Origin of the sequence: Streptomyces adustus (assembly GCF_009377175.1) — a bacterium.
In the GTDB taxonomy this organism is placed as follows: domain Bacteria; phylum Actinomycetota; class Actinomycetes; order Streptomycetales; family Streptomycetaceae; genus Streptomyces; species Streptomyces adustus.
In genome coordinates, this window is the sequence record NZ_VJZD01000003.1 from 1 (window position 1) to 57671 (window position 57671).

The 57671-nt window shown below is 69.3% G+C and carries 53 protein-coding genes and 3 pseudogenes (1 of these 56 running past the window's edge); 29 read left to right on the plus strand and 27 right to left on the minus strand.

From position 1 onward, the window contains the following. Both FNH09_RS01290 and FNH09_RS01295 read right to left on the minus strand, forming a co-directional pair. Positions 1–679: SLAC1 family transporter (locus tag FNH09_RS01290; protein ID WP_476691262.1), on the minus strand; the 679-nt coding region annotated here is incomplete at its 3' end. 72 nt (positions 680–751) lie between these two features. Then, positions 752–1768 carry an alcohol dehydrogenase catalytic domain-containing protein gene (locus FNH09_RS01295; protein WP_152884193.1) on the minus strand — a complete coding sequence of 339 codons (1017 nt, stop codon included), beginning with the start codon at positions 1766–1768 and terminating at the stop codon, positions 752–754. A 245-nt stretch (positions 1769–2013) separates the two neighbouring features. Between FNH09_RS01295 and FNH09_RS01300 the strand changes: the two genes are divergently transcribed. Continuing rightward, complete coding sequence (locus FNH09_RS01300; RefSeq protein WP_162467964.1) at positions 2014–2586, plus strand: TetR/AcrR family transcriptional regulator; 573 nt, start codon at positions 2014–2016, stop codon at positions 2584–2586. A gap of 212 nt (positions 2587–2798) precedes the next feature. Here FNH09_RS01300 and FNH09_RS01305 read toward each other — a convergent pair whose 3' ends face one another. From FNH09_RS01305 to FNH09_RS01325, 5 genes are all read right to left on the minus strand, one after another. Then, positions 2799–3818, minus strand: a complete 1020-nt coding sequence (locus FNH09_RS01305; protein ID WP_162467965.1) for a 3-oxoacyl-[acyl-carrier-protein] synthase III C-terminal domain-containing protein — start codon at positions 3816–3818, stop codon at positions 2799–2801. Further along, positions 3815–4468: an SRPBCC family protein gene (locus FNH09_RS01310; protein ID WP_152884197.1), complete on the minus strand. Its 654-nt coding sequence runs from the start codon at positions 4466–4468 to the stop codon at positions 3815–3817. Before FNH09_RS01310 ends, FNH09_RS01305 begins: the two co-directional genes overlap by 4 nt. Further along, positions 4440–6233, minus strand: coding sequence for a thiamine pyrophosphate-binding protein (locus tag FNH09_RS49415; protein ID WP_152884200.1), 1794 nt, complete (start codon positions 6231–6233; stop codon positions 4440–4442). Before FNH09_RS49415 ends, FNH09_RS01310 begins: the two co-directional genes overlap by 29 nt. Continuing rightward, on the minus strand, positions 6230–7246 hold the full coding sequence (locus tag FNH09_RS01320; RefSeq protein ID WP_338017427.1) for a GlxA family transcriptional regulator: 1017 nt from the start codon (positions 7244–7246) through the stop codon (positions 6230–6232). Before FNH09_RS01320 ends, FNH09_RS49415 begins: the two co-directional genes overlap by 4 nt. A 461-nt stretch (positions 7247–7707) precedes the next feature. Then, positions 7708–8382, minus strand: a complete 675-nt coding sequence (locus tag FNH09_RS01325; RefSeq protein ID WP_152884338.1) for a Type 1 glutamine amidotransferase-like domain-containing protein — start codon at positions 8380–8382, stop codon at positions 7708–7710. A 270-nt stretch (positions 8383–8652) separates the two neighbouring features. Here FNH09_RS01325 and FNH09_RS01330 point away from each other — a divergent pair, with 270 nt between their 5' ends. After that, entirely contained in the window at positions 8653–9423 is a 771-nt protein-coding gene (locus tag FNH09_RS01330; protein ID WP_338017428.1) for an aminoglycoside adenylyltransferase family protein, read from the plus strand. Positions 9424–9596: 173 nt separating this feature from the next. On the opposite strand, the gene FNH09_RS01335 is transcribed toward FNH09_RS01330, so the two are convergent. Next, entirely contained in the window at positions 9597–10424 is an 828-nt protein-coding gene (locus tag FNH09_RS01335; RefSeq protein ID WP_152884207.1) for an alpha/beta fold hydrolase, read from the minus strand. Between the two features lie 479 nt (positions 10425–10903). On the opposite strand from FNH09_RS01335, the gene mdlC reads away from it, so the two are divergent. Then, positions 10904–12475, plus strand: a complete 1572-nt coding sequence (gene mdlC, locus FNH09_RS01340) for a benzoylformate decarboxylase (RefSeq protein WP_162467966.1) — start codon at positions 10904–10906, stop codon at positions 12473–12475. A 67-nt stretch (positions 12476–12542) separates the two neighbouring features. Further along, entirely contained in the window at positions 12543–13010 is a 468-nt protein-coding gene (locus FNH09_RS01345; RefSeq protein ID WP_152884211.1) for a nuclear transport factor 2 family protein, read from the plus strand. Positions 13011–13237: 227 nt separating this feature from the next. Here FNH09_RS01345 and FNH09_RS01350 read toward each other — a convergent pair whose 3' ends face one another. Further along, positions 13238–13783, minus strand: coding sequence for a TetR/AcrR family transcriptional regulator (locus FNH09_RS01350; protein ID WP_152884213.1), 546 nt, complete (start codon positions 13781–13783; stop codon positions 13238–13240). A 170-nt stretch (positions 13784–13953) separates the two neighbouring features. Between FNH09_RS01350 and FNH09_RS01355 the strand changes: the two genes are divergently transcribed. The 5 genes from FNH09_RS01355 (at position 13954) to FNH09_RS01375 (ending at position 19280) form a co-directional block, all read left to right on the plus strand. Then, positions 13954–14793: an oxidoreductase gene (locus FNH09_RS01355; RefSeq protein WP_152884216.1), complete on the plus strand. Its 840-nt coding sequence runs from the start codon at positions 13954–13956 to the stop codon at positions 14791–14793. 118 nt (positions 14794–14911) lie between these two features. Then, entirely contained in the window at positions 14912–16363 is a 1452-nt protein-coding gene (locus tag FNH09_RS01360; protein ID WP_152884218.1) for an aldehyde dehydrogenase, read from the plus strand. Between the two features lie 298 nt (positions 16364–16661). Continuing rightward, entirely contained in the window at positions 16662–18110 is a 1449-nt protein-coding gene (locus tag FNH09_RS01365) for an MFS transporter (protein WP_152884220.1), read from the plus strand. 17 nt (positions 18111–18127) lie between these two features. Then, a complete protein-coding gene (locus tag FNH09_RS01370; protein ID WP_152884222.1) occupies positions 18128–18349 on the plus strand; it encodes a hypothetical protein in 222 nt (73 codons plus the stop codon). A gap of 163 nt (positions 18350–18512) precedes the next feature. Then, positions 18513–19280 carry an SDR family NAD(P)-dependent oxidoreductase gene (locus FNH09_RS01375; protein ID WP_162467967.1) on the plus strand — a complete coding sequence of 256 codons (768 nt, stop codon included), beginning with the start codon at positions 18513–18515 and terminating at the stop codon, positions 19278–19280. 64 nt (positions 19281–19344) lie between these two features. Here FNH09_RS01375 and FNH09_RS01380 read toward each other — a convergent pair whose 3' ends face one another. Beyond that, entirely contained in the window at positions 19345–19953 is a 609-nt protein-coding gene (locus tag FNH09_RS01380) for a TetR/AcrR family transcriptional regulator (protein ID WP_152884342.1), read from the minus strand. Between the two features lie 154 nt (positions 19954–20107). Further along, a complete protein-coding gene (locus FNH09_RS01385; RefSeq protein WP_162467968.1) occupies positions 20108–20899 on the minus strand; it encodes an SDR family NAD(P)-dependent oxidoreductase in 792 nt (263 codons plus the stop codon). 652 nt (positions 20900–21551) lie between these two features. Between FNH09_RS01385 and nhaA the strand changes: the two genes are divergently transcribed. Next, the gene (gene nhaA, locus FNH09_RS01390) at positions 21552–23447 is read left to right on the plus strand and encodes a Na+/H+ antiporter NhaA (protein WP_152884224.1); all 1896 of its coding nucleotides are present in this window, start codon (positions 21552–21554) and stop codon (positions 23445–23447) included. A 243-nt stretch (positions 23448–23690) separates the two neighbouring features. On the opposite strand, the gene FNH09_RS01395 is transcribed toward nhaA, so the two are convergent. After that, entirely contained in the window at positions 23691–24287 is a 597-nt protein-coding gene (locus tag FNH09_RS01395) for a hypothetical protein (RefSeq protein ID WP_152884226.1), read from the minus strand. 358 nt (positions 24288–24645) lie between these two features. Continuing rightward, a complete protein-coding gene (locus FNH09_RS01400; RefSeq protein WP_162467969.1) occupies positions 24646–25176 on the minus strand; it encodes an SMI1/KNR4 family protein in 531 nt (176 codons plus the stop codon). 230 nt (positions 25177–25406) lie between these two features. On the opposite strand from FNH09_RS01400, the gene FNH09_RS01405 reads away from it, so the two are divergent. The 4 genes from FNH09_RS01405 (at position 25407) to FNH09_RS48045 (ending at position 28666) form a co-directional block, all read left to right on the plus strand. After that, positions 25407–25880 (plus strand): hypothetical protein, encoded by a 474-nt coding sequence (locus FNH09_RS01405; RefSeq protein ID WP_162467970.1) that lies wholly within the window; start codon positions 25407–25409, stop codon positions 25878–25880. A gap of 313 nt (positions 25881–26193) precedes the next feature. Beyond that, positions 26194–27213: a hypothetical protein gene (locus FNH09_RS48040; protein ID WP_238426367.1), complete on the plus strand. Its 1020-nt coding sequence runs from the start codon at positions 26194–26196 to the stop codon at positions 27211–27213. Between the two features lie 405 nt (positions 27214–27618). Continuing rightward, positions 27619–28110 (plus strand): tetratricopeptide repeat protein, encoded by a 492-nt coding sequence (locus FNH09_RS01415; RefSeq protein ID WP_152884229.1) that lies wholly within the window; start codon positions 27619–27621, stop codon positions 28108–28110. Positions 28111–28204: 94 nt separating this feature from the next. Beyond that, on the plus strand, positions 28205–28666 hold the full coding sequence (locus tag FNH09_RS48045; RefSeq protein WP_338017432.1) for a DUF6228 family protein: 462 nt from the start codon (positions 28205–28207) through the stop codon (positions 28664–28666). Here the strand turns inward: FNH09_RS48045 and FNH09_RS01425 are convergent. Both FNH09_RS01425 and FNH09_RS01430 read right to left on the minus strand, forming a co-directional pair. Continuing rightward, a complete protein-coding gene (locus FNH09_RS01425; protein ID WP_152884231.1) occupies positions 28656–29645 on the minus strand; it encodes a hypothetical protein in 990 nt (329 codons plus the stop codon). The two genes, FNH09_RS48045 and FNH09_RS01425, sit on opposite strands and share 11 nt — an antisense overlap. After that, positions 29642–30274 carry a PadR family transcriptional regulator gene (locus FNH09_RS01430; protein ID WP_152884233.1) on the minus strand — a complete coding sequence of 211 codons (633 nt, stop codon included), beginning with the start codon at positions 30272–30274 and terminating at the stop codon, positions 29642–29644. The genes FNH09_RS01425 and FNH09_RS01430 overlap by 4 nt, the downstream gene beginning before the upstream one ends. Before the next feature lie 758 nt (positions 30275–31032). Between FNH09_RS01430 and FNH09_RS01435 the strand changes: the two genes are divergently transcribed. From FNH09_RS01435 to FNH09_RS48050, 4 genes and pseudogenes are all read left to right on the plus strand, one after another. Continuing rightward, on the plus strand, positions 31033–32874 hold the full coding sequence (locus FNH09_RS01435) for an RNA polymerase sigma factor (RefSeq protein ID WP_162467971.1): 1842 nt from the start codon (positions 31033–31035) through the stop codon (positions 32872–32874). A 137-nt stretch (positions 32875–33011) separates the two neighbouring features. Then, positions 33012–33206, plus strand: coding sequence for a hypothetical protein (locus tag FNH09_RS01440; protein ID WP_152884237.1), 195 nt, complete (start codon positions 33012–33014; stop codon positions 33204–33206). A 223-nt stretch (positions 33207–33429) separates the two neighbouring features. Continuing rightward, positions 33430–34008: a YrhB domain-containing protein gene (locus FNH09_RS01445; RefSeq protein WP_162467972.1), complete on the plus strand. Its 579-nt coding sequence runs from the start codon at positions 33430–33432 to the stop codon at positions 34006–34008. Positions 34009–34041: 33 nt separating this feature from the next. Beyond that, positions 34042–34186 (plus strand): annotated as a pseudogene (locus tag FNH09_RS48050) (transposase); the annotation flags it as partial. Positions 34187–34423: 237 nt separating this feature from the next. On the opposite strand, the gene FNH09_RS01450 reads toward FNH09_RS48050, so the two are convergent. Next, positions 34424–34690 carry a GlsB/YeaQ/YmgE family stress response membrane protein gene (locus tag FNH09_RS01450; protein WP_162467973.1) on the minus strand — a complete coding sequence of 89 codons (267 nt, stop codon included), beginning with the start codon at positions 34688–34690 and terminating at the stop codon, positions 34424–34426. 506 nt (positions 34691–35196) lie between these two features. Between FNH09_RS01450 and FNH09_RS01455 the strand changes: the two genes are divergently transcribed. From FNH09_RS01455 to FNH09_RS01465, 3 genes are all read left to right on the plus strand, one after another. Beyond that, on the plus strand, positions 35197–35559 hold the full coding sequence (locus FNH09_RS01455; RefSeq protein WP_162467988.1) for a metalloregulator ArsR/SmtB family transcription factor: 363 nt from the start codon (positions 35197–35199) through the stop codon (positions 35557–35559). Beyond that, positions 35552–38233: a magnesium-translocating P-type ATPase gene (gene mgtA, locus FNH09_RS01460; protein ID WP_152884242.1), complete on the plus strand. Its 2682-nt coding sequence runs from the start codon at positions 35552–35554 to the stop codon at positions 38231–38233. The genes FNH09_RS01455 and mgtA overlap by 8 nt, the downstream gene beginning before the upstream one ends. Positions 38234–38647: 414 nt before the next feature. Further along, positions 38648–40312 (plus strand): LCP family protein, encoded by a 1665-nt coding sequence (locus FNH09_RS01465; RefSeq protein WP_152884244.1) that lies wholly within the window; start codon positions 38648–38650, stop codon positions 40310–40312. A 124-nt stretch (positions 40313–40436) separates the two neighbouring features. Here the strand turns inward: FNH09_RS01465 and FNH09_RS01470 are convergent, their stop codons facing one another. Further along, positions 40437–41096, minus strand: coding sequence for a double zinc ribbon domain-containing protein (locus FNH09_RS01470; RefSeq protein ID WP_162467974.1), 660 nt, complete (start codon positions 41094–41096; stop codon positions 40437–40439). A 418-nt stretch (positions 41097–41514) separates the two neighbouring features. Here FNH09_RS01470 and tatA point away from each other — a divergent pair, with 418 nt between their 5' ends. Further along, complete coding sequence (tatA, locus tag FNH09_RS01475; RefSeq protein ID WP_152884354.1) at positions 41515–41796, plus strand: Sec-independent protein translocase subunit TatA; 282 nt, start codon at positions 41515–41517, stop codon at positions 41794–41796. 305 nt (positions 41797–42101) lie between these two features. Then, positions 42102–42479: a nuclear transport factor 2 family protein gene (locus FNH09_RS01480; protein WP_152884248.1), complete on the plus strand. Its 378-nt coding sequence runs from the start codon at positions 42102–42104 to the stop codon at positions 42477–42479. Between the two features lie 100 nt (positions 42480–42579). Here FNH09_RS01480 and FNH09_RS01485 read toward each other — a convergent pair whose 3' ends face one another. Then, positions 42580–43575, minus strand: coding sequence for a DMT family transporter (locus FNH09_RS01485; RefSeq protein WP_152884250.1), 996 nt, complete (start codon positions 43573–43575; stop codon positions 42580–42582). A 110-nt stretch (positions 43576–43685) separates the two neighbouring features. Here FNH09_RS01485 and FNH09_RS01490 point away from each other — a divergent pair, with 110 nt between their 5' ends. Beyond that, positions 43686–44150, plus strand: coding sequence for an Lrp/AsnC family transcriptional regulator (locus FNH09_RS01490; RefSeq protein WP_152884252.1), 465 nt, complete (start codon positions 43686–43688; stop codon positions 44148–44150). A gap of 425 nt (positions 44151–44575) precedes the next feature. Further along, positions 44576–45445, plus strand: coding sequence for a hypothetical protein (locus FNH09_RS01495; protein WP_162467975.1), 870 nt, complete (start codon positions 44576–44578; stop codon positions 45443–45445). A 281-nt stretch (positions 45446–45726) separates the two neighbouring features. Here FNH09_RS01495 and FNH09_RS01500 read toward each other — a convergent pair whose 3' ends face one another. Together FNH09_RS01500 and FNH09_RS01505 are read right to left on the minus strand one after the other, a co-directional pair. After that, complete coding sequence (locus FNH09_RS01500; protein ID WP_152884254.1) at positions 45727–46845, minus strand: fatty acid desaturase family protein; 1119 nt, start codon at positions 46843–46845, stop codon at positions 45727–45729. Positions 46846–46852: 7 nt separating this feature from the next. Then, positions 46853–47908, minus strand: a complete 1056-nt coding sequence (locus FNH09_RS01505; protein ID WP_152884256.1) for a ferredoxin reductase — start codon at positions 47906–47908, stop codon at positions 46853–46855. Positions 47909–47994: 86 nt separating this feature from the next. On the opposite strand from FNH09_RS01505, the gene FNH09_RS01510 reads away from it, so the two are divergent. Continuing rightward, entirely contained in the window at positions 47995–49134 is a 1140-nt protein-coding gene (locus FNH09_RS01510) for a PucR-like N-terminal domain-containing protein (protein WP_162467976.1), read from the plus strand. A gap of 213 nt (positions 49135–49347) precedes the next feature. On the opposite strand, the gene FNH09_RS01515 is transcribed toward FNH09_RS01510, so the two are convergent. The 3 genes and pseudogenes from FNH09_RS01515 to FNH09_RS01525 all read right to left on the minus strand — a co-directional run bounded on the left by FNH09_RS01515 (position 49348) and on the right by FNH09_RS01525 (position 50708). Further along, positions 49348–49983: an alpha/beta fold hydrolase gene (locus tag FNH09_RS01515; RefSeq protein ID WP_338017429.1), complete on the minus strand. Its 636-nt coding sequence runs from the start codon at positions 49981–49983 to the stop codon at positions 49348–49350. A gap of 161 nt (positions 49984–50144) precedes the next feature. Beyond that, a pseudogene (locus FNH09_RS50000) lies at positions 50145–50270 on the minus strand (IS5 family transposase); the annotation flags it as partial. Positions 50271–50318: 48 nt separating this feature from the next. After that, complete coding sequence (locus FNH09_RS01525) at positions 50319–50708, minus strand: hypothetical protein (RefSeq protein ID WP_162467977.1); 390 nt, start codon at positions 50706–50708, stop codon at positions 50319–50321. A 125-nt stretch (positions 50709–50833) separates the two neighbouring features. Here FNH09_RS01525 and FNH09_RS01530 point away from each other — a divergent pair, with 125 nt between their 5' ends. The 3 genes and pseudogenes from FNH09_RS01530 to FNH09_RS48060 form a co-directional block, all read left to right on the plus strand. Further along, positions 50834–51574 (plus strand): methyltransferase domain-containing protein, encoded by a 741-nt coding sequence (locus FNH09_RS01530; protein ID WP_162467978.1) that lies wholly within the window; start codon positions 50834–50836, stop codon positions 51572–51574. 93 nt (positions 51575–51667) lie between these two features. After that, positions 51668–52963, plus strand: a complete 1296-nt coding sequence (locus FNH09_RS48055) for a hypothetical protein (RefSeq protein WP_238426368.1) — start codon at positions 51668–51670, stop codon at positions 52961–52963. Then, positions 52933–53079: pseudogene (locus tag FNH09_RS48060) on the plus strand (transposase domain-containing protein); the annotation flags it as partial. The gene FNH09_RS48055 and the pseudogene FNH09_RS48060, both read left to right, overlap by 31 nt. A gap of 158 nt (positions 53080–53237) precedes the next feature. Here FNH09_RS48060 and FNH09_RS01540 read toward each other — a convergent pair. The 4 genes from FNH09_RS01540 to FNH09_RS01555 all read right to left on the minus strand — a co-directional run. After that, complete coding sequence (locus FNH09_RS01540) at positions 53238–54824, minus strand: GMC family oxidoreductase N-terminal domain-containing protein (RefSeq protein WP_152884260.1); 1587 nt, start codon at positions 54822–54824, stop codon at positions 53238–53240. Next, entirely contained in the window at positions 54821–55477 is a 657-nt protein-coding gene (locus FNH09_RS01545) for a DUF5987 family protein (protein ID WP_202919561.1), read from the minus strand. The genes FNH09_RS01540 and FNH09_RS01545 overlap by 4 nt, the downstream gene beginning before the upstream one ends. A gap of 6 nt (positions 55478–55483) precedes the next feature. Continuing rightward, positions 55484–56158 (minus strand): hypothetical protein, encoded by a 675-nt coding sequence (locus tag FNH09_RS01550; protein WP_152884262.1) that lies wholly within the window; start codon positions 56156–56158, stop codon positions 55484–55486. A 438-nt stretch (positions 56159–56596) separates the two neighbouring features. Further along, a protein-coding gene (locus FNH09_RS01555) for a hypothetical protein (protein ID WP_162467979.1) crosses the window boundary here: on the minus strand, positions 56597–57671 show its 3' portion. The gene runs 320 nt beyond the window's last position; the window shows 1075 of its 1395 coding nt (coding positions 321–1395); the start codon falls outside the window, past its right edge — the gene reads right to left on this strand; its stop codon occupies positions 56597–56599.

The window sequence follows — 57671 nt, forward strand, 5'->3', positions numbered from 1 at the left end:
GTTCTGGCAGGGGGCCACCGGTGACGAGGCTGCCGAGGATGACGGTGCCGAAGGCGAGCCAGTACAGGAACCCCACCGCGAAGGCTGCGTCGGCGACGCCAGGCAGTCCGAGGCCGGAGGCGACGGCGCTGGCGACGAAGGGTGCCGAGGAGACGGGCAGCAGATAGCCGGGGTGCAGAGCGGTGGTGCTCAGGGTGCCCGTGAGCCAGTGGGCGAGCAGGCGTGCGGCAATGAAGGCGGCCAGGACAAGGAACACCGCGTAGCCCCAGCGTGCCCCGGTGAGCTCGAACCGGGAGAAGTGTCCTGTGATCAGCATGCCGATGATGGGGACGTACCCGAGGGTGAAGCCGTCGCCGGGATGGCGCAGGTCGTGGCGCAGGTTGTGCCACCGGGTTCCGCCGTGGCGCAGATACTGGGCCAGCAACACCAGCCAGATGAGACCGCTGATGGTGAACAGGACGTCGCTGACCTGCGAAGCGGGCGGAAAGGCGGTCACCGCCGCCTGCCAGGCTCCGCCGAGGCCGGCGGTGCCGAGGGAGACGGACAGCAGCCTGATCCGTGCGGCGCGGGTGGCGTGGGGGCCGTCGACGTCGGAGACGATCTCGGCGGCTGGACGCGCGGGCCCGCTGCCGCGCGGCGCCGTGCTGGTGTGCGCTGTCGTGTCGAGCATGCCGGTCATGGGGGGAACCTCAAGGGGATTGCCAGGGCGCCGCCGGGCCTCGCCCGCCCGGCGGCGCGGATCGTCGCGTGGTCAGGCGTTCATGTCCAGGACGACGCGGAAGCGGGCCTTGCCCGAGAGCATCCGCTCGTAGGCGTCCATGGCGTGGGTGAAGGGCATGGTCTCGGTGCTGGGACGGATGCCGTGGGCCAGGCTGAAAGCGAGGTTGTCCTCGTTCTGGATCGACGACCCGGTCAGGCTGCCGGCGATGCGACGGGTGCCGAAGATCAGGTCGGCCGTGCCGACCGTCAGCGGGTCGGGGGCGGCACCGACGACCACCAGCGTGCCGCCCGGGGCCAGCCCGCGGACCAGGGGGTTCATGGACGTGCCGCTGGCTGCCGTGGCGACGATGACCGACGCGCCGCCCAGGTCGGCCAGCGCCGTGCCGGGGTCGGTGAGGGTGCTGTCGATGTACTCGTGGGCACCCAGCTCCCTGGCGAGTTGCTCCTTCTCCTGGCCGCGGGCGACGGCGGCCACACGGTGTCCGAGGCTGCGTGCGTACTGCAGAGCCAGGTGACCCAGCCCGCCGATCCCCTGCACGGCGACCAGGGAGCCCGCACGGGTGGGGGTCTGCTGGAGCGCGGTGAGGGTGGTCAGTCCGGCGCACAGCAGCGGAGCTGCCTCGACGGCGGGCATGCCGTCGGGAATGCGCACCAGTCCGCTCGCGCGGGCGTAGGTCACCTCCGCGTATCCGCCGTCGATGGTCGTTCCGGTCTGTTCCTGGCCGAGGCAGTTGACGAAGTCGCCACGGCGGCACGGTTCGCACTCCCCGCAGTGCCCGTTCAGGAAGCCGACGCCGACGCGGTCGCCGGGCCTCCAGGCGGTGACGCCCGCGCCCACGGCGTCGATCACACCGACGATCTCGTGACCGGGAACGACGGGGCGTGACGGGTCGGGGCGCAGTCCCTCCACGGCCAGCACGTCGGTGTGGCAGACACCGCAGGCCTCCGTCCTGAGCCGGACGTGCCCGGGCTTCGGGTCGACCAGATCACGCTCGACGAGCCGGAGCTGGTGGACACCGGTGGCTTCGAAGGCTCGGTACGTGGACATGACGTTTCTCCTTGGTGCTGCCTCTGCCGACACGGGGAGGGCGGAGGCCTGGGGGAGGCGGGGACCCGGTCGAGCAATATGACCGGTCACTTCAATATGACCGGTCGCTTTAAACTTAGTCAAGCAGGTCCGGGAGCCGAGCCATGGATTCACGTGGCGTCGGGCGGGAGAGCCGCTTCGCCGGTGAACACGGTTTGACCTTCGGCAAGGTGACCGGACATATTGACCAAGAGGTGGTGGTGAGGATGGCACGCGCGTCCAAGCGCGAGGAGATCGCGCAGGCAGCCCTGGAGCAGTTCCGCACGAGGGGCTTCAATGCCACGGGCATCAGCGACATCACGTCGGCTGCCGGGGCCCCCAAGGGCTCGTTCTACAACCACTTCGCCAGCAAGGAGGAGAGTGCCCTTGAGGCGCTGAGCCGCTACGGCGCCGGGTTGAGGTTCGACCTGCTCGACACGCCCGGAAAACCTGCGCTGGAGCGGCTCCGGGCGCACTTCGAGTTCCTGGGCGCGGACACGGTCGCCCGTGACTTCGCCCGCGGCTGCCTGGTGGGCAACCTGGGCGCGGAGATGGCGGACCACTCCGAGGAGATCCGCTCCGCCGTCCAGGGCGGCTTCCAGCGGTGGGTCGCGCACCTCCGGCGGGTGCTCACCGAAGCCCAGGAAGCGGGCGAGCTGGACGCCTCGCTCGACGTCCAGGAGGCCGCGCTGTTCCTCCTCAGCGCTTGGGAGGGCACGCTGATCGCTGCCCGCGCCGACAAGTCCTCCGCTCCCTTCGACGCCTTCTTCCACATGGTCTTCGGCGTCCTCCTGCGCTGATCGCGGCCGGTCGCCGAAGGCCCACAGGCGCCGCCGCCCGAGCCAAGGCCCTGCCGGCCCCCACCGACTATGGGCCAGAGCCGATGGCAGAGTCACTCACCGTGCAGACCTCGTCATGGGTGAGCGCCATTGCTTCCCGGCGCCGCAACTGGGCCTGGTGTCCCGGGCTCTCGTTGCGAGCCGGTCGGCGTCGTACAGGGGACATCCGTCGGTCAGCCCCGTCCGCCGTTCCAGTGGACCGCGACGGCGCCGGCGAAATCGCCGGCGTGGGCGAAACCTCCGAGCACCACCAAGGCACCGTCCTCGACCTGCCGTGAGCGGATCGCGCGGTCCAGTGTGATCGGGATGGCCGCGCCGAACAGATTTCCGTACTCCTCGAAGGTGTTGAGGTGCCGTTCGGCAGGGAGTTGCAGGGCCTCTCTCCAGTTGCGCAGGAAGGTGCGGTTGGGCTGGTTGGTGATGAGGGTGTCGATGTCGGTCGTCGCGACGCCCAGGCGCCGGCACAGCTCCGTGATCACCTCGGGTACCAGGCGGTTTCCGCGAGCCAGAACCTTGGCGAGACTGGCCTCGGTGAAGCCGATGCGCAGTTGGGATTCACCCGGTTCCCAGTACTTGCGGCCGTCGTCGAGCGCCACCGTCATGTCCCCGGCGTACTCACCGATGTGCCGCGTCTCCACGTCGAGGACGGGGCTGTCGGCCGACGTCGTCAGGTACCCCACGCCGCAGCCGTCGCCCGGGATCGCGGCCTGGGCGAGTCTGCGCACCTCGGACTGGGTGAAGCACTGGCCCGCTGCGCTCTGCGCGTTGCAGATGAGTGCGGTCCTGGCGTCGGTCGTGGAGAGGATCTGCCGGGCCAGCTTCATCATGTACACGAAGGACGCGCAGCCCGCGTTGGCCACGTCGACGAGCCACTCCGGGCTCAGCCCCAGCCGGCGTGCCACCTCGGTACCGGCGCCCACGAACGGCAGATCCGGCAGCTGGCTGTGGACCAACAGCACGTCGACGCCCCGGATCTCGCTGCGGCCGTGCCGCTCGAACAGGGGCTGCACAGCGCGCTCGACCATGTCCGCGTTGGTCTCGTCCGGGGCCACGTGGTGCCGTGCGGGTGGCACCTTGAACATGGGGTGGTTGCGCAGTTTGTCCTCGGCGCCGGGGTAGTCGGTGTAGAACGCGGCGGGCACCGGCTCACCGGGCAGATAGCTCGCGACGTCGGTGAGGCTGACGGTGGTCACCGGGCCACCGTCCTCGCCGGTGCCGAGCTGATCGGCAGGCCGTTGCGGTGGCGGTATTCAAGGATCGCCTTGAGGTTGTTCATCTCCACGGTGTGTCCCGCGTAGAAGAGGTCCCAGAAGTCGCCCACCCAAGCCCTGTCCGGGCGCGGAGCCTTGTCGGGGTGGGGGTTGTCGTCGTAGTAGGGGTGTCGGCAGTTGGTCCAGGTGATCACCGACCCCGGCTTGCCGAGTACCAGCGAGGCCGGCACCACGCGCATGAGGTAGATCATCCACAGTGTTTCGCCCTGGTCCCACGAGCAGTGGTAGTCCACTGTCATGGCCTTGGCGTTGGCGACGACCTCGCAGTAGATCTTCGTGTCGTCCTCGAGCCGGTCCAGGCCCACCCAGAGGCCGGGCGTGCCCGAGGGGGAGAAGTCCCGCAGGCTGCACGTCCATTCCTCCAGGTGGTGCCCCTGGCGGAGGTAGTCGTAGACCTGCTCCGGCGGGCAGTCGACGTGGGCGTGGATCGTGCAGTACTGCCCGTAGACCTGATGGTGCGGGTAGACGGAGTGGGTGAGCTCCATGCAGTGCGCGGTCAGCTCCTCCTTGCCGGGGTTCTCGATGCGCATCAGACCGGGGATGTCAGCCAATGCGGACGATGTCCTGCTCATGGTGGGGACTCTCCTTGTTCTCGGTTTCCGACCGGTCGGCGCCGTCGCCAGTGCCGGGCGCCGCGGCGGCTTCGGCGAAGGAGCGGAAGGGACGGAACGGGGGGATCTCGTAGGGGTCGCACTCCAGCGCGACGAACGCGGGGCCCGCGCTCTCGTTGCCTTCCAGGAGCGCCTTGCGCAGCTGCGTCGCGTCAGCGGCGTCGCAGACCTTCAGGGACGGGAAGGCGGCGGCCATCGCGGCGGCGATGTCGGTGCGGGCGAACAGGTCGTCGTCGCGGATTCCGCCCTGGAGGAATTTCTCCCGCAGCGCGCACATCGCGTGTGCGTTGTTGTTGAAGATCACGAAGGTCACGGGCGCGGCATGCTCCACGGCGGTGTGCACCTCCATCCCGTGCATGAAGAACGCTCCGTCGCCGGCGAGTACGTAGGTTCGGCGTTCGGTGGCGAGCGCGGCACCGATGCCGGCGCCGAAGGTGTAGCCCATGCCGCCCATGCCGAGCGCCACCACGAAACGGCCGTGGCGCGGCGCGGGCAGGTGATGGATCGCGCCGGCTCCCGCGTTGCCGGCGTCCACGAAGACGTGTGCGTCCTGGGGGAGTGCCGCCGCCACCGCGGCGAGCGCCTGGGGGTAGGGGACGGTTCGCGCCGGGTTCCGGGGCGCGGGGCTCGGCGTGAGGGGGGGGAGGGGGGCGGCGTGCCGGGGGCAGGCCCGGGAGAGCGGCGGAAGCCGGTCGGCCACCGTACGCAGCACCTCCCGCAGATCTCCGCCCAGCGCGGTGCCCTCGACGAACGCCGGCTCGGGCCCCAGGCACACGACTTCGGTGCCGGCCAGGGCCTGGTCGAGGCCGCCACGCGCCACCAGCGGGAACCGGGTACCGGCCAGCACGCACACGTCGGCCCGCCGCAGGCAGTCCTCGACGTTGGAGTGACCCATCACCCCCGCCACGCCCGCGAACCGCGGATCACGGTTGTCGAAGACGTCCTTCGCGTCGGGGGTCACCGCCACCCATGCACCCAGGCGCCGGGCCAGTTCGGCCAGTTCGGCACGCGCGTCGGCGGCGGCGACGTCCTCACCGGCGATGACGAGGACGCGGCTGGACCTTCGAAGGGTCCGCGCCACGGAGGTGAGGGCCGCGGGGTCCAGCCGTGCCACCGACGCCACAGCCGCGTTCCCTGCCGGTGCCGGCCTGCGGCCGGGTATCGGGAGCTGCGCCTGCTGCACGTCCTTGGGCAGCAGCAGCACCGCCGGTCCGCGCGGATGGCTCCGGGCCGCGGCCAGGGCCTGATCCAGCAACTCGGGCAGCGCGTCGGCGTCCTCGACTCGGGCGCAGAACCGGGAGACCGGTCCGAAGAGATCCCGGGCGTCGAAGGAGCCCCCTTTGCCGCTGGAGTCCTGGAACGCGCCGAGGCCCTCCTCCCCGGTCGGCGGCTGTCCCACCAGCGCCAGCACGGGCACTCGGGAGGCATGTGCCTCGGCCAGGCCCGGCAGGAGATTCATCGCGCCGCCGCCCGAGGTGGCGGCGACCACGCCCAGGCGCCTGGTGGTGCGGGCGTATCCGTCGGCCATGGTGACGGCGGCGAACTCGTGCTTGGCGACGACGGCGCGGACGGCACCGCCGCGGTGAACGGCGTCGTACAGGTCCTCGATGTTCGCGCCGCCGACGCCGAACACATGGGTGACGCCCTCCCGGGCGAGTTCCCCCGTCAGGTAGTCGACCAGGCGTGTCGCTTCCGCCTCGGGCGGGTGTGAGGTCGTGGTCGTCATGCGGGGCTCCTGTCCGTCTCGTGGTGCCGGTCGGCGGGTCCGGACGGTGACATGAGCTGAAAGCGGTTCCGGTACTGCCGGGGAGTGAGTCCCAGCGCCCGTCCGAAGGAGCGGAAGAACGTCTCGGGGGCCGCGAATCCGCAGCGTCGCGCTATCTGGGCGATCGCCAGATCCGTGGTCTCCAGCAGCTCACGGGCGCGGGCGATGCGCTTTCGCTCGACGTACTGCCCCGGGGTCGCGCCCACCTCGCGCCGGAAGACCCGCGAGAAGTTGCGCGGGCTCATGTTGGCCCGCAGGGCGATCTCGGCCACGGGCAGCCGGTGATCCAGATTGTGCATGATCCACTCCTGGGCGGCGCGGATCGGCGGATGGTCGGCCAGCTGAGCGTCGAGGACGGCGCTGACCTGCGGCTGTCCTCCGTGCCGCCGGAGGGGCAGCACCAGGAACCGTGCCACCTCCAGCGCGAGCGGGGCGCCGTGGTCGGCCTCCACCAGAGCGAGCGCCATGTCGATCCCGGTCGACACGCCTGCGGAGGTCACGAAGGGGCCGTCCCAGACGAAGATCGGCTCCGCGTCCACCGTCACTTCCGGATAGCGGCCGGCCATCGCCTCGGTGTATGCCCAGTGGGTGGTGGCGTGCCTGCCGTCCAGGAGCCCGGCCTCGGCCAGCAGAAAGGATCCACCGCATACGGAGGCGACTCGGCGGGAGCGTGCCGCCGCCCGGCCGATCCAGGAGACCAGCGCCCGGTCCCGTAAGGCACTGTGGAGACCCCAACCGCCGGGCACGAGGAGCGTGTCGATCGGTCCCTCGCCCGCCGCCAGCGGCGAGGCCTCCACGATCACCCCCGAACTTGTGCGCACCCGCGGTCCGTCGGCGGAGACGAGGTCGAGCAGATAGGGCCTTCCCGGCGAGCCGAGGAGCCGGTTGGCGGTTTCGAACACTTCCATCGGTCCGGTGATGTCCAGGGCCAGTGCGCCCGTGTACAGCACCACAACAACACGTCGGTCAGACACGATCACACCCTGTATCGGGCAAGGTACTGGCTGCAATGCCGGATTACTGACGTATCCGGCCAACGCTCAGTGGGCGATCAACCGAAATGTGCGGCTGACCAGGCAGTTCCGGCGCCGCCCGGAAGAGGGGCCGGTGAGGCGGCTCACAGGGTGTTGGCTTGAACGGCGTCGCCCTCACGGCACAACGAGTCGTTCTCGCGCTGGACGACGGCCTTCCCCGCCCTCGGCAGCCGCCCGGCCGTCGCCCTCGACCCCGAAGTGCCGTTGGCTGAGGCGTCCTTGGGTGAACAGCGTCTCGGCCGGGTCACCCGGGCCCCGCCCCATGGCTTATGCGGCTTGCCGGTGCGGAAGAGCTATCCGCATGCCCATGCCTGCCCGACGTGCCCGATGTCCGTGACAACGGAGGAATTCCTGCCACATGACCACCCCGGCCAGGCGGACCGCGACCGGGCAGGAAAGCTTCATGAGGCCGGGTTGAACAACTTCCAGTGCCCCTCGGAGACCACTTCGACGGTGCCGCCAGCCACCTTGATGGCGGTCTGTTCATCAATCGCGTACGCCGGGCCCGCGATCTCGGCGGCCCATCGTTCTGCCGCGGCCGTGGTGTTGTCCGGACAAGCCGGGTGATCCAGGTGCGGGAAGATCGAGAAATCGACCAGACCCAGTGTGCTGTCGCCGCCGGTGGGCGGCTTCCAGCCCACGAAGTCCTGCCCGATGCGGGGGGTCATCACCATGCTGCCGGCGCTGAGTCCCACGTAGACCGTGTCGGGCAGCGAGGGCAGGAGCTCGACCAGCCCGGATTTCCGCATCCAGTGGTTCAGATACAGCGCGTCACCGCCGTTGACCAGCAGGACGTCGGCTTCCTGGACCCAGGAGACCCAGCGCGCCGTATCGATGCTGGGCAGCGCGGTGAGTTCCAGCACGCCCACCGATTCCCACCCCAAGTCGATCATGGGGTTGCGGGATCGCCCGCTGATGAATCGCCACGGCCCGCCCGGATCGGCGTCGGGGGCCCCGTAGCCCGCGGTGGGGATGCAGAGGGCGCTGGACTCGTCGATCGGCTTACCCAGGAGGTCGACCAGCGCGTCCTGGATGCTCCCGTTCGTGATGCCGGAGTCGGTGAGGAGGAGCTTCATCATGTCCTTCCCGATTTGCTCATAGGTCCCAGGTCAGGAGCCACGGGTCAGCGCCGGGTATCCAGGCGCCGGAACGATCCCCCGTCAGGCGGCTGACAGAGCGCGGCCATCTCACCACATGCCACCGACATCACCGCCGGTGAGCCCGCCACACGCAGTGGACCAGAGCCTGAACTCATGGACAAGTGCCGCTGCCGGAAGGGAACGAAGCCCTCAGCCGAAGTCAGATAATCCGGTGCAGTCGGCCGGATGACAGGAGACGCTGGTTCGGTGAATCAGGTTCAGGAGATCCTGGGACTGGTCGGCGGTGCGCTGGGCCAGGACGTCATCGGCACCTACCTCCACGGCTCCTCCGTACTCGGTGGACTCAGGCCGGCCAGCGACGTCGACGTGCTGGTCGTCTCCCGGCGGCGAATGGACGAGCAGGATCGACGGACACTCCTCGGTGGACTGCTCCAGATCTCCGGCTCCCGAAACAGGGCCCGCCCGGTCGAGCTCACCGTGGTCGTACAGTCCGAGGTCCGGCCGTGGCGGTACCCGCCGACCTGCGATTTCCTCTACGGCGAGTGGTTGCGCGCCGAGTACGAGGCAGGGGAGGTCCCCCAGCCGGAGCCGATGCCCGATCTGGCCCTGCTGATCACCATGGCGCTGGCCGGCGACCACCCCCTGACCGGCCCGCGCCCGGCACAGGTCCTCGACCCGGTTCCGCAGGTCGACCTGGTCCGGGCGAGCGTGGCGGGTATCCCCGGCCTGCTGGACGACCTGGACAGCGACACCCGCAACGTCCTGTTGACCTTCGCCCGTATCTGGACCACGCTCGCCACCGGCCGGATCAAGTCGAAGGACGCCGCTGCCGACTGGGCCATCGCCCGGCTCCCGCCCGAGCACCGCGCCGCCCTCGAACACGCCAGGCAGCTCTATCTCAGCTGTCACTACGCCGAGGAGAGTTGGAGCGACGCATTGCGGGCGCAGGTGCGTCCGCATGCGGACCGCGTGCTCGCTGAGATCGACCGGCTGCTCACTCGCACCCCGCAGATGTGAGGGCCGCTGCCTGAAGTCCCGCCGGCTCGACCCGACGGGCTGTCTCCCAAGTTTCCGCCGCCCGCGGCCCAGACCCGGGTTCGCCGGACTCGAGGTGAGTCCGGTCCGTGCGAACCCGGGTGCCGTCTGCGGCCGAGCGGCGGATCGCTACGGCCGCTGCCGTCGGCCGCCGTTCATGAGCGGGCGAATTCGAGGAGGTCCTTGTTGAAGATCTCGGCGAACTTGGGGACCATCGCGAGACCGTGGGGCGCGCCGGGGTAGACCTTGTAGACGCAGTCCTTGACGAGCTTGGAGGACTTGTCCCCTGCGGCGATCTTGGGAACGATCTGGTCGTCGTCGCCGTGCACGATGAGGGTGGGCACGTCGATCTTCTTGAGGTCCTCGGTGGTGTCGGTCTCCGAGAACGCCTTGACGCAGTCGTAGGCGCCCTTGATGCCAACGGTCATGCTCCACAGCCAGAACTCGTCGCGGGTGCCCTGGGTGACGGTGGAGTCGTCGCGGTTTGCGCCGTAGAAGGGGCCGCTCAGGTCCTCGTAGAACTGGGAGCGGTCGGTGGCCACGCCCTCGCGGATCTGGTCGAAGACCTCGATCGGCAGGCCCTCGGGGTTGGCGTCCGTCTTGAGCATCAGCGGGGGGATCGCGCCGACGAGGACGGCCTTGGCGACGCGGCTGGTCCCGTGCCGTCCGATGTAGCGGGTGACTTCGCCGCCGCCGGTCGAATGGCCGACCAGGATGACGTCGTGGAGGTCCTCGGCTTCGATGACCGCGGCCAGGTCGTCGGCGTAGGTGTCGAGGTCGTTGCCGTTCCAGGGCTGGTCGGAGCGGCCGCCGCCGCGCCGGTCGTGGGCGACGGCGCGGAACCCGTTGTCCGCCATCACCTTCATCTGTGGGTCCCAGGCGTCGGCGGTGAGCGGCCAGCCGTGGGAGAACACGACGGGCTGCCCGGACCCCCAGTCCTTGTAGAAGATCCGTGTTCCGTCCTTGGCGGTGGCGAAGGGCATGGCTGTGTTCCTTTCGAAACTGGTCCCGGAACTCCACGGGCTACGCGGGTTCAGTGCCCGAGTTGGGTTTTCTCCCACGCCACGTGCCGGATGGCCGGCTTCGGACGTCCGGGGGGCCGAAGGAGGTCGGCGGCGAAGGGCGACCTGAGCCGGCACGTCGTCGGCAACGTTAATCGAGGGCATCCGATTCAGCGCTTCGAGGAATCCCGCCCCGGCGGGCTCGACCGTCCCGGACACTGTCTGGCGGTCGCGGGCGCCTGGGTGGGGGCGGGTGTTTTCGGCGCGGCCGCGCGGACTTTCTTGACTGGTGCAGGAGGCGTAATGAGGCGCCCGTCATCAAGGGGCTGTGATGCCAGCTGAGCGTGTGCGGGGCATGGCGTGACGGCGATACACGGTCCAATAAGAGACGATTTGCCGAGTTTCAGGCTCGATCGTACGGTCAGAGGGCCGACCCGCCACGCGTACCCGAGGGGCTCGTTTTGACTACTGTCAGTGACGCCTTCTACGGCATACTGCGTCACCACGGGGTGAAGGCGGTGTTCGGCAATCCCGGGTCGAACGAGCTCTCCTTCCTCACCGGTCTCCCGGACGACATCCCCTACTACCTGGTCCTGCAGGAGGGCGCGGCGATCGCCATCGCCGACGGTTTCGCCCAGGCCTCGGACAGCATCGGATTCCTCAATCTGCACGCGGCCTCCGGCACGGGCAACGCGATGGGCTGCCTGACCAACACGGCGGACTGCCACACGCCGATGGTCATCATGGCCGGCCAGCAGGCGCGGCGTTACGTCCCGATCGGCGCGATGCTCACCAACGTCGACCCGGTCAAGCTCGCCGACCCGCTGGTGAAGTGGTCGGGAGAGCCGCTGCGTCCGCAGGACGGCCCGGCTCCGGTGTCCAAGGGCCTGATGCTCGCCGGCTCCGCGCCCCGCGGCGTGGTCTACCTGTCCGTCCCGCTGGACGACTGGACGGAGCCGGCGGAGGAGAACGCGCTGAAGCATCTGCTCGAACGCGGCGTGGACGGCACCCCGGTGGTTCCGCAGAAGGCGCTCGACACCCTGGTCCGGGCCCTCGACGGCGCATCGGCGCCGGCTCTCGTCCTCGGGCCGGGCGCGGACACCGAGGAGGGGTTCCAGGCCGCTGTCGCGCTGGCCGAACACGCCCGCCTGCCGGTCTGGATCGCGCCCAGCCCGCCCCGCTCGCCCTTCCCGACCCGGCACCGCTGCTACCAGGGCCAACTCCCCTCCGCGGCGGGCGCGATCGCGGACGTGCTGGCACCGTACGACGTGGTCGTCTGCATCGGGGCGCCGGTGTTCCGCTACCACGCGCCGAGCGCGGACGACTTCCTGCGTCCGGGCGTCAGCGTGTACGCGGTCACCGACGACCCGGACGAGGCGGCACGCGCACCGTTCGGGCGCATCTCGGTCGGTGACCCTGCCGACGCCCTGGTACGCATCGCCGCGCTGGCGGCCCCGAGCGAGCGGCCGTGGCCCGCGGAGCGCACGATCGCCGCAGCGGACACCAGCGGACCGCACTTCACCACCGAGGCCATCCTCGACGCGGTCGAGGCAGGCAAGAGCGACGACACCGTCATCGCCCTGGAGTGGACCTCGTCGGACCTGGTGCGCGACCGGCTGACCATCACCCGCGCGAAGTCGCTGTTCTACTGCGCCGCGGGCGGCCTCGGCTGGGGCCTGCCGGCCGCCATCGGGCTGCGGCTCGGCGACCCGGACCGCCCCGTCGTCGCGCTGATCGGGGACGGCGCGATGCAGTACACCCCGGCTGCCCTGTGGACCGCGGCGCGCTACCGCGTGCCCGTCACATTCGTCGTGTGCGTCAACACCAAGTACCGCGCGCTGGAGGAGTTCTCGGAGCTGCTGCACGTACCCCAGGGCGAGTATCTCGACATCTCCGGCCTCAACGTGCTGGACATCGCCCGGGGGTACGGCGTGGAGACGCACCGGGCCGAATCGCTGGACGACCTCACGGAGCACATCCGCAAGGGGGCGTCGGCCACCGGCCCCCGCCTGGTGGAGGTCCTCCAACGCTGACGGACACGCATCCGACCTCGCACGGCCGCAGACGGCTGCCGCCCAACCGCCCCACAACGGAGACAGCATGGCCACCAAGCCCCCACTGCCGCCCTTCACCCACGAGAGTGCCGTGGAGAAGGTCCGCGGCGCCGAGAACGGCTGGAACTCCCGCGACCCGCACACGGTGTCGCTCGTCTACACGCCGGACAGCGTGTGGCGCAACCGTGCCGAGTTCCTCCAGGGGCGCGACGAGATCGTCGCGTTCCTGACCCGCAAGTGGCAGCGCGAGCAGGACTACCGCCTGATCAAGGAGTTGTGGGCGTTCGAGGGCAACCGTATCGCCGTGCGGTTCGCCTACGAGTGCCACGACGACTCCGGGAACTGGTACCGGTCCTACGGCAACGAGAACTGGGAGTTCGACGACGACGGCCTGATGCGGCGGCGTATCGCCAGCATCAACGATCTGCGCATCGAGGAGTCCGAGCGCAAATTCCACTGGCCGCTGGGCCCCCGCCCCGACGACCACCCCGGACTCTCCGACCTCGGCCTCTGAAAACCTGAAGAATCGCCTGCCCCCGCACATCACTCGGCGTCACGGGCTTAGTCCTGCCCTGGCGCTCGGGTGATGTGCGGGGGCGGATGGTGCCTGGGTCTGTGAGTCACGGCCCTGGCTCTTTCGGCTCCACGGCGGCGGCAGGTTGTGCGGTTGTCGCCCGGACGGCTTGAGCGGGCTCCGGCGGCGTGTCCGCGGTTCTCGGCCCGGACCGTGGTGAGGCCGGGTCAGGCAGCGCCGAGGCCGTTCAGGAACGTGGCGACAACAAGGTCGGCGGCCTGGGGAGGTTCCAGTTCGGGGAACCGGTGGGCAGCGGTGTCGACGAGTTGGTCCAGGATCGTCCGCGCCCAGGCCGCGTCGACGTCGGCGCGCAGGTAGCCCTCGTCCAGAGCCCGGCGGATGAAGGCGTCCAGACGTGCACTCTGGACTTGCCTGCGGTCACGGGCCGCGGGATCGCTCTGCATCATGCGGCGTGTGTCGAGCGGCCATTGGCGGCTGACGGGGATGATCCCTTCGAGGTAGCGGTGGAGGGCGACCGGCAGGGGGGCCTCGACCAGGCGCGCCTCGTCCAGAACACGCTCGGCGGAGTCGAGCTTGGCTTGGAATACGGCGCTGAGCAGGGCTTCGCGGTTCGCAAACCGACGGTGGAGCGTGGTTCGGTCCACGCCTGCGGCCGCGGCGATGGCCGACATGGAAGCACCCGGATCCTCGGCCAGGAGCCGAGCTCCGGCATGGAGGACGGCAGTCAGATTGCGTGCGGCGTCAGCTCTCATGATCTTGCGAGTCTATCGCACAGTAGTCACTTACACCCCTATCCGCCATCAGTGAGATGCGACACGGGCGTGTTCTGCATCAGTCATGTTGCATTTTTGTTCGTTTCGTCTACAGTCGAGTTGCTGCCCCATTCGGGGTCCTGGACGAGCAACGAAATGAGGAACATGCAATGGCACGGACTTGGCTGATCACCGGGGGCTCGCAGGGCCTGGGCAAGGCCCTCGTCCTCGCGGCCCTGGAGGCCGGCGACAACGTCGTGGTGACCTCCCGCAAGCCTGAGGCGCTGGCTTCCCTGAAGGCCGAGCACCCGGAACGGCTCGAAGCGATGGAGCTGGACGTCACCTCCGCATCCCAGTCCCGGAACGTGGTGGACGCCGCGGTGGAGCGGTTCGGCTCGGTCGACGTCGTCGTGAACAACGCCGGCTACGCGACCAGCGGATCGATCGAGGACTTCCCCGAGGACGAATTCCGCGCGCAGATCGACGCCAACCTGTACGGCGTCGTCAACATGACCCGGGCGGTCCTGCCGGTCATGCGCCACCAGCGCTCCGGACACATCGTGCAGATCTCCTCGATCGGCGGTCGCGTGGGCGGTACGCCGGGTCTGGGCGCCTACCAGACTGCAAAGTTCGCCGTCGAGGGGTTCTCCGAGGTGCTGGCGAACGAGGTGGCGCCGTTCGGCGTCAAGGTCACCATCGTCGAGCCGGGCGGCATCCGCACCGGCTGGGCCGCAGGTGCGGCAGAACCGTCCGGTCCCATCACTGCCGACTACGAGGGGACCGTGGGGCGGTGGCTGGCCCGCTTCGCGGAGTACGCCGGCAACGAGCCCGGCGACCCGGACCGCATGGCCCGAGCCGTCATCGACGTCGTGGGCGCCGAGGAGCCTCCGCGCCGACTGCTGCTCGGCAGCGACGCACTCGGGATCGCCGTCAGCTCAGAAGAAGGCCGTCTCGCCGAGGCCAACAAGTGGGCCGAAGTCAGCCGCTCCACGGACTACCCCGCCGCCTGAAACCACCTTGCGGACACGGCGCCCTGCTGATCGAGACACCGGCCCCGCGAAGTGGCCGCCGGGCGGGTTCACCCCTTCCTCGGGCCCCATCCCCCTTGCACTTGAAGGAAATACAGACATGACTGTGCGCGACAATCTGTACATCGGCGGCTCCTGGGTCGCTCCCAGCGCTCCCGAATTGACGCTCGACATCCTCTCCCCGCACGACCAGTCGGTGCTCGGCCGCGCGGCGCAGGCCGCACCGGCCGACGTGGACAAGGCCGTCGCCGCGGCCCGCAAGGCTTTCGATCACGGTCCGTGGCCGCACACCACGCCGGAGGAACGTCAGGAAATCGTTCGTCGCTACGACGCACTGCGTTCCGCCCGCGCCGACGAGATCGCGGCGGCGATCTCCGCGGAGAACGGTTCCGCCGGCTGGTTCACCAAGGTCGGCCAGCCTTTCCTGACGCGCCAGGTCAACGCCTACCTCAAGGCAGCCGAGGAGTTCGGCTGGGAGGAGGTCGTCGCACCGTCCGACCCGTCGGCGGCCTTCGACACCATCGTGCGCCGTGAGGCGATCGGTGTGGTCGCCGCAGTCATACCGTGGAACTCACCGTTCTCCGCCGCCACCGCCAAGCTGATCCCTGCCCTCCTGGCCGGCAACACCGTCGTGCTGAAGGTCTCCCCGGAGAACTCGCTGAGCATGGCACTGCTCGCGGATCTCTGGCACGAGGCCGGCTTGCCCGAGGGCGTGCTGAGCGTCCTCCCGGCGGACCGTGAAACCAGCGAGTACCTCGTGTCGCACGCCGGGGTGGACAAGATCTCCTTCACCGGTTCGACCCGGGCCGGCCGCCGTATCGCCTCCATCGCCGGAGAGCAGTTGAAGCGCGTGGGTCTGGAGCTGGGCGGCAAGTCCGCCGCCTTGCTCCTGGACGACGCGGACCTGACAGCCGCGATGCAGGGCCTGCGGTTCGGTTCGTTGGGCAACAACGGTGAAGCATGCATCCTGCAGACCCGCATCCTGGCTCCCCGCAGTCGTTACGACGAGGTCGTGGCAGCGGTGAAGGAGATGGTCGAGGCGCTGAAGGTCGGCGACCCTGCCTCCCCCGACACCTTCATCGGCCCGATGATTCGCCCTGACCAGCAGCAGCGGGTCATCGACTACATCAACGCCGGCATCGAGGAAGGCGCGCGGCTGGTGACCGGAGGCCCGCAGGTCCCCGAGGGCCTGAAAAAGGGCAACTACGTCACCCCGACCGTGTTCGCCGACGTCGACAACAGCATGCGCATCGCACAGGAGGAGATCTTCGGCCCGGTTCTGGTCGTCATCGCCTACGACGGCGACGACGACGCCGTCCGCATCGCCAACGACTCCGAATACGGCCTGTCCGGGGGTGTCTGGTCCGCCGACCCCGATCGCGCCCTGGCCATCGCCCGACGTCTGCGCACCGGGACAGTCACGCTGAACGGATCGCCGATCAGCTTCGACGGCCCCTTCGGTGGATACAAGGCGAGCGGGCTCGGCCGCGAGTACGGCAAGGTCGGGCTGACCGGCTATGTGGAGCACAAGACGATCACCTGCAACCGGTAGTCACGTCCCGGTCGCACGAACCCCGGACGAGGCAGGACAACTCCCGGATCCTCTCGAACACCCGGGTACTGACCGCAGGCCATCTCCGCCCCGTCGGATCCGGCACCCGAAAGCAACGCTCCACCTCGTACCGCGCTGCCACCTGCAACGCCGAGCCGCACTTGACGCGCGCCACCGACGGCCGTGATCCCACCTCTCGAAGCAAGCCACAACCGCGCCGTACCGCCGTTGCCCTTCCGGCGTGCCAGACACACGCCGAAGGACGACGGCCGGCGCCCCCTCTCCGGAGAGTCACTCCATGCCCCGTCCCTCGACACGCCTCACCTTCACGGTCCTCGCGACCGGTGCAGGCGTGTTCTCCATGCTTCAGTCGCTGATCGCACCGGCCCTGCCGACGGTCCAGCACGCGCTGCACACCTCCCAATCGACCGTGACCTGGGTGATGACCGCCTACCTGCTGTCCGCCTCCGTATTCACGCCGATCCTGGGCCGTGTCGGTGACCTGTTCGGCAAGAAGCGGACCATGGTCGCCGTCCTTCTGGCCGTCCTCGCGGGCTGTCTGCTCGCCGCCCTTGCACCGAACATCGGCGTCCTGATCACCGCCCGGATCATCCAGGGCGCCGGCGGTGCGCTCTTCCCGCTGTCGTTCGGCATCATCCGCGACCAGTTCGCTCGCGAGAAGGTCAGCGGCAGCATCAGCAACCTGTCCGCCGTGATCGCTGCCGGCGGCGGCCTCGGCATGGTCGCAGCCGGCCCCATCATCGGCGCCCTCGACTACCACTGGCTGTTCTGGATCCCCGTCTTCGTCGTCGCCGTGACCGCAGTGATAGCCCTGCGCTATGTTCCGGAGTCGCACAACCGCGCAGCCGGATCGGTCAACTGGATCGGCGCGGTGCTCCTGTCCGGCTGGCTGGTCGCCCTTCTCCTGCCCCTCACCCAGGGCAAGCACTGGGGCTGGGGCTCCGCCCGGGTGACCGGCCTGTTCGCCGCCGCCGTCGTGCTGTGGGCGCTGTGGCTGTTCGCCGAATCCCGCGCCAAGAGCCCGCTGATCGACTTGCGCATCATGCGTCTGCCCGCCGTTTGGACCACCAATGCCGCAGGTCTGCTGTTCGGCGCCGGCATGTTCGCGATCTGGTCGTTCCTGCCCGGATTCGTACAGACGCCCCGCTCCGCCGGATACGGGTTCGGCGCAAGCGTCACCGGCTCAGGACTCCTCATGGTCCCCATGCTGATCGCCATGTTCGTCTCCGGCATCCTCAGCGGCCGCCTGGAGCCCGTCGTCGGGTCCAAGCGCCTCCTCATCGCCGGTTCCGTCTTCGCCGCGGTCGCCTGCGGCGTCCTCGTACCGTGGCACGAGCAGCAGTGGCAGGTCGCACTCGTCGCAGGCCTGTTCGGCTTCGGTATCGGCCTGGCCTTCGCCTCGATGGCAAACCTCATCGTCCGCAGCGTCCCCGCCGAGCAGACCGGCGCCGCGACCGGCATGAACGCCAATCTCCGTACCATCGGCGGCTCCATAGGCACCGCCTTGACCAGTCTGCTGGTGACCAGCCGGCTTCAGCCCTCGGGCCTGCCCTACGACTCCGGCTACACCCACGGATTCACGCTCCTGGCCGGGCTCCTTGCCGCGGCCGCCCTCATGGCCACCCTTGTGCCGTCGCCCCGGCGTGGTGTCCGTGCAGCTGTCGCCGAGACCGATTCCGCTTCCGCGGCCGTCCCACCAGCCGCTGAAGCTCCGGCCCAGGTCTAGAAGTACTGGCCGACGACGTGGCGCCGTTCGGCGTTCGCTGCGGCGTCCCGCTGGAGCAGTTCCTGGAACCCACGGCCGGTGAGCCCGCCAACGGCGCGGACCTCAAGCGGCTCGCCACCGTCCAGACCTTCGGCGCCGCGTGGCCCCGGAGTGAGGTCCTCGACACCCGCACGCGCGCCCTGGTCTCCGTCGCCGAGGCCGCGCGGGACCAGGAGCCGGGCGGAACATCCGGCAGCTGAGGTCCCTCGGCCGGCCGGCCGATTCTTCTGGACTTGCTGGTCCAATTTCTCGGTCGTACGTTGACGCACATGCCCTGGATTTCAGGGCCCCGTCCGGCCGAGGGCGCTGCCGCCTTCTTGCCGCTCGGGTCCACGGTGAACAACGAATGCAACGGAGTGGATCATGTCGATGCGTCTTGAGGGCCGGACAGCCCTGGTGACCGGAGCGACCAGCAACATCGGACGAGCGATCGCCGAAGCCTTCGCAGCCCAGGGGGCGCACGTGATCGTCTCCGGCCGGAGCGCCGGACGGGGCAACGAGGTCGTCGAGGGGATTCGGGCCCGCGGCGGACGGGCCGACTTCGTGCAGGCCGATCTGGACGGCAGCGCCGCGGCGTCGCAGGCTCTGGCCGAGGAGGCGACCCGCGTCCTCGGGGGCCGGATCGACATCCTGGTGAACAACGCCGGCATCTATCCCGCCGACTCCACGACGACGACGGACGAGAAGACCTTCGACCAGGTCTACGCGGTGAACGTCAAGGCCCCGTTCTTCCTGACGGCGGCCGTCGCCCCGGCCATGGTGGAGGCCGGCGGCGGGTCGATCATCAACCTGGGTTCCTGGATCGCGCGCCTCGGGATCCCGGTCGGAGCTCTCTACAGCTCCACGAAGGGGGCCATGGAGACGCTGACCCGGGCGTGGGCGGCGGAGTTCGGGCCTCAGGGTGTCCGCGTGAACGCCATCTCTCCAGGGGTGGTGCTGGCTGCGGCGGCCCCCGGAGAGGAACACCCCGCCGAGGTGATGATGAAGGGCACCCCGGCGAATCGGATGGGCGGCCCCGAGGAGATCGCGAACGCCGCCGTGTACCTTGCGTCCGACGAGTCGGCCTTCGTGCACGGCATCGTGCTCGACGTCGACGGTGGCCGCACCACGGTCGCGGTCGTCGCCGCCTGACGTCCGGTGCGCGTCCCGGCGCGCCGGCCGCCCGGAGCACTCCGGGAGGCGGAGGGCGTGCAGGTCACTCCGTGGTGCGGGCCGCGTGCTTCAGGTCGTCGATCCCCTGATCGAGAGCGGCACGCAGATGAGTGGACCGCCCTGTCGACAACAGGATCGACACGCCTCCCTGGATCGCGGCCAGCAGCGACGCGGCCCGCCGGTCGACATCGAGGTCGGCGGGCAGGCTGCCGGCCGCCTGGAGTGCCCTGATGCCCGCCGCGAGGCTCTCCTGCCAGCGCCGCATCAGCTCGATCACGATCGCCCGTGTCCCAGGGGTCGAGCGGCCGATCTGCATGAACAGCGACCCGAGCGGACACTGGTCGCCCTGATCCTCGTAGCGCTTGACGACCACGTCCCGCCACTCGCTCCAGGCCTCCCACGAATCGAGGCGACCCAGGTAGGGCTGCTGGTCCTCCAGGACCTGATCGGCCTCGAACCGGGCCACCGCGACGAGGAGTTCGTCCTTGCCCGCCGGGAAGTAGTGGAAGAGCTGGCTCTTGCTGCTGCGGGTGCGCACCATGATGTCGTCCAGGGTGGCCGACGCGACGCCCTTCTCCCGCAGTACCGCCGCGGCCCCCTCGACGATCCGGCTCCGCGTCGCCTTGCCCTTGGCCGTCAGCTCACCGCGCATGTCCCGCACCTCCTGCGAATGGACCACCTGGTCCATCGTAGGGGGCGTGCCCTTGCTCGCCGACCGCGCCGGCACGGGCGCGTCCTCGGTGCGGTGGCGCCTCACCGGAGGAGGGTCCCCGGGCTTGCTGTAGCCGCACCGGCGCCGGTCGTCGTCAGGGGATGATGCTGCTCAGCACGCCGCCGTCGACGCGGAGTGCGGCGCCCGTGGTGGCGGAGGCGCCGTCGGAGGCGACGTAGCGGACGAGGCTGGCGACCTCTTCGGGGCGGATGAGCCGTCCCAGGAGCGAGGTGGGGCGTTCCTCGGCGATGAAGCGGCGTTCGGCTTCCTCGAAGGGGATGTTGTCGCCGACACGGTCGGCGATGAACACCTCCACACCGGGGGTGAGGGTGGGGCCTGGCAGCACGGTGTTGACGGTGACGCCGGTTCCCGCGACCGCCTGGGCGAAACCGCGGGCGACGGCCAGCTGGGTGGTCTTCGTGGCGCCGTAATGGATCATTTCCTTCGGGGTGTTGATGGCCGATTCGCTGCTGATGAAGACGACGCGGCCCCACCCGCGCCGCATCATGCCAGGAGCGTAGTGGCGGGTGAGCCGGACACCGCTGAGCACATTGGTCTCGAAGTAGCGGATCCATTCCTCGTCCGTGATCTCGAATGCGGGTCTCGCCTCGAAGATCCCGGCGTTGTTGACGAGAACATCCACCTCCGGCACAGCATCCGTCAGGACGCGGACACCATCCGCGGTGCTGACGTCGGCGGCGACAGCGCGGATCTCACTGTGTGGGGCCGTGGCGCGGATGCGTTCGGCAGCGGCGTCGGTGCGCTGGGGATCACGGCCGTTGACGACGACGTCGGCTCCGTCGCGGGCGAAGGCGGCGCAGATTGCCTCGCCGATGCCGGAGGTGGAGCCGGTGACGAGTACGGTGCGGCGGGGTGCTGTATTCACGGCAGTGTCCTCTTGGGCTGGTGGACGTCGTCCGGGTATCCCGAGCTGCACCGGGTGCTGCTTCGACCTCGGCGAACAGCCGGCCGGGCCGCCCTTTTGCGGGGCAGCCCACGTGTGGTGACGCTAAAGCGCCGCAGCCAGGGACGCATCCCGGACGAGGGGGCGCGCGGGCGCTGCCTTGATCACGCTGCCGGTCGGCAGCCAGCCCGGTCCGAGGACACGTATCGCCCGGTCCGGACCGGGCCGGTGTGGCGGTTTCCTGCACGGACCGACCGGCTTGCACCTGCATCGCGAACGAGCGAGGCCCGATGGGCCCGGGCACTTCGAGGGCCGACGCCACGGCTGACTGCCCTGGCCGTGGGCGCCGCCCGCCTGGAGCGGTGCCGCCATCCTGTCACCGAGGAGGCCGGCTCCGTACGCAGAAACGACCTCCCCGCCACCGGGGGTGCTCCCACTTCTCGCCACCATTCACGTGCTCCTTGGGCAACGCGTGATGCCGAAACCCACCAGCAAGCGCTCTCACCCGAAACCGGCGCAGCCGCCGCGCACGTGGCTCGCCGTCCGCCGATTGCTTCAGCAGGCACGACGCTGCCGGCTGACGGATTCTGGAAGGACCCGCGCCCCACGCGTCTGACATGGGTGAGCACAAGACATGACTTCCAAGACCTCTGGTACACGTTCGCGGCGAACCGGACAGACTGTCTGCTCAGATGTCATGCGGACTCCTCTGCGGGACTTCCTGCGCACCGAGACGGGCAGTGCTGTCGTCCTGGTGGCCGCAGCGCTCACCGCATTGGTGTGGGCCGGCGCGGCCCCTGCGGCGTACGAGCACACCTGGGGCACGGTGCTGTCCGTCCGGGTCGGCTCCGCCGGTGTCGGGCTGGAACTGCGCGAGTGGGTCAACAGTGGCCTGATGGCGCTGTTCTTCTTCGTCGTCGGTCTGGAGGCGCGCCGGGAGTTCGACATGGGTGAGCTGCGCCAGCGCCACCGCCTCACGCTGCCCCTTGTCGCGGGCGTCATGGGCATGCTCGTTCCCGTGGCGATCTTCATGGCCTTCGCCGCCGGGCACGGTGCCGGACACGGGTGGGGCACGGCCATGTCCACCGACACCGCCTTCGTGCTGGGGACCCTGGCGCTCCTGGGCGATCGGCTCCCGGGCACTCTGCGTGCCTTCTTGCTTACGGTGTCGGTCGTCGACGACTTCGTCGCTCTCGGTGTCATCGCCTTCGTCTACAGCGGCCACCTCTCCTGGCCGGCCCTGCTGGTCGCCATGGCCACGTTCGCGGTGGTGCTGCTCCTGCGCAGGGCCGGGGTTCGTCACGGAGCGCCCTACGCCGTCCTTGCCGCAGTCGTATGGGTGGCCCTGCTCGAATCCGGCATCGACCCGGTCGTCACGGGGCTGATGTTCGGCCTGATCACCTACGCGTATCCGGCGTCACGCAGCGATCTGGAACACACCACCGGGCTGTTTCGGCTCTTCCGGGAGCAGCCCACCCCCGAGCTCGAGCGTTCCCTGCGCCAAGGGCTGGCGACGGCGATATCTCCCAACGAGCGCCTTGAGCAGCTTTACCACCCTTGGTCGAGCTACGTCATCGTCCCCCTGTTCGCCCTTGCCAATGCCGGCATCCACGTGCCCTTGAGCGGTCTCGTCGACAGCCTTGCCTCTCCGATCGCGCTGGGTATCGTCGTCGCCTATGTCGTCGGCAAACCGCTGGGCATCACCATCGCCGAGCTGCTGACCACCCGGCTGAGCCGGGGGCACCTGCGTCCCCAGGTGGGCTGGGGTGCCGTCCTCGCAGGTGGAAGCGCGGCCGGTGTCGGGTTCACGGTTTCACTCCTGATCGCCGCCCTCGCCTTCAGCGGCGAACAACTCACCCAGGCCAAGATCGGTATTCTCGCGACAGTGCCCGTCTCCCTGGCGCTCACCTGGATGATCACCACCCTGGTCCACGCCCTGCCCCAGGGCACTCGGACCCGTGCCCTGCTGGGCACGGGCCAAGGCGTCATCGACCTCGCCGTACCGGTGGACTGGGAGCGTGACCACGTGCGGGGCCCCCGTAATGCCTCGGTTTCCGTAGTCGAGTACGGCGATTTCGAATGCCCTTACTGCGGTCAGACCGAGCCGGTACTGCGCCAGCTTCTCGCCGGTGCCGGAGATGTCAGCTACGTCTGGCGGCACCTCCCGCTCAACGACGTACACCCCCACGCACAACTGGCAGCCGAGGCCACCGAAGTGGCCGCTCGCCAGGACGCCTTCTGGGAAATGCACGATGTCCTCCTGGCCCACCAGGGAGATCTGCGGGTGGAGGATCTCCTGCGCTACGCCGGTCAGCTGGCACTGGACGTGCACCGCTTCGAAAACGACCTGCGTGCCCACCTGGGTGCCGCACACGTGGCTGAGGACATAGAGTCCGCCGACCTCAGCGGGGTCGCGGGCACACCGACGTTCTTCGTCAACGGCCGCGTGCACCGCGGTCCGTATGATCTTGCCAGTCTGACCGACGCGGTCTACAAAGCCCGGGACCGTGCCGCCGTGTCGGCCTCTTGACCTGGGCCTGTCGTGGAGCCTGCCGGGGCATCGTGACGGACGGAGCCGGCAGACAAGCTTGGACGGTGACCGACCCGGCGGCGGCTGCCTGTTACCGCGGCCGCCACTCGGATGTCCTGCGCGTAGTCAGGCGACGTTTTTGCGTCAACCGCTCGACCGGCGAACGAGACAGCTCATGACCGGCGGAGGCCCGGACGGCAACCACCTCCTGCCGTGGCCTCCGGGGCGCCGGCGTCTCCCCGTTCAGCGAAGACCGCGCTTCTCGCGTTCGGCTTCGATCAGCTTCCCCATGAGTTCCTCCGGGTCCACCGCGCACTCGGCGTCATCGAGGGCGTCGTAGTCCTGGGTACTGAGCGGTAGGCCGAGCCCGGCAAGTTCGGCGGCCAGTTGTGTGAACGCGATTCGCTCGTCGGGCTCGTCCTGGTAGTTTGCCTGCTCGGCGGCGGATCCCTCGGTCAGGGTGAGGCCGGCCAGGCTCCGGAAGGTGAACTCGGTGTCCAGCTCTATGACGTGCCAGGCACGGTCGGCGGGTTCGTCGGGGTGCAGCCAGTAGCCGGTCCACCCGTTTCCGTTCTTCGCCACGAACTTGGCGTACTTGGCCATCTGCGCGGCTCCGGCGTTGACGGCCTGCATCTCCGGGTCCGCGAGCTCCTTTTCGCTCTGATAGCTGGTGTCCAGGAGCGGGTGGACCTCTCCCGCCTCGAAGAGTTCGAGGTCGAGAAGGCGGGTGAAGTCGGTGCGGCCGTCCCACTGCGCCACCAGCAGCACGCGCAGATCGTCGGGTATGGGACGGCCGTCCAGCCGCTCGCGGGAGAACTCGGCGAGCCGTTCGTCGTACATACGCCCTCTCCAGAGGCTGAAGCAAGATCCTCGCGACAACGTAACAGCAGGGTCTGACAGTGAGGATGACCCTGGCGTCGTGCGGGGTCCGACTTCGGGTCTGACTGACGCTTCGGCTGTCCGTCTGTTGAATTGTCGGCCGCCGGGCGACGCCACTGCGTGTGCCCGCGGGTGTCCGTGACCTCATCGGAGCTTGGCCACCGGCCTCATCACTGTCTTGTCCGTCGGCCCGGGCAGCGCACGCTGATCCGGTACCCATACGGAAGGACGGCAGAGCCGAGCATGACAGCGCCAGAGATAGCGGTGTCAGTCGGAATCGACACGCACACGGACGTCCATCGGCTCGGCCGGAGCCGGATCACGACGCCGACGGGTTGCCGTCCGTGTGATCGGGATCGAGCGACACGGCCGCGGTCAGCCGCTCGACGAATGCCTGGAAGTCCGCAGCCAGCGGGAGCTCCGTGCTGTCGTCCACGTCGAACCACGTCACGGAAGGCTCCCCGTCCTTCCCGCACCCCCGGTAGTCGAGAGCAATCCAGCAGTGACCATCCCCGGACAGCAGAACCAGGGGCGAGGGCAGACCCCACTCCTCGACCAAGTAGGCCGTGTCCAGCAAGGACACCTGTCCGTCGTGACGACCGATGCCCATCATCTCGTCGAGCGGAACATGATTCTCGCTCCACGACGTCGGGACATCGGTCGGGAACGCGTTCCACGCGTCCGCCACCACACCGCCGTTCTGGACCCACAGGATCTCCAGCAACGCAGCCGGCAGGCGGACACCGAGCTGACGCTCGGCGTCCTCAACGACCGCGTCGGTCAAAGGTGGCTGAACCCCATACAGCCCCTCGCCCCAGAACGTCGCCTTGACCTCGTCGAACCCCGCCACGAACGCATCCTACGGACCCCACTCACGGGCTTGACGATCTATGGGAGCTTCAAGAGGTCGGGCTGGCTGCGTAGGTGAGACCGGACAGCGCGCGCAGGCGGTTTCGGAGAGCGGTCCGGGTCTCCAGCCCTGTGGAATGCTGCCGAGAACTGGCAGCAGGCAGTTGCGTCGGAGCCTCGGTGACGTCAAGCAGATGTTGACCGTAGGCTCTCGGCGAAAGGGCAGGTGCGGTGGACATCACGGTGCAGTGGATCAAGACGTCCTGGACGAAGCAGTCTCGGGGCGGGGAAGCCGCTGCCCGCAGGAACGCGGCGCCGGTCGGTTTCTCATTGCCTCAGATGCCCTCTGGGTTTGCCCACTTCGTCCAGATGTCCGAGCCTGACGGCTTCGAGCCGCGATCGAGCCGGAAAGACCTCCGGGAGATCGGTGTCGGCCTGCGGGACGAAGGCGATCGGCTCCGAGTGCTCGCTCGTGTGGAGCCGCTCTTCGGGTTGCCGCCTCGGCCGCGCAGGCCGCCGGCAGTTCGGCTGCTTCCCGGGCAGTGGGTCCGCTGGCAGTTGAACTACCGGTTCAGCAGCGCGCTGGGAATCCGCGGTTGGTCGTACTGGCTCGACACGTTCAACATCGCTTATGGCCCCGTCGACGGGGATGTCTTCCTGTCGGAGCCGACCGTGATCGTCGATGAGTGCGGGCCTGTTCGATAGAGCAGGCGGGCTGCGCTCGGACGGCTGCGAGGTGGGAACGGAATGCGGGACGTGGTCCAGGCGCTGCGCGGTGAAGTCCAAAGCCCCGGCGGCCGCCGACCCTGTCAGGTACGCAGGATCGCCGAGCGACTGAGGGGTCTTCGGTCCGGTGCCCCGCTGGATGAAGCTCTCAACGGATGGGGGGATCTGTGCGCGAACGCGTCGGCACCGTGCACGGTGCGGCGGTGTTGATCGATAGGTTGCCGGTCGAACCGCGGTTCGTGTGCGACCGCCTTGGCGCGCGCGTCTCGTTCTGGTGTCGAGGGGGGCAGGGATGACGTGGTGGGAGAACGATCCGGTGTACCAGGCGGTCGCGCAGGCGTTCGTGGGCAGGGACCCCGAGGAGCACGCGGGCGGTCCGCTCGATGTTCGTGCGGTGCTGGCGTCGCTCTCCCGGGAGGCCAAGGACGCGTTCGCGTACGACGACGTCCCGTGGGGCCGCTTTCCCCGCGGCCCGCAGATCCGGGACGACGTGGCGCGTCTGCGTTGCGACGACGCCGACGTGGTGTACCGAGCGTTGCGAGGAGTGAACGGGGAACTGGCCGACAGCGCCTGGTCGGTGGCCGCGCTGGCGGTGCCGTTCCTCCTGCGCGTCGCGGCTGACCCAGGCGGTCATTGCCGCGCCTACGCGCTGGAACTGGCGGCGGGGATCGTGCAGTGGACGCCGGGGCCCGGCCGGTGCACCCGCGAAGAGCTGCTGCGCGTCACCGACGGTGGGAGGCGCTACGAACCGAGCGGCTACTTCGGGACCTGGGGGATCGAGGCAGCACGGGACGCGATAGCCGCGGACGCAGACCTCGTCATGGCCCTGCTCGACGACCGCGACCCCCAGGTGCGCGTCGCGGCCGCCTATGCGGCGGTGGTCGCGTCCGGGCGCATCGACGACATCCGCGGCGCCTTGCACACGCGTCTGCGTGCCGAAGCCGATCCCGCCGTGCGCGCCGGCCTGGTACTCGCGATCGCGCAACTGGCCTACGAGCACGCCGACCCTGCGCGAGAGGCATGGGCCAAGGCATTGTGGTCCGACCCCGCGATGCCGCCCGCGGTCCGGGTGAGCGCCGCGCTGGGGTGGCTGTGCCTGACGGATACCCCTGTGCCGGACGTCCTGTGCGCGGTACTGGACGCGTGCGCTACCGACGAGACGGCACGGCTCATGGAACCGCTGCCGTGGATGCGCGCGGCCGACTACGGCGGCGACACGGGACTGCGACGCTGCCTTCGCGGACTGCTTCGCCCCGAGAGCATCGAACCGCAGTGGGACGACCCCTGGAGCTCGCCCCCGGCGCTCACCTGAGCCGACAACCCGGGGCATGCAGCAACAGGGGCCGCCGGCACGGTCGGCTGCCTCGCGGGCTTCCAGCTCCTCGAACAGCGAGTCCGTCTGCCACTCCTCCTCGGCCACACCGCAGGCAAGCCGCGGGCACCGGCCGCGCAGACCCGTGGTCCCACGACCACGGTCCGCCCGACGCTGCCGTAGCAACATCCCGACCGCGGCAGGGACTTCATGGTCAGGTTCCCGGTCAGCGTCGTCCGCTTTCCTCGTCGGTGTCGTCGACCGTCCAGCCCCCCAGGGAAACCATCCTCATGAGGGGTACCGCGCGCACCACCGCGTCGGCCTGGGGAGTGACAGGCCCTTGTCGCGCGTTGCTCGACCTGCTCAGCTTGTGAAGTGACTTACGGTTGGAGTAGGCGTTCGCTCGTGCTGCTCTTCGCGGTCTCCGCGGGAGTTCCGGTGGTGCTCGTCCTCGGAGCCGTCACGGGTTGGATTCATTCAGTGATGGGCGCACCGACTTGGACGTCGTGGGTGATCGCGGCTCTGGCAGTCCTCATCGGTTGGCCGCTTGCCTGGTTCTCCACCAAGCCTGGTATCAGGAGCGCGACGAATCTCCTGCTGAGTGCCTACCGGCGTGACGGACTGGAGTATGTCGAGCAGAGTTATCTGTCCAGGTTGGGGCCGTACAGGGCTGGACTTCAGCTGTTCAACCTCGCCCTCGCACTTGATCACGCGGGCGATCAAGACGGCGCCCTCGAGGTCTATCGGCGCGCGGCGGACCACGGGTCTCCGCCGGCCATGGTGAACCTGGCGTATTGGCTGAGCCAACATGGTGAACAAGACGAGGCACAAGAGTGGTACCGCCGTGCAACGGAGGCTGGTTACAAGCGAGTTCCGCCAGGAGCGGGGGAACGGTGAGCAAGAGACGGGCGGACGCCTGGCATCACGAGCACTCTGATGTACCCCGGCTTACGTGATCGACTATGACGAATCCGGCAGTCCCACGGTCCGGGTGGGAGACCCTGGACCGCGTCCCGTCCACCTGCTCTTCTCCGAGCTGACGCGCCCGTACGACGACGAACCGACGCTCGACTTCCTCATCAAGGCACGCGGCCGGTGGGTGAGTGTCGAGACCTCGGTGCGGACGTGGGACGGCGATGGCCTGCACAGCTTCCTCTCCTCGCTGGCCGAGGACTTCCGGGGCTGGGAGGGAGCGCGCACGTGGCACTCGTCGGAATACGACCTGACGATCTCGGCGGAACACCAATCGGGCGGCCACGTCCAACGGGCGGGGGCTGGCCGCCCGGCAGACCGGACGCAGCCCCCGCCTCGGCCTTTGGCGGTCCCTCCGGCACTGAAGCACGGGCTGGAGCCTGATCCACGACCGCTCCCACGAACGGTCGTCTGTGCGAGCGGGGGAAGACTGCGATCTTGGAGGCAGTCTGCCCTACTCGTCGTTCCCGTCAGACACTGAAGCGTTCGACGAGCCTTCTCATGGTGTCGAAGGCGGGCTTGGGGGAGTAGTCATCGGTGGTGAGCCCGAATTGATGGAACAGCCCCGTTTCGGCGCTGTCGGCATCTCGCAGCGCAAAATGCGTGTAACCGCTCAGGTGGAGTTGCTTCGACTGGGTGGCGATCACATTCACCACGGCCTCGACGACGTCAGCCTGCCGGTGCGGGGGGCGTTCGGGTCCGGTAGGCCAGCCGTGCTCGGTGATGTGCAGCGGCAGGTGTCCAAGGCCCGAGGGTGCCAGTACCGAGTCACGGTGATGACGCAGCAGTGCCTCGACCGTGTGCGTGAGGTCGGATGCGTCGACGGGCCGGAAGACGTCGGGAAAGAAGTCCAGGCCCACATAGTCCAGATCGGCGATGAAGTTCTCTCCCCCGAAGCCGGTCAGGTCAGTGACGAAGGAGGCTGCAGGCCCGAAGAGCGGGGTGGTGTTGAATCCGACCCGCAGGTCTGTGTACCCGAGTTCACGTGCTCGCGCCTTGACGGCGTGAACCCCGCGGACGATCGCCTCACGCACCGCCGGGTAGTAGCCGTCCAGTGTCGGGTTCGACGTGACGTTGGGCTCCTCCGTCACCTGCAACGTGCTCGTCACCGCGCCGTACTGCTCGACCAGCTCGCGCAGGAAGGCGCAGTAGCCGTCGACGTCTCCGGCCGGGGACTGGTACTGCGCCACCAGGTCCAGGCGGCGCCCCCGGACGGCGTATTGGACCGCGGCGGCCGGCGCAGCGGTCGTATGCGGCCTGCCGAGGCGGGTGGTGTCGTCGAAGCCTGTGTAGGCGCGTACCAGGAACGGGCGGCCCGGTCGGCCCTGGAGGCGGTCGAGCGCGCTCGACACCAGGGCCGGGTCATCGGGCGGCCCGTCGGCCAGGCCCCCGGTGTCGTCACCGGCGACTCCGCCCGGGTAGATCCCGAAGAGCAGGCCGTCATGCGCGGTCCGTGTCATTCGTTCGATCCCTTTCGGTCCTGCGTCACAGGGGGAAGCGGTGCGCAGTCTTTTGCCGCACCGGTCGGCGACGTCAGCGCACCGGTGCGCAGGTCGTCGATGACCGAGCCGATCCATGTCTCTTCGGCGCGAGCGAGGCACAACGCGTATTCAGTCTCGATGACGTGCAAGCGCGGCACGCCGGTCGCCAGGGCTTCCGCGAGGCGTTCTTCATCGGCGGCCGTACGTTGCCGAAGGCGTCGGGCACGCTCGGCCAGGGCCTTCTCCGCGCCGCTCACCCCGAGGGCGCCGAGATAGGTGACTGCACCCAGGAACTGCGTGAACTCGCGTTCCGGGTTGCGGATCTGGAAGTCCAGCCGTCGTACGAGTTCGTGGCGGCCCTCTTCCGTGAGTGCGTAGACGGTTCTCTCCGGACGGTTTCCCGAACGCTGGCGGCCTTGTGAGGCAAGCCATCCCGCTTCGGTCAGGGCGGCGACGGTGTTGTAGAGCGTGCCTCGCGTGATCGCGGCCGCGTGGTTGTCGCTGCGTCTTCGCAGTTCGGCAAGCATCTGGTGCGGGTGCGAGGGCTGTTCGAGCAGGAGGCCCAGCACGGCCACAACGATCGGGTTGTCGAGAGCGCGACGCGGCATAGTCGAACTCTAGCAGTCCAAATAAACTATTAGCGGTCCTGTGAGAACCGGAGCCCCCGTCGACGCCGCCACCCGACACACCCGCCTCTCAGGCACGCTGCAAGAGTTCGGGGCCGCGCTGCGCGCCATCGACGGTCACGCGACATCACCGCTGTGGCCACGTCATTCCCCAGGCGGTGAACCGTTGCCTGCATGGATAAGCGGTCAGGGGCTGAGCTGTGGCGGCGCGGGCAGCGGCCCAGGTGCCGCGGTATGGGCGAGCGCTCAGCAGTGGATGGGTGCGCACGCGGTGGACGGTGGGGCGGGTGATCTCGGGGTGCTCCTCGTCGGGCGGCGCCGTGGTGGCCATCCACGTCCGTTCCTTGCGAGTGCTGAGGAACCCCTCCAGCACGTCGATCATGCTGAGGGCGCGGAGGCGGTGCTCTGCGGGCGTACTTCTCGTCCGCGTTGCGCGGACGGGGACAGGACGGCAGGCGCATCTTGATTGCGTTCGGCGTCTACTTGGGCGGCCAAAGGGTTCCTGAAGCGGTCGGCAATCGCGTCCTGACCGGCCCAGATGCCGCCACGATGAGAAGCGGTGGGCCAGACCGGTGGATCTCCGGGAAGGCCGTCCCTGCGCGAACATGCTGCTGACGCATGACTCCTCGTCTTTTTCGGGTGCTCGTCTCCGCGATCACGCTCGTGAGAAACGACTTCCTGTCACACGCGTCGAACGGGCGGGGGCGGCCCCGCCAGGCGCGCGGAGAGGCGGGAAGCGAATGACAACGGACGACCGAGAACTCGTTGCGGAGTTCCGTGCTGGGCAGTACCAGGCCGGCGTGCAGCTGATGGAGCAGAACTGGAGCGCTCTGGTCGAGGTGGCGCGACCCACCTTGGGGGGCAATTGGCACGATGCCGAGGACGCCGTTGGCGACGCGCTCGAGGCGATGGCGCGCAGTGCGGACACGATCCGTAATGTGCGTGGCTGGCTGCGATCGGCTGTCAGGAACAAGGCAGTGGATCAGGTCCGCCGCAGGTGTCCGGAGCCTGTGGCCGAAGTGGAGGAGCCGCCGTCCGCCCAGAGCGGTGGAGAAGCGCTGGTGGATGGGCGGTCTGCCGTTCGGTCCGTCCTGCAGGCCCTGGGCGAGACGGAACAGCGCGTGATGGCGAGGTTCGTCGACGACCGGACCGCGGGTCAGCTGCTCAGTCAGCACGCGAGGGCACTGGGCATGGATCTGTACAGGGAATACAAGCCGGCATTGTCCTGTGCGCGGCGGCAGGCCGACGAGGCGTTGTTCCTGGTGCAGTTGCTGCAGAAGGACCCGCCGTGCCGGGAGTTGCTGCTCACATGCCGCATCACGCCGGGTCAGCAGGGAGCGCAGGTGAAGTTGAGCCCCCAGGACCGAGAAGCCGGTCTGGGGCACATCGGGCAGTGCGAACAGTGCGAAGCCTATCCGGGCATTCGCGATAAGAAGCACCGCTGGCTGGGGGTGGGGTGGTTCGCACCGTCGCCGCAGCTGTACGACCGGATCCGTGAGATCTGCGACGCGCAGCGCCTGCGGACGGAGACGGAAAGGCCACGTCGGCAGACACCGAGGAACACCCAAGCGCCTGACACCGATGCCCATCAGGGGTCCGTCGGCGGTGGAGCATTCCGCGCCACCGGATGGGACGGGGCGCCGGAGGCAGTCACCCAGCCTCGTCGTCGGCCTGGCCATCGGAGCGGAACTGTTCTGGCGGCGAGTCTCCTCGCGGTGGTCGCAGCCGCCGTGGCCGCCAACAAGAGCGGGGCGAACATCGCGTTGCCCGACATCAGCAACATCCCGGGAGTGCACGCGATCGCCGGGTCGGGGGGAACAGGAGAAGGGTCGACTTCTGGCACCACCGGCGGCACCTCCGGTGGAAACGATGGCAGCACCGCTGGCGGAACCTCCGGCGGTGCCACTGGCGGGAACCATGGCGGCACCTCCGGCAGCACCACGAGCGGAACCTCCGGGGGGAATGACGGTGGCACCACGGGCGGTGGCACCTCCGGCGGCACCACGGGCGGGAATGTTGGCGGCGCCACTGGCGGAATCTCCGGCGGAAACGATGGCGGCACCTCCGGTGGCACCACTGGCGGCACCTCCGGCGGCACCTTCGGTGGGAGTGATGGGGGCACTTCCGGCTCCAGTAGCGCAGGGAACACCACCAGCGGCACCGTCGGTGGCACCTCCGGCGGCGAGACCGCTGAGGACACCACTGGTCCCAGCGTCAGCCTGGCCGGCGTCAGTGCGGAGCAGGTGGGGCAAGAGCTCCTGGAAGGGGGGCACTTCGTGCAGGTGTGCGGCCCGGCAGGTACGCCCTCGACCTTCAGCGTGTGGGTGACGGTATCGGATCCGTCCGGGATTCAAAGCGTGCAGCTCACGGTTCATCATCCTGACGATGCGGCGTTCACGACAGGCAGCTGGGTCATGGACGGTGGCAAGGCGCGCTTCGATGTTCCGGCGTACCGGAGCGAGCCCAAGGCAGAGAACACCGTGCAACTGCAACTGTCGGTCGCGGCCACAGACACACTCGGCAATCGAACCGATGCCGATTTGAGGTCGCTGGCCCTGCGGGAGTGCGGAGAACCGGGCTGAGGAGCCACATCACCGAAGCCGTGTTCGGGCTTCGCTGTTTCAGCACCCGCGAGCCCGGGGGTGCCTGCATGTCCGACGGTTCAAACGGAACGGGAGTCGGCGCGCGGCCGGGCTCTTCTGGCGCGCCGGTATCAGCCGTGTACGAGTTCTTGATGCACTTGCTGCGTGATTCCCTGCCCGAGTTCGTCGGCAGCCTTCTGTCGACCACGGTGCTTGCCACCGCGGGCTGGAGCGCGAAGCAGATCTGGAGCCGGAGGCAGCCCCGACAGAATTCGGTCGGTGCGTCGCCTCCCGCCGACAACGACAGCAGCGACCGGGAGCCGGCCACATGAGCGCTCGGCCGCGGTCGGCGGGACGATGCAGGTGCCGGCAATCGCGGGGGTTCCGGCGTGGCACGCCTGGCAGGTGCCGAGGGTGCGCAGCGGTACTTGCGCAGCGCACTTGTTCGTCAGCTGCTGTGTGCCTGGGCGAGAAGGCTCGTCGGCCCCTTCTGTGTGGCCCTGAGCCGCGGGATATTCACTGGTCGAAGCCGGGCCCGTACGGGATGCTGCACGCGTGATCGAGCGAGAGGCCGCCGTTCGGGCTGTCGAAGAGCAGTTGGAGCGCGACTACCAGCAGTGGCGGGCTGTGAGCGCGGACGCGGTGAGGACGGTTGTGCTCCATGTCGAGGAGCACGAGCTGGTGTGGATCGTCTGGTGGCAGTCCGAGGAGTTCGCACGTACTGGGGAGTGCATGCTGCTCGGCACTGGGCCGTATCTGGTCGACCGTGTCGACGGAGGACTGCACGAGATCGGCATCGTCTCTGCGAAAACCGGAGCGTGGGAGGACGACTACCGAGCCCGGATACGTGGGCTGCCGGTGCGCACGGCAGTGGACGATCTGCACGATGCGCTGTGCGCGGTCGCCGCTACGCGCGGACGTATGCACGCTGTGCGGACACTGCGTCAGAGGCTGCCTGTGTTCTCGCCTGCGGAGGCCATCGAGTACGTGAGCGCGTTGCTGGAGGGTGATGCGCCCGCGAGCCTGGTGGCCATCGTCACCAAGGAACTCGTGGAGCCTGTCAACCCGGCACTTGCGGCGAATACCGTTCTGAGCGGGGCAGCGATCCGAGCAGGTCAGAGACCCGAGAGATGACTGGAAAGCCAGTCGCCCTGCCGAACACGCGGATACGTCTTTCTGGACGCCACCCACCGCAAGGCGGGGGTGAGCCACCGGATCGTCTCCCAGGCCGTGGTCATAGCCACCGATCTCCGCGACCGGGCACTTCGAGATCCTTGGGCTGATGGTCGGCGGCAGCGAGCCGGAGGCGTTTCTGAACGTGGCCGAATACTCTGAGTGACCATTTGCGCCGGCTGTGGCAAGGGTCGGGACCGCCACCGAGGCCCTCAGTGGCGGTGACACGTACACGGCACAGATCACGGCGAAGCTCTACCGGAGCGACCCGGTACGGCAGTTGTGGGCCATGGGTGAACCGGGCGCCGGGTGGACCTTCCGGGGCCTGCTGTCGGCCATCGCCGCCCACCTGGGACGGTCGGCTCCTGGGTCCGTATCAGTCGCGGGAGTTGCCGAACAGGATGCGGTAGCCGATCAGCAGCACCAGGGAGCCGCCGATCGCCGCGCCCCAGGTGTAGAGGTCGAAGAAGTGCTTCTCCACCGGGCGGTCGAGGAAGCGGGCGGAGAGCCAGCCGCCGATGAAGGCGCCCGCGATGCCGATCAGGGTGGTGCCGATCATTCCGCCCGGGTCGCGGCCGGGCAACAGGATCTTGGCGATGGCACCGGCGAGCAGGCCAAGGATGATCCAGCTGATGATGCCCACGATGTTGTCCTCCAGACGGGCCGGGCCGGGCGGAGTCCGCCGGAGGCCAGTGGCGCTGATTGCTTGGTTGCGCAATCCTATGAACTGCTCCCAGGCAGGACCAGTGCCTACGGTGAGCCGCAGGTGAGTCGTTGAGGTCCTGTCACACATTCATGACATTGCGCAAGCTGCGAACTGTCCGAGTCCTCGACCAGGAGGCACAGGCACTGAGCCGGCCCGCTACGACCTGGCGACCGACGGTCCGGCGAATGATCCCGCAGTCGGTGCGGTGCGGTGCGGCCGGTCTCGTCGGCGGCGCCCTGCTGAACGAGGCGTTCGACGACGAACCCGACGTGGTGGTCAACCACTACTACGAGGACCGACCACGGCGTTGCGCCCCCGGCCCGGCCGTCCTCCGGGGAGGACGGCCGGGCGTCTCCTCGGCGCGCGAACGCCGAGGATTCGGACACCTACACTGTGTGGGCGTAGGGGTGTCGGCTGTGAAGTGGGCGGGACGGGAGAGAACTGTGACGGGGAAAGCGGCTGGTTTCGAGGATCCGTCCGCCGAAGTCCTTGCCGAGGCGGCCGCCACGTTCGGGCTCCTCGCCTCCTCGGCCCGGCTGCACCTGATGTGGGCTCTGTCGCAGGGAGAGAGCGACGTCACGCACCTCGCCGACCGAGTGGGCGGCGCCCTGCCCGCGGTCAGCCAGCACCTGGCCAAACTGAAGCTCGCCGGACTCGTGCGTTCCCGCCGCGAAGGCCGACGACAGGTCTACTACGTCGACGATCCGGACATCGTCACCGTGGTGCGCGTCATGGTCGGACAGCTGACCGCACGTTCGCAGCACGCCTTCGCACCGGTGCGCGAACTGCGTGGAACCGTTGGCTGAGACCACCGCGGCCCCGGGGCAGGACGCCGAGGCACTTGGCCCGTCGGCGGTATTCGTTCACCACGAGGCTGCCCCACCCGCACCCTCCGCGCCGACAGTGCTGGAGGTGCTGCGCGGACTGGACAGCGGCCCGCGCGGCCTGACCGAGACGCAGGCCGAGGAGCGGCTTGCCCGGCTGGGCGAGAACACCGCCCCGGCCCGATACCAAGCCTCCTGGCCGCAGCTGTTCGTACGCAGTCTGCGAGATCCGTTCACGGCGGTACTGGGGTGCCTGGGTCTGGTGTCGGCAGCCGTGTTCGCCTGGGGCACCGCCTGCGTGATTCTCCTGCTCGTCGTGGTGAGCTGTGTGCTGCGCGCCTCCGGGGAGAATCGAGCCGACCGGTCCACGGCCGCGCTGCGTGAGCTGGTCGCCACGACCGCCACCGTTGTGCGGCGAAACGATGCGGAAGCTGCCTCGGTGACCCGCGAGGTACCCGTGGCCGAGCTGGTGCCCGGTGACGTGATCCGGCTGGGGCCGGGCGATCTGGTGCCGGCGGATGTACGACTGCTGCGGGCCAGCGGCCTGACCGTGCACCAAGCCGCGCTGACCGGAGAATCCGCACCCGTCACCAAATCCGCGGATGAGCTGCCTCGCGTGCGAAGCGTCGGGGTGTTCGAGCAGCCGCAGCTCTGTTTCCAGGGCAGCAGTGTGGCCTCCGGCAGTGCCTCCGCAGTCGTCGTCGCGACGGGCGCCCGTACCCGCTTCGCCGCCACGCACGAGCGCGCTGCCGTTCGGCCGAGGGCCAGCGCCTTCGACCGTTCCGTCCAGGGCATCTCCTGGATCCTCATCCGGTTCATGCTGCTGACTCCGCCGCTGGTGCTGATGGCGAACGCGGCGCTGCGAGGCCGCGGGCTGGAGACGCTGCCATTCGCCGTGGCTGTGGCGGTCGGGCTGACCCCGGAAATGCTTCCGGTCCTCGTCACCTTGTGCCTGGCTCGCGGCGCCTCACTGCTGGCCCATGCCCACGGGGTGATCGTCAGGCGGCTTCCCGCCCTGCACGACGTCGGTGCCGTCGACGTGCTGTGCCTGGACAAGACGGGCACCCTCACCCAGGACCGGCCGGTCGCCGACCGCGCCCTCGGCCCGGACGGCGAGGACGACCCCGACGTTCTGCACTGGGCCGCCGTCAACGCGTGGTGGACCCTCCAACTCGCCGACCTGCCGGAACCCGACGCCCTCGACGAGGCGATCCTGGACGCGGCCGACGAGGAGGAGCTCACGGCGTACGACGGGGTCGCGGCCGTCCCCTTCGCGCCCGACCGTCGCCTCGCCACCGCAGTGGTCCGCACCCCGCGCCGACTCGGCGCACACACCCTGATCGTCAAGGGAGACGTCCAAGCGGTCCTCGAACGCTGTGCACTCGCGGACGACGAGCGGGAACGGCTGCATGGCCTCGCCGCCCGGCACGCCGACAACGGAGTGCGCGTCCTGGCGGTCGCCACCGCAGAGCGTTCCGCCCGCGGGCGCGACTACACTGCGGCCGATGCGCGCGGCCTCACCTTCCGCGGCCTGGTCACCCTTCGGGACGAGCTCGCGCCCACCGCTGCCGACGCGCTCGAGGTCCTCACGCACCGAGGTGTGACCATCAAGGTCCTCACCGGCGACCACCCGGGAACAGCCGTCCGCGCGTGCCTCGACCTGGGCATCGCCGTCAATGAGCACGCCGTGCTCACCGCCGACCGCGTCGACACCCTCACCGACGCGGAACTCACCGAAGCCGCCGCTCGTACGACGGTCTTCGCGCGCTGCACGCCGGACCACAAGGCCCGGATCACCCGGGCCCTGCAAAGGGCCGGGCACACGGTGGGTTTCCTCGGTGACGGCGTCAACGACCTGCCGGCCTTGCGCGCCGCCGATGTCGGGATCGCCCCGCGCGACGCCGCCGACGTGGCCCGTGAGGGCGCCGACCTGGTGCTCGCGGAGAAGGACCTCACCGCGATCGCCCATGCCGTCGCCGCGGGCCGGTACGCAGGCGGCAACATCGCCACCTACCTGCGCATCACCCTGTCGTCCAACCTGGGCAACGTCCTCGCGATGCTCTCCGCGGGTCTTCTGCTGCCCTTCCTGCCCATGCTTCCGGCACAGGTCCTGCTGCAGAACCTGTGCTTCGACGCCGCCCAGCTCGCCTTCGCCCACGACCGCCCCCACCCCGCGGTGCTGCACCGGCCGACCGTGCTGAACCCACGCCGCCTCCTGCGCTTCATCACCGGGTTCGGCGTGCTCAATGCCGTCGCCGACCTCGCCACCTTCGGCGTCCTCGCGCTCGCCCTGCACGGGCCGGGGACGGGGGACGACGAGGCAATGTTCCACTCCGGATGGTTCACCGAGAACCTGCTCACCCAGGCCCTGGTGATGGTTCTGCTGCGGGCCGGGCGCCGCAGCGCCGAACACCGCAGGCCGAGCCCGGTCGTCTGGGCCGCGATCGCCCTCGCCGCCATCGGACTGGCGCTGCCCCTCTCACCGCTCGGGCCGATGCTCGGTCTGACCGCCCTGCCGGCCGTGTACTACCTGCTGCTCACCGCTGTCCTTGCCCTTTACACCGCAGGCCTCCTGGCGGCCAGGGCGCGTTACGCGTCACGCGGCGGCAGCGGCCCCGCGTGGATCACGGCGCGGTTCGGACGGAACACGCACTGACCTTGTCCTTCGACCGCTGGGCTCCGGTCCCTCGTGAAAACCCGGTCGCGTACGCTGCCTCCACACCCCGAACCCCTACCGGGCGATCCCTCCGTCGCATAGTGCATCCTTGACGCGTTCCCGCAGGTCGGCGTCGGTCGACGGCGCGAAGGTGATGACCGGGCCGGCTCAAGGGGGTATGCCCTGCGGCACCGTACCGGCTCGTAGGAAGACATCTTGGCTCGGGAGGCGGTTCCCGTGAGATGCCTCACCTGTGAATCGTGTGCGGATCAGTGCTGCCCTGCTCATAGATTTGCTAGATTGCGCAACTACGCAACCGATGTGGGGTAGCAGCCCTGCCGGTACACCGCCGCTGACGCCCGGCCGCACACCGACGGGCGGCCTGGCAGGCCCTACCGTTCATGGGAGTGGGAGATGAGCGACCCGTGGGACGGCTCGGGCGGCCCGGCGACGCGCAGCCGCACCGCTCGGGTTCCCGGACAGCGTGCGGCCGGAGCGGACGGAGCGCGCCCTCCCCGTGGCACGCCGTCGAGGCGCCGGGCCCGTCCGGTACGGCGCGGCAGGCGGGCGCTGAAGATTGCCGGGATATGCCTGTCGCTCCTGGTGCTGGTCACGGCCGGGGCCGGCTGGTGGTTCTACCAGCACCTGAACGACAACATCAACAGCGTGTCACTCGACGGAAAGGGCGGCACGGAGGAGGCCGACGCGTTCGGCCGTACCCCGATCAACGTCCTGGTGATGGGCTCGGACGGGCGGACCAACAAGGCCGACTGCAAGCTCGGCGGCGGCTGCTCGAAGACCGGGGTGCAGACCGGCAGCAACGCGGACGTGCAGATGGTGGTGCACATCTCCGCCGACCGCTCCAACGCCACGGTGATGAGCATTCCCCGCGACACCATGACCAAGGTCCCGGCCTGCAAGGACAGTGAGACCGGCCAGTCCACGTCCGGCTACTACGGCCAGATCAACAGCGCGCTCCAGTACGGCCCCGCCTGCCAGGTGGCCACCGTCCACCAGCTCACGGGCATCCCCATCGACCACTTCGTCAAGCTCGACTTCTCCGGCGTGGTGAAGATGTCCGACGCGGTCGGCGGCGTCGATGCGTGCGTCAGCGACGATGTGTACGACACGTACTCGCACCTGAAGTTGTCCAAGGGCAGTCACACCCTCAAGGGGGTCGCGGCCCTTCAGTTCGTCCGTTCCCGGCACGGGTTCGGCGACGGCAGCGACCTCGGGCGCACCGTCTCCCAGCACATCTTCCTCAGCGCCATGATCCGCAAGTTCAAGAGTGCGGGCACGCTCACCGACCCCGCCGCCGTCTACGACCTCGCGGACGCCGCCACCAAGGCGCTGACCGTGGACGACGGCCTGGGTACCGTGAAGAAGCTGATCGGGCTCGCCACCGACGTGAACAAGGTTCCGGCGGAGCGGATGACGTTCACGACCATGCAGACGGCCCCCGACCCGACCGACAGCAATCGTGTGGTGGTGGGAGAAGGCGCCCAGAGTCTGTTCGCGACCATCGCCCAGGATCAATCGCTGACCACCGACCCGGGCAAGAAGTCCACGGCGGCCCCCGCGACGGCCAAGGCCACCGCCTCGGCCGTGCCGGCGTCCCAGATCGCTGTGACGGTGGAGAACGGCACGGACATCACCGGGCGCGCCTCCGCCATCGCGACCGCGCTGACCGGCAAGGGCTTCAGCTCCGGTACGACCACGGCGAATGCGCCGAGCCCCGCTGCCTCCACCACCCTCACCTACGGTGCCGGGCGGAAGGCCGAGGCCCAGACGCTCGCGAAGGCGCTGGGCCTGCCCGCCTCGCACCTCACGCAGGGCACGGGCAGTGGTCTGACCCTGGTGGTCGGCAGCGACTGGCCCAGCGGCACCAGCTACCCGGGCAGCTCGTCCTCGCCCGCCGACACGAAGACGGCGGTCTCCAACGCCCACGTCCAGACCGCCGACCAGGCCAAGACCTGCGCCAAGGTCAGCCCCTACAAGACGGTCAGTCTCAACGGCGTCGCCATGACACCGGCCCAGGCGTACGCGGCGGCGAGCACCAAGCCCGATTCCGACGAGTGAAGCCGCCGAACGCCGCACCAGGCCGCCCCTGCTCGGCGCACCGTCCCCATCGACGCGTGACGGTGAGTCGCGACCCTGCCCAGAATGCGGGCGGGACCGCTGGCCGCCCCGTCAATGCATCGTGTCATCGGCGTGTGCCGCACCCGGGACAGAAGGCCGCGCCGTCCGGTACGACCGTGGAACAGGATTCGCACTGGGTGGACCGGGCCAGTTGATAGCCGCACCCGGAGCAGTAGGCGGCTCCGCGAGTCTCGGTACGGCACTGCGGGCAGACCAGTTGCCGGGGCCTGCCGGGGTCGAAAGCCTGGCCTGCTTGTTGCCCGGCGGCGTACGCCTGCTGTGCGGCCATGTCGTTCAGGCCGCGCTGCTGGGCTGCCATGGCTTCGGCCGCGGTGTCCGGGGCGCAGTGCAGACACAGTCCCTGCGCCGCGTTCCAGCATCGGCCGCACACCTGGTTCGTGCAGCGGGCGCAGCGGTTGAAGTGCCCCTGGGCGTTGCTGATCGCCCGGTCGAAGGCCTGGTCGCGGGCTTGCCCCCAGCCGGCCCCTGCGAGCCCGTCGGCCGCGGATGTGACACCGCTGCCGCTACTGCCCAGCAGGCCCCAGGCCAGGTCGGTCCCCTTCCTCAGCCAGCTGGCGGCCCGCTCGCCGGTGTACGCCTCGAACGGTGAGCGCCAGGTGTCCTGGCAGCGATAGCAGGAGAACTCGAACTGGAATCCGGCGCCGGTCCCGCTGCGCTGGCACAGGTCCCGGTAGTTGTTGCTGAAGTAGATCTCGCCGTTCACGTGGTCCCCCCACCGTTCGGGCCGTCGGCACACTGTCCAACGACGCAGGCGGCAGACTACTGGTTCTCGCCACCGGCCAGGCATCCAGTCATGGATTTACGAGTTGCGCAACAGTGAAGTTTCAGCAGTGCCGGGACCGCGGGACGTGAGGTCCCTCACGGCGTTGCTTGCGGCGCGCCGGCACGGCATCCGGCATCCAGGTGATTGTCACCCACGCCAGTGCCCAGGCGCGCCCCTTGGCCGGCCGGGTCTCGCCCAGAGCCTCAACTTCTGTGCCGACAGTGTGCCGGACGGTTTATGGGCCACGCGCCCCTGACCGCGCCTCATGGTTGTACAGTTGCGCAATGTAGCAATGGAGGCAGATGGCGTGCGGCTCCTGATCGTACCGCTGCCTGGCGAGAAGAAAGGGGCGGGCGGGATGCTCCGCAACGGACTGGAACCGTGGCACCTGCTGATCGTGGCCGTCGTCATCATCCTGCTGTTCGGCTCGAAGAAGCTGCCTGACGTGGCCCGTGGGCTGGGCAAGTCCATGCGTATCCTCAAGAGTGAGGCCAAGGCCATGAAGGAGGAGGGAGCCACGCAGTCCTCCTCCGGGCAGGCCGGGGACGAGGCCGCCGAACCGGCGCCCCGGGTCATTCAGGCCGCGCCCGGCGAAACCGAGACGGCCCGGCCGACGGCGGAGAACCACGCCGCCCGCTGACGCCGTGCGCCGAGCACCTCAGGGGCTGGCGATGTCGTAGCCGTATCGCGGCGGTTCACCGGTCACACCGTGGTTCCGACGGTAGAGGTGCCCCTGGCGGAGCGGTTCGGCCCCTACCCCGAGCCGTCCCGTGCGGTCGTCGTCCGGCGGCCATGCAGGGGGACGTTCCTCCGTGGGCGCTGACGGCCTTCGGCCTGCGGTGATGCAAGATCGCCAAGTGATGCGGGGCCCCCACCAAGTCAGGGGGTCCCGCATCGCTGTTCAGGGCCGTCCGTGGGCTGGGGCCGGGACGGCATAATGCGCCCATGGATCATGTGACGGCGCGGGTGTTCGTCGATTCCTGGCTGACGGCGTGGAACGCGCACGATGTGGATGCTGTGCTGGCCCATTTCACGGACGGGGTGACGTTCCGGTCGCCGGTGGCCGCGCAGTTGCTCGGCGGTGACGGAGTGATCCGCGGCAAGGTCGCGTTGCGCGCCTACTGGCAGGAGGGGCTGCGGCGGATTCCCGACCTGCGGTTCGAGTTGGTGGGCAGCTACGTCGGCGTGGACTGCCTGGTCATCAACTACCGCAACCAGAAGGGCGGTCTGGTCAACGAGGTGCTGGTCTTCGACGGCCCGCTCGTCGTTGCGGGATACGGCACCTACCTCGGCGAGGACGCCAACCCGGCCGGAGCCCGCTGAGCTTGTTGTGAACCACCGGACTCGGACAGCACCACGGACATGATCGCCCGGATGGGCATGAGCGGGACAGGATGGTGGCCTTCGGCCAATGCCCCGACTGTCAGGACACTTTGCTCGTTGATGCCGCGCTGGTCGGCGGCATTGCATTCGTCGTGCTGCGGGTTCGGGCACGTGCCCTGCCCGCGGACAGGGCACGCTTGGGTCCGTTGTCACGACGGCGTGGCGCGATGTTGAACACGGTCACGCCGGTGACGATGAGGGCGAGGGCGGCGCTCACGCCGGGGGTGATGGGCTCGCCGAAGAGGGGGATGGCGAGGAGAGCTGTCAGAACGGGGCTGATCGCGCCGGCTGTTGCGGCAAGGGTGCTGCCGAGGGCCCGCACCGCGTAGGCGTAGCACAGGGCGGAGAGCAGTCCTGTGCCGATGCCCTGGAGGCCGGTGAAGAGCACAACGTCGGAGATGTCGGCGGTGCCGGTCATGAGATGTGAGGGCATGGCGGCGGAGGCGGCGAGCAGGGCGGCTGTGATCGCGGCGGGCGTGCACACGGCGAGTACGACGCCGGTGAGACCGAGCCGCGTCTGGCGCAGGCCGATCGTGTAGATGGCCCAGGCGTACCCGGCGGTGAGGAGAATGCCGATGCCCGCGGTGGTCGCGGTGGACGTCGTCTGCATCGCAGTCGCTGCGATACCCGTGGTGATCGCGGCCAGGGCGATCAGGCGCCGGGAGGAGATCCGTTCCCTCCACCGGAGATACAGGATCACGGTGACGAACAGCGGGACCGTGCCGGGGATGAGGAGACCGATGAACGCGGCGGAGGTCAGGTGTCCGCCGAGTTCGGAGAGGAGGAAATGCGGCAGTCCGCCGATGCCGAGCATGAGCAGGACACCGACCCGTTCGCCACGCAGCGCGCGGACGGTACGCGGCAGCCACGGCGCCAGGATGACGGCGGGTGTCGCGAAGCGGAGAAATGCCACGTCGATCGGGGTGAGGCTGGACGAGCTGATCCCCCTGACCGTCAGGGCGAACGAGGACCACAGAACAACCGCGGCCGCGAGAGCGGCCACTCCCATCAGCCTTGCACGCATCTGATTGGCCATGACCAACTCCTTCCATCCCGGCTCGACAGCGAGCAATTTTAGGAAGATGGATGCGGCAGGCGATTGCTAATCATGCCGCCCAGGTGGCCTTCTCTGGCAGAATCTGCCACATGGTGACCTTGGATGACATCGACCGGCACATCCTGCTCGAACTCCAGCGAGACGGCAGGCTCACCAATCAGGAGCTGGCGGATCGCGTCGGTCTCTCGCCGTCACCGTGTCTGCGGCGTGTGCGGCTCTTGCAGGAGTGCGGCGTGATCAGTGGTTACGCGGCGACCCTCTCCCAGGACGCGCTCGGGCTGTCGATCACCGCCTTCGTGCGGATGACGCTCCTCGCCCATACCTCCCAGGTCGTCGACGCCGTCGAGGACAGGCTCCGCTCGATCCCCGAGGTGGTCGAGGCGTACCTGCTGGCCGGTGACGACGACTACCTCGTCAAGATCGTCATCGACTCCTTCGCCGCGTACGAGGACCTCGTACGGCGAGAGCTGCGAACCCTCCCGTCACTGTCCTCGATCAAGACGACATTCGCCTTCGCCGTCACCAAACCGCCGTCGCCACTGCCCATCCCTTGAGCCGTGCACCCTCACCGCCGTGATCACGGTGACCACCGGATCGGGGGCCGGAGCATCCGGTGCACGCTGAGCGGACGGGCCGCGAGCCCGCCGGCTTGTGTCTGCATCAGGTCGTCGGTGTGACTGAGCACTCCGGTTGGCGTTGCCCGGCAGGTCAAGCGCTCAGCCCGACGCACCCTCCACAGTGAGATGGTCCCGGTGGTGCCGCGAGTGCGGTCAGGTCCGTGTTCTCGCAGCATCCGATCGATGGGGCGGGCCGAAATCGTTTGTCACGAGGTCGGACGTCGACGATGATCACGTCATGACGATCAGAAAGGGCCGTGCCGTCTAGGCGCCCCGCTCCGCTCTCCACCGCTCGCGCGCCGCCGACCGCCGCCCACCGCAGCGCCCGATGGCCGTGACCGCCCACCCAGGAGAGCCCGCCCGTGCAGAAGAAGACCGCCCTTGTTCCCTACGCCCACCTTCCCCGGGCGCACCGCGACCGCCACGTCCTGACCAGTACCGTCGACGTCTTCGGCGCCGCCCACTGGCTGCTCGCCGAACGCGCTCCGCAGCCCGGCGGCGATGTCGCGCCCTTCGACGCGCTGGTCGTTTCCGTCGATCCGGGCGGCAACGTGGAACTCACCGAGCTGAGGTCCGTGCGTGCCCGCTGGCCGCACCTGGACCGCCTGCCCGACGGCGGGTTCGTCGTCGCCGCGTCCCGCACCCGCCGGAACGAGGACGCGAACCAGGTCCAAGTCTTCGACGCGCTCGGCCGCGAGATCTCGTCCTTCTCCGTCGGGGACGCCATCGAGCAGCTGCTCGTGGACGAGACCGGCCATATCTGGGTCGGGCACTTCGACGAGAACCCGGTCGGGATCCGCCGCTGGAGCGCGACGGGCCGACTCACCTGGACCTCGGACGGCGCCCGCATCCCTGGTCTCTTCGACTGCTACGCCCTGAACGTGTCGGGCACCGCCGCCTGGGCGTGCCCCTACACGGACTTCCCGCTCGTCGAGATACGCCCCGACCGCCCCGACCGGCCGGTGCGGGTGTGGACCAACCGCGTACGGGGCGCCAAAGCGGTGGCCGTCCACGGCGAGCGGGTCGCCTTCTACGGCGGCTACCGCGAGGAGCGGAACCGGCTCGCCCACGGAGAGCTCACCGAGACGGCGGTCGAACCGACGGACGTCGGTCTGCTCACCCCGCTCGATGGCCCTCCCGGCGGCCGCCGGCGGGTCGTCGGCCGGGGAAGCAGGATCTACGTCCAGGCCGAGCCGTTCACCGCGTGGGGCGTGTTCGACCTCAGCAGCTGATACCCGGCACTGGAAGGACCATTCGGTGTGACCGAGCGCCACGCTTGGCCAGTCCGAGCGTTTCGCTTGGCCGATGCGGATCCGGAGGGCTGAGGCAAGCCCCCTTGTCGCCTCGCGCATGAGCTCCTGGCGCGCGTCCAGGCAGCGCGGCCGGGCACCGGGCTGCCCGGATCCCGTGTCGTACGGTCTGATGTCGCGGTCGCTCGCCGTCCGCGACGGATCCCACCGAACCCGGCGGGTGCCGCCGGGTTCGGCCGAGAGATCCGGACCCCTACCGGGAATCAGGCGGCGACGAGCTCCTGCTCGCGGTCCGGCGTCTTGACCTTGGGCTTCTTGTTCGGCAGCGAGAGCCGGAAGACCTTGTGCCACGCGGAGAACACCTGCTTGGGCAGCGGCCCGGTGACGTACTCCAGCTCGTACTTCTCGAACAGCGCGCGCACCTTCACCGCGACCTCGGCGTACCGGTTGCTCGGCAGGTCCGGGAACAGGTGGTGCTCGATCTGGTGCGACAGGTTGCCGGTCATGAAGTGCATGGCCTTGCTGCCGCTGATGTTCGCCGAGCCCATCATCTGGCGCAGGTACCACTCGCCGCGCGTCTCGCCCTTGATCGACCGGCGCTCGAAGACCTGCACGCCCTCGGGGAAGTGCCCGCACATGATCACCGAGTGGGACCAGATGTTGCGGACCAGGTTCGCGGTGAACGTGGCGGCGAGCGTGGTGAGGAACGACGGGCCCGACAGCAGCGGGTGGATCACGTAGTCCTTGAGGACCTGCTTGCGGATCTTGCGGCCCACGTCCTTGGCCCGCGCGCGGAACTCCGGGTTCTTGCGGCGCCGCTTGTGCAGGTTCTTGCCGAGCTCCAGGTCGTACGCCGCGATGCCGTACTCGAAGAAGCAGGCGTTGATGAAGTTCCACAGCGGCTGGCCGAGGTGGAACGGGTGCCACTTCTGGTCCTCGTCGACGCGCATGATGCCGTAGCCGAGGTCGTTGTCCTTGCCGATCACGTTGGTGTACGTGTGGTGCAGCTCGTTGTGCGAGTGCTTCCACTGGTCGGACGGCGAGACGTGGTCCCATTCCCAGGTGGTGGAGTGGATCTTCGGGTCCCGCATCCAGTCCCACTGGCCGTGCAGGATGTTGTGGCCGATCTCCATGTTGTCCATGATCTTCGCCACGGACAGTCCGGCAGTGCCGAGCACCCAGGCGGGCGGGAAGAACGAGAACAGCAGTACGCCCCTGCTGACCAGCTCGAGCTTGCGCTGCGCCGAGATGACCTTGCGGATGTAGGCGGCGTCCTTCTCGCCTCGGCTGGCGATCACCTCGTCGCGGATCGCGTCCAGCTCGCGGCCGAGCTCCTCGATCTGCTCCGCGGTCAGGTGGGCGGTGGGGTCGATAGCGGTCAAGGTGTTCCTACCGTTCGATGTCGCAGGGGCCCGCGGCGGCGGACACGCAGGTCTGGATGAGGACGCCCGGTTCGGCCTCGGTGATCTCGCCGGTGCGCAGGTCGCGGACGGCGCCCGCCTTGAGCGGCGTGACGCAGCCGAAACAGATGCCCATGCGGCACCCGGAGGGCATGAGCACGCCGGCCTCTTCGCCGACGTCCAGCAGCGGCGTCGCGCCGTCCGCATCGACGGTCTTGCCGGTGGCGCTGAACGTGACCTCGCCGCCTTCCCCGGCGACGACGATGCTGGGGCGGAAGCGTTCGGTGTGCAGGCGCTCTTGGACGCCGTGCTCGCTCCAGTGCTCTTCGGCGGCGTCGAGCAGGCCCGCGGGCCCACAGGCCCAGGTCTCGCGCTCGGCCCAGTCGGGCACGAGTTCGCCGAGACGGGCGATGTCGAGCATGCCGTCCGTGTCGGTGTGCACCTCGGTGAGCCGCAGCTTCTTGTCCGCGACGAGGTCGTGCAGTTCGTTGCGGAAGATCACGTCTTGCGGCTGCGGCGCGCAGTGGACCATGACGACGTCGTCGAACTCGGTGTCGCGCAGCATGCCCATCACGGGCGTGATGCCGCTGCCGGCCGTCAGGTAGAGCACCTTGGCGGGCTTGGCCTGCGGCAGCACGAAGTCACCGGTCGCCTGGTCGAGCTGGATCAGCGTGCCCGGCTTCGCCCTGCGGACCAGATGGTTGCTGACTTTGCCGTCCGGGATCGCCTTCACGGTGATCGTGACGCGGCCGTCCTGGCGCTCTGCCGGTGAAGTGAGCGAGTAGGCACGCCACAGGCGCACCCCGTCGACGTCGACTCCGATCCGCACGTACTGACCGGCTGTGTGGCCGCGCCAGCCCCGTCCCGGTCTGATCACGATGGTCGCGGCGTCACCCGTCTCGGGGTGCACGGCCTCGATGCGCCCCCGCAGGTCGGCGCCCGCGCGCAGCGGGCTGACCAGGTCGAGGTAGTCAGACGGCAGCAGCGGCGTCGTGACCATCTCCAGCAGTTTCCACGCCCTGCTGCGGAGGGCTGTACTCGTCATGACGCCAGCTTGCTGCGCCTCAGGGCGTAAAGTCCTGACCGCAGGACGTAAATCTGAACGGCTAAATTGTTCGCAGGGAATAAAACGTGAGCCATGTGATTCGGAAGGCCAGCGAACTGGCCCTGGACGAGCCGACGGTCACCGCACTTCGGGCCGAGCTGAAGGCTACCGCCGACGAAGTCGTCCAGGCGATCATCGACGAGGTTCCTCCGTACGCCAACGCCCTTTCGGGCCACATGGGCGCCACCATCCGCCGAGCCGTCCGCACCGCCCTGGGGCACTACCTGGACCTCGCGAGCGGGAACGCCACGGGCGGCGACGGCGGTGACGCGGCCTACGAGCTGGGCCGCGGCGAGGTCCGCGACGGCCGTTCGATGGACGCCCTGCTCAGCGCCTACCGCGTCGGCGCCCGCGTGGCCTGGCGATGCCTGGCCGCGGGGGCCGTACCCGCAGGTCTGCCCGCCGCCGAGGTCGCCAAGTTCGCCGAGTTGACCTTCGCGTACATCGACGAGCTCTCCGCCGCGAGTGCCGCGGGTCACGCCGACGAACTGGCCGCCCGGGGCAGGGATCACGAGCGCCACCTGGAGCAGCTGGCCCGCGACCTTCTCGCCGGCGCGAGCCCGGATGTGCTGCTGGCCTCCGCTCAACGGGCCGGGTGGCAGCCTCCGGTTTCGCTGACCGCGGTCCTGCTGCCCGCCGCCCAGGCCCGGCCCGCCTACCGCGCGTTCGACCCGAGCACCCTCGTCCTCGACGATCTGCCGGACGCCACCGGTGTGCTGCTCGTCCCCGATGCCGACCGGTCACATCTCTTGCGGCAGCTGACCGACCGTACCGCCGTGGTCGGTCCGGCCCGGCCATGGACTCGTGCGTCCGCCTCGTACGCACGAGCCGTACGCGCGCGCTCCCTCTCCTCGGATATTCGCGACACCGAGGACCACCTGGCCGAGCTGGTGCTGAGCGCCGACGTGGACGCGTTCGCAGATCTGCGGGCCCGAGCCCTCGCACCGTTGCGTGCCTTGCCTGTCGCGACGGCACGGCGGTTGGAGGAGACGTTGCGGGAGTGGCTGCTGCACCAGGGCAGGCGGGACGAGGTGGCGGCGGCGTTGTTCGTCCATCCCCAGACAGTGCGGTACCGGATGTCGCAGCTGCGGGAGCTGTTTCCGGATCTCGCATCGCCACACCGGGTCCTTCAGCTGACGCTGGCGGTCGGTCTTCGGGTCACCTGACGCGTCCTTCGACCGTCCCCCGACCGTGTCCGCGAGCGGTCCAGGAATCGTGCCTCGTTCCCGGTGCCATCAGCCGGCTCATGCGGCCCGGGGAAGAGCGGTCTCGGCCGGCTGCGACGGGACGCGCACGCCGCACGGTCGCGCCCGAACCGTGACGGCCCCGCGCGGGACCGTTCCGGTCTCGCCCCCGTCAGGGCGTGCATCGGAAGTGGATCAAGTCGTAGTGGCGAGTTCGACGAGGTGCCGGGCTGTGCCGGCGGGATCGATGATCTGATGGAGGTGTGCGCCGGGCAGGTGTGCCACTTGCCAGCCACGTTCGCGCGCTTCGGCGGCATCGTCGTCGTACGGACGGCCGAACAGCAAGTAGGAACAGGGATGGTCGTCCCAGCCGTCGGGGACCGGGATGTGCTGCTCGTAGTAGGACAGCGGCAGGGTCGGCTGCTCCTCGATGGTTGCCTGCCGCACTATCGGATCGGAGAACATGGGTGCGACGTCTGCCTCGTCCCACCAGTCGGTCCAGCGTGGCAGCCTGCCGTTCACGGCCATCGGGCGAAGGAACTCCAGCAACTCGGGTGAGGCGACGGGGGTCGGTCCGATTCGGGCCGGCAGTGCGGCATCGACGAAGATCGAGCCGGTCACCGGATGGTCGAGGCCCGAGCGAATCGTGGGGAGGAACAGGCCTGCGTTGCTGTGTGCCACCAACGTGACCGGGCTGCCGACCGGGACCTGCCGGAGGCCGTCTCGGACGGCGCTGACGATGCGGGGCCAGAAGGGCGGAGCACCGGAGCCCATGTGCAGCAAGGACGGCACCCGCACCTGGTATCCCGCCGCCGTCAGGTGTTCGGCCACAGGGTGCCAGGTCGAGGGACCCACGGACGGACTGTGCACGAGAACGAAGATCGGCTGCATGCGACGATCCTGTCGCCCATGCCCTCGCGGACGCGACGGTCTCGGCCGACAGCAGAACGCTTCGCCTCGAAGAAACCCATGCGCCGGCCCAGCATGGCCATTCACAACCATTCGTCGATGGCCGCGACAACGACGGTGGCCTCGTAGCGGACCGCGAGTCTGTCATACCTCGTGGCCACGGCGCGGTGTCTCTTGAGACGGTTGATGCCGCACTCGACCGCGTCCCTGGATGATCGATTCCGAGGGGTGCCTGCGGAGGGTGTGGGGGTGGGCGGTCAGGCGTCAGGGTCGACTTCGGGGTGCGTGAACCGCACGGGCTTGCCCAGCGAGCGGGCGTAGGCGATTTCGGCTCGGGTGCTGTCTCCGATGTAGTCGCCGACTACGAGCACCTCGTCAGCGAGCCGGATCTTCGCCCGGTGCAGATCGTCGAGTCGAACCTTCAGCGCCTCGGCCTCGACAGGATCGGACCAAAGTTCGTGCGGCGACTTCAGGTCGCAACCCGGCTTGACGACGATCTTTCCGGCTTTGGTCTCCCGCAGATCGGCCTCGGTCATCTCGGTCATGAAACGGGTGGAGCCGCAGATCACGACGATATGCGGGAGGCTCAGCTGCTTCTTCGCGTCGGCCAGTTTCTCCTCGGCGGTGAGCGGTTGCGGGTATGACACTGGTTCCTCCTGGTGGTGTGGTCCGTCCGGCGGATCACGGGCCGAGCCAGGGCCGGACCGAGGCGAGGGCCGGACAGGCCCTAATCGTGTTGACCGCCCCCGGCAGGCAGTGCTGGAGTCGGCACGTGGACAGCATCCCCACCAACCGGCGGCTCTGGAACCAGATCAGCGGCGCCTACCAGCACGAGCACGACCCGCAAATCGGCGCCGCACCCCGGCTGTGGGGCATGTACTCCATCCCCGACGCGCAGCTGCACGCCCTGGGCGACGTCACCGGCAAGCGCGTCCTCGAACTCGGCTGCGGCGCCGGTCAGTGGTCCAGGGCGCTCGCCGCCGAGGGCGCCACCGTGGTCGGGCTCGACCTGTCCGAAGCCCAACTCGCCGCAGCGTCCCGCGCGATGGGAGCGACTCGCTACCCGCTGGTTCAAGGCGCCGCCGAACAACTCCCCTTCGCCGCCGACAGCTTCGACCTGGTGTTCTGCGACTTCGGTGGGCTCAGCTGGGCGCCCCCGCACCTGGCCGTCCCGCAGGCCGCACGAGTCTTGGCCCGAGGCGGGCGCCTGGTGTTCAACGTCGCCAGCCCATGGTTCGAAGCTTGCTACGACGAAGCCGCCAGTCGCGTGACCACGACGCTCCAGCAGGACTACTTCGGGCTGAACACCATCGCCGAAGGCGACGGAGCGACCAGCTATCAACTCACCTACGGCGACTGGGTCAAGGTCCTGCGCGGCGCGGGTCTCGTCATCGACGACCTCATCGAGCCGCGGCCCGAACTCGGAACACCCAACGGCTACAACGAAACCGACCCACCCGACTGGGCACACCGCTGGCCGGCGGAACTGCTCTGGGTGACCCACAAACCGTAGGTTCCGCCACGCCGAGACGCGAAGGCACTCCCTCGCCGCGCCTGCGTGACCGGAAGAAGCGGGAGGGGCCCGTGACCGTGAAAGGGTTCTGTGATGGCGCACCGTCAGGTGTACTACGTGGATTACGCGGCGGACTTCGGCCTCGGCGCGCTGGCCGAAACGGTGTGCGGCCGCGTGGCATTTCGCATCGACGAGCCGACGGTGACGGCCCTCGCCGCACGGGCTGCCCTCGATGAGGATCACCAGCTGAGCCGGGACGTTCGGCTGTTGCTGGAGTCGCCAGTGCCCGACGAGACGCTGCACGCCGTATGGCTGGCCGCGACCTGCCGCGGCTTCGACCCGGCCGAGCACGGCCTTGACACACGGGAGTGGCTGCGCCGTCTCCTCGATGTCTGCCCGCCGCACCCGCCGGCCGACTCCGAAGGTCCTTCGGCGATTTCCGAGGAAGAACTGCGCGACGCCGTGACGGCTGAACTCAGCCTGCTCGCGCCCGCCCTGGCAACCGCGATCCCGGTACCGAACCTGGTGCACGCACTGGAGCGGGTAGCGGGGGAAGCCGACGCGGACCTCGGCCTGCGGCTGCTGCTGCGTGCCCTGAAGGCGTACGGCGTGCGCGTACCGCACGACCAGTACCACCGGTTCCTGGGGCTCGGCGACCGGCTGGACTACCCTCTCACCGCCGTCTTCGAGGGGCTGAGTGTGCGCTGGCCGCCCCTTGACACCATCCGGCGGGATTTCGAGTTCGGCTTCGGGCTGCCCCAGCTCTCCCGGCTCTTCGACACGGAGTGGGGCGCGGGGCGCAACGAGAGCACGCAGGCGATCCGCGAGCAAGTCATCCAGCTGGCGCACGCCGACAACGGTCTGGTGCCCGGGGCACAGGCGGCCGTCCTGCTGGACGACGTCACCAGCCTCCTGGACTCCCCGCTCACGGACGAGGAGATCACCGCGGTGTGGAGGACGGCCTCCCGCCGACGGCGGGCCGGTGAGGAGTTCGACACCGACGGACGGACATGGCTGCGCCGGATCGCCGAGGTGTGCCGGGAGCGGCTGGACGCCGTCGATCCCGCCTACACACCCACGCCACGTCCTGCGCGGACCGACCTCGCGGACGCCGTTCTGGCCGAGATCCGCGCAACTGCCCCGGCCTTGGACGCGGCCGGCGCCGCCCTCCTCGGCAAAGTGGTGACGCACGCGGATCCAGGCCTCGGCTTCCGGCTCCTGCTGCGGCTTCTCGACGCCTGCGCGACTCCCCTCACCGAAGACCAGTGCTCCCGAATCGAGCGGCTCGGCGACCACTTCGGCTACGGCGAAGACTTCATGCGCCGAGAGTTGCAGCCCCACATGACCCGGCTCCGGACGTGTGCGCGTCCGGCCGTCTCGGCCAGTTGACCGAGATCATCGACCCCGAGCTGGTCGACGCGTGCCTGGAGGACACCGGTGTCCGCACGCAGCGGCTGCTCCCGACGAGTGTCGTGGTGAACTTCGTACTGGCCCTCGCCCTCTTCGACCGGTCCTTCTGCCGGGCGGCATGGGCCGAACTCACGGCGGGGTCGCGCGGCGTGGCCCGCCTGTGCGCCCCGCCGCTGACCCATGTCCGGTGCCTACGGGGAAGCGGCCCGCCGACGCCGACCGCGACCAGGGCGTGTCGGAGTCTCCCGTCGGTCTATCGGCCGGGCAGCGGGACGCCCCCTGTCATCGTCACTCCGGCCTCGGCGACACGCGTCGCGATCCCGATGGCGGCACGTTCGGCCAGCGCGGCGATGGTCAGTGACGGATTGACGGTGAGCGAGGCGGGTACAGCCGAGCCGTCCGTGACGAACAGGCCCCGAAATCCCCGTAGTTCGTGCTGGTCGTCGAGGGCACTGGTGGTCGGGTCGTCGCCGATGCGCGCGGACCCGAGCGGGTGGGCCGTGACCGTACCGGCCAAGGCCTCGGTCCACGGACGGACCCGGGACAGACCGTCCTTCTCCAGGATTCCGCGCAGCGCCGTGTCCGCCCGGTCCCATGCCTGGCGGGTTCGGGTGGTGGGGCGGAAGGACATCGTGCCCTGACCGAGACCGGGTGCCAGGCGGATGAAGCCCCCGGTGGGAGGAACCACTCCGAAGGTGCCTTCGTTGTCGTCCTCGGTCATGGCGAGCAGGGTGAGCCACGACGGCCAACGGGCCCGCATCCGACGCTTGTCGACGCCGAACCAGCCGGGCGCGCCGGTCGTCTGGGCGAGGATGTTGGTCAGCGGCGGGAAGTAGATCTGCTGGAGCATGAACCGGCTGTACTCAGGTGCGGACGGATCCAGGTAGTCGTACGTGGCGGAAGTGATCGGCCGGCCGATCGGCAGCCCCTGGTAGACCGTTCCGTCGGGGCGGGAGAGTCCGAGCAGCGACCCCGCTTTGCTCTCGTCGACGTCGGCGACACTGACGTGGTCGCCGTTGCCGGAGAAGTAGCGGCCGACCGCACCCGGGATGCCGCCGAGCAGCAGGGCGGACCGCTGGAGGATCACCGGCGTGCCCACCGCACCCGCCGCCAGCACCACGACCTTGGCGTGGATGATCCCCACGTTCGTGGTGCAGGTGTAGTCGTCGGGGTCGAGGACGGTGTAGGCGACCGCGTAGCGGTAGCCGGACTCCGGCGAGGGGGTGATGAGCTGAACCTCGTGCAGTGGCCGGATGACCGCACCATGGGCTTCCGCCGCGGGGAGATAGTTGAGGAGCATGGAGCGCTTGGCGTCGAACGCGCAGCCCGACAGCATCCAGTTGCAGTTGGTGCAGGCAGCGGTGTCCACCGCCACCGGAACCGGATTGCAGGTGTGCCCGGCCCGCCGGCAGGCGGCCGCCAGTACCCCGCCCGCGTAGGAGACGTCCGACCAGCCGGTGTGTGCGACCGGCAGTGCCTGCTCCACCCGGTCGTACCACGGGTCGAGCGTGGCCCGGCTGAGGGACGCCGGCCACATCCGCCGTCCGATGCTGCCGTGGCGCTCGAAGGCGTACGACGGCGCCCGTAGCGAGGCGGCGAAGTAGACGACGCTGCCGCCGCCCACGCAGTTGCCCGCGACCACCGAGACGCCGTCGCCGCGGATCACATCGACGATCTTGTTGTAGGTGCCCAGGCGCATGGAGTGGCTGAACTGCGCCGCACCCCAGCGGGGTCCGCGCTCCAGAATGGTGACGCGTGCTCCGCCTGCGGCCATGTAGTACGCGGGGATGGCCCCGCCGAAGCCGCTGCCGATCACGAGGACGTCCGTGGTCTCGGTCATGCCGGGCTCCCGGAAGGGGTCGTGGCGGGATGGAGCGCCGCGAGCGGGCGGCCGTAGGAGAAGTCCCCGAACCGCCACAGGCCGTCCGGGTCCGGCTCGGGAAACCTCAGCCAGGCCAGGCCCGGATGGCCCTGGGCCAAGGCGGCGGCCGTGTCGGACTGCCCGGCGGTGTCGAACGCGATGCCGACGATCAGGCTCATCACCTGCCAGACCGGCTCGTCGAGGTCGCCCGAGCCGAACAGGCCGCTGACCAGATCGGTCCGATGGGAGAAGGACAGGTCGACGAAGGGCGGCCGGCTGGGTGACAGCCAGATCAGCCGGACCGCCGCATAGGCGACGGCACGGGCGTCGAGCAGGGCCGCGATCTCGGGCAGCAGCGGGGCCAGTGGCAACTGGGGAGAGTTCATGACGTCGATGACGCCCGCCTGGACGGCGCCCGGCCCGGTGACCGCTCCGGCGCACACCTGGTCACCCGGGAACCGGTGCTCACCGGGGATGAGGGTGTCGGCAAAGGCCCCCAGCGTCTGTGTCGTCCAGCCTTCGGAGACGTCCGCCGCGGCGGCTGCCGGGGTGGCGGTGAGGCCCCCGGCGGCCAGCACGGCAACCGATGCGGTGAGCGCCTTGAGGATCGCTCGTCGGTCGATGGTGGACACGGCCGGTCAGCCGATCAGCGCGCAGCCGAGGTCGGGCGCAAGCGCCACCGTCAGACCGGTCTCACCGGCTTCCTGGCCGTATTCGGACAGCGCGTCGGCGAGGTTGTCGAAGTTCGAGGCGCGCAGGGCGGCGACGGCGTCGCCGATGCCTGCCGTTCGGCCGTTGACGCTGAAGTGGGTGAGGCGGGCGCCGGCCCGCCGGCCGGTCTTGTCCCACCAGTACTGGCCGTCCCACGCCACGTACGGTACGGCGCCGTTGGTGGCCTGCACGCTCCAGTGGTCCTTCTGGTAGTAGCGGCAGGTCAGCATGGTGATGGCGAAGCGGGAGGGCTCGGCGACCAGGAAGCGCAGGGCTCCACCGTCGTCGAAGGTGATGTCGCGCTTGCTGTACTCCACGCACAGCGGGTTCGCGAACATCAGCCACAGGGGCGGCTGTTCACCCTCGCCGAAGTTGTGCCAGGTGCACGTGGCGGCGAAGCCCGGCTCGGTGAAGGGCCCGACCGCAGGCACGTCGGAGGAGGTCCGGACCGCCGCCGAGGTGCTCACGGCCTGAGCCGTACGGACGTCAGTGCCCGATCCGGCGGGTGCGGCAGATGCGTCATGGCTCGGGAACAGCGCGGCGCAGACCCCGAGGACCAGCGCGAAGCCGACCGCAGTGGTGCGCAGGTGCACAGGAAACACAGGACCTCCTGGACGCGGAAAAGTGTGGTGTCGCTCGAGAAAGGCCGCCGAGGGCGGGGGACCGGCGGGCCGAGGATGGGGCACTTTGCTCAGGAGCAGAGGTGGTACGGGTGGCTGACCGGGTCACGATGACGACGACAGGCGTTCCGACGCGGGCGAGGTGGGAGCGGCCATGTCTTCGTCGGCGCCCAGGTCGACAACGACGGCGCCGGTGCTCGCAGGCGTGGGCAGGCCGCGGGACGGCGTACGGTCGGGCTGCGGGGTTGCGTACTGTCGAGCGGCGGGTCGGCGGGGCCGGAAGTCAGGGGCGGCGGACGCCATTGCCGCAGCGCCCGTTTGCGGGCGGCCCTGCCCGGCACGAGCCGCGTCCGCACGGAGGTGCCTCCGTCCGCGGGCAGGGCGACCGCACGTCCGCCGAGGCGGGCGGATCTCGATGGTTCATCGGTCGCCGACCTCCGCGTGCGCGGTACCCGACAGCCGCCATAAGGCTTCCCGCCGCCATGTGCCCCACCAGCGCTCCAGGCTGACCACCGCGTCCGCCCTCTCGCTGTTGCGGCAGACCGCGGTGGAGCCGTCGGGGTCGGTGTAGTCGAGCCTCAGTGTCCGGTCGGGCGGCTGGGTGACTGTCACCTTGATGCGTCTCAGGCCCGCCCTGCCCTCGACCCGCCATTCGGGCAGGCCGAGGTCCGCGCGGAACCGGCCGACGCCCGCCCAGCCCACGGCGGAGCGTTCCGCGCGCCGGGGCCAGCTGCGGCCGTTTCGGTGCAGGCGCAGGAAGACCAGGGGCGGCAGCCTGTCGAGTCCGCGCCGCATGGACACCGCGGCGACGATCTCCAGGACGTCACCACCACCGAGGTCGGCGTGGAGCCAGGCCCAGCGGCGTGCGTTGCCATGGCCGTAGATGCGGGCGTCGGCCCCCGGAGCGTGGTCCAGTCGCAGCTCACCGGCGCCGTACCGGATGGTTCCGCTGTAGCGGGAGCGGCCGGCGGGGAGCATGTGCGAGGCCGGAAGCCAGGGGCGTCGCCAGGACCAGCGGGGAAACGTGTACAGCGGCGGGCCCTCGGGGCTCTCGGTGAGCGCCCAGGTGAACGTCCCCGCGGAGCCCGTGAGCCGGCCCGGTCGGAGGTGGACGCCCGCGGCGGTGAAGCCTTCCGGATGCGCTGTCCACGGTACGGGGCCGAAGCGTGCGTGTTCGACGTGGCCGTCCTTGGGGAAGACGGCGATCCAGCCGTGCGCGTAGGCGGCTGAACCGTCGGAGGGCGCCACCAGTTCGTGGTGCAGCCAGATCCCGCTGTCGGTGGCCGGATCCGTCAGGGTCGTGTACCAGACCTCGGTCCGCCCCGGTGTGCCGTCCCAGCGTGCTGCCGGACGCCCGTCGACGGGGGACGTGACAGCACGCGGGAACCGGAAGCTCGCGATGAAGGGCAGCAGGCCGGTGACGAGGGGAAAGCGCAGGGTGCCCTCGCCCACGCGGTCACCGTTCTCGTACAGGGTGTACGGCAGTACGGTCAGC

Coding starts and splice junctions, on each gene's coding strand:
- FNH09_RS01430 (WP_152884233.1), bottom strand. CDS start 30,274: ATGCCGCGTCGCGCTCTCGACAACCCGATCGTTGTGGCCGTGCTGGGC.
- FNH09_RS01490 (WP_152884252.1), top strand. CDS start 43,686: ATGGTGACCTTGGATGACATCGACCGGCACATCCTGCTCGAACTCCAG.
- FNH09_RS01365 (WP_152884220.1), top strand. CDS start 16,662: ATGCCCCGTCCCTCGACACGCCTCACCTTCACGGTCCTCGCGACCGGT.
- FNH09_RS48040 (WP_238426367.1), top strand. CDS start 26,194: ATGACGTGGTGGGAGAACGATCCGGTGTACCAGGCGGTCGCGCAGGCG.
- tatA (WP_152884354.1), top strand. CDS start 41,515: ATGCTCCGCAACGGACTGGAACCGTGGCACCTGCTGATCGTGGCCGTC.
- FNH09_RS49415 (WP_152884200.1), bottom strand. CDS start 6,233: ATGACGACCACGACCTCACACCCGCCCGAGGCGGAAGCGACACGCCTG.
- FNH09_RS01465 (WP_152884244.1), top strand. CDS start 38,648: ATGAGCGACCCGTGGGACGGCTCGGGCGGCCCGGCGACGCGCAGCCGC.
- nhaA (WP_152884224.1), top strand. CDS start 21,552: ATGACTTCCAAGACCTCTGGTACACGTTCGCGGCGAACCGGACAGACT.
- FNH09_RS01310 (WP_152884197.1), bottom strand. CDS start 4,468: ATGAGCAGGACATCGTCCGCATTGGCTGACATCCCCGGTCTGATGCGC.
- FNH09_RS01300 (WP_162467964.1), top strand. CDS start 2,014: ATGGCACGCGCGTCCAAGCGCGAGGAGATCGCGCAGGCAGCCCTGGAG.
- FNH09_RS01350 (WP_152884213.1), bottom strand. CDS start 13,783: ATGAGAGCTGACGCCGCACGCAATCTGACTGCCGTCCTCCATGCCGGA.
- FNH09_RS01435 (WP_162467971.1), top strand. CDS start 31,033: ATGACAACGGACGACCGAGAACTCGTTGCGGAGTTCCGTGCTGGGCAG.
- FNH09_RS01295 (WP_152884193.1), bottom strand. CDS start 1,768: ATGTCCACGTACCGAGCCTTCGAAGCCACCGGTGTCCACCAGCTCCGG.
- FNH09_RS01480 (WP_152884248.1), top strand. CDS start 42,102: ATGGATCATGTGACGGCGCGGGTGTTCGTCGATTCCTGGCTGACGGCG.
- FNH09_RS01485 (WP_152884250.1), bottom strand. CDS start 43,575: ATGGCCAATCAGATGCGTGCAAGGCTGATGGGAGTGGCCGCTCTCGCG.
- FNH09_RS01375 (WP_162467967.1), top strand. CDS start 18,513: ATGTCGATGCGTCTTGAGGGCCGGACAGCCCTGGTGACCGGAGCGACC.
- FNH09_RS48055 (WP_238426368.1), top strand. CDS start 51,668: ATGGCGCACCGTCAGGTGTACTACGTGGATTACGCGGCGGACTTCGGC.
- FNH09_RS01325 (WP_152884338.1), bottom strand. CDS start 8,382: ATGAAGCTCCTCCTCACCGACTCCGGCATCACGAACGGGAGCATCCAG.
- FNH09_RS01380 (WP_152884342.1), bottom strand. CDS start 19,953: ATGCGCGGTGAGCTGACGGCCAAGGGCAAGGCGACGCGGAGCCGGATC.
- FNH09_RS01345 (WP_152884211.1), top strand. CDS start 12,543: ATGGCCACCAAGCCCCCACTGCCGCCCTTCACCCACGAGAGTGCCGTG.
- FNH09_RS01425 (WP_152884231.1), bottom strand. CDS start 29,645: ATGACACGGACCGCGCATGACGGCCTGCTCTTCGGGATCTACCCGGGC.
- FNH09_RS01395 (WP_152884226.1), bottom strand. CDS start 24,287: ATGTACGACGAACGGCTCGCCGAGTTCTCCCGCGAGCGGCTGGACGGC.
- FNH09_RS01335 (WP_152884207.1), bottom strand. CDS start 10,424: ATGCCCTTCGCCACCGCCAAGGACGGAACACGGATCTTCTACAAGGAC.
- FNH09_RS01360 (WP_152884218.1), top strand. CDS start 14,912: ATGACTGTGCGCGACAATCTGTACATCGGCGGCTCCTGGGTCGCTCCC.
- FNH09_RS01505 (WP_152884256.1), bottom strand. CDS start 47,908: ATGACGAGTACAGCCCTCCGCAGCAGGGCGTGGAAACTGCTGGAGATG.
- FNH09_RS01355 (WP_152884216.1), top strand. CDS start 13,954: ATGGCACGGACTTGGCTGATCACCGGGGGCTCGCAGGGCCTGGGCAAG.
- FNH09_RS01540 (WP_152884260.1), bottom strand. CDS start 54,824: ATGACCGAGACCACGGACGTCCTCGTGATCGGCAGCGGCTTCGGCGGG.